Genomic DNA, 57,671 nt, shown 5'->3' with positions numbered 1-57,671 from the left:
CAAAAAGCTACTTCCCGTCAGCGTTATTAATTTCACATGTTCTACCTATTAGCATTCTGATATGCAATCATTGTCCTAACAGAACGCCTTATTATTGGATACACTTGCTCTTTCGCCAGACTCTGATTGCAAGTATAATTTACTGACTATTCCCCATATACCGCCAATTTTCCAGTCTATTGGTGGCTTCTCGAGGATTGGAAAAAATGAAATCGCCTATTCGTATTGCCGTCACCGGTGCAACCGGACAGATTTGTTATAACCTACTATATCGCATTGCAGCAGGTGACATGCTGGGTAAAGATCAGCCGGTTATTCTGCAACTACATGATATTACTGAAGCCCAGCCTTTCTTTGACGGCATCGTCATGGAGTTATACGACTGCGCTTTCCCCCTACTAACCGGAATCATCACCACTGACAATCCTGAGGTTGCATTCGAAAACGCAGATATTGCTTTACTGGTGGGCGCGCGGCCACGTGGAGAAAATATGGAACGCAAGGATCTTCTTGCAGCCAACAGCCCTATATTCATTTCACAAGGAAAAGCACTTAATTCAGCTGCCAAGCGCAATGTCAAAGTATTAGTCGTTGGCAACCCGGCCAATACGAATGCTTACATTGCTTTAAAAAATGCACCCGATCTTGATCCAGGAAACTTTTCTGCGATGCTAAGATTGGATCACAATCGCGCGTTGTCACAAGTTGCGCTTAAACTTCAAGTGCCCGTATCAGATGTTAAACGAATTATCGTTTGGGGAAATCACTCAAACACGCAATTTCCTGATCTAAGTCACGCAACAGTAGGAAACGATAAAGTTCCCTCGTTAATCAATGATTCTACGTGGGTAGAAAATCACTTTATTCCAGTAGTGCAAAAACGTGGTGCAGCAATTATCGAAGCACGTCGTGGCAAATCCAGTGCAGCGAGTGCAGCCAACGCTATTATTAATCATATGCAGGACTGGATTTTCGGTACGCGAGAAGGTGATTGGATATCGATGGGCGTACCTTCGAATGGATGCTATGGTATTCCGAGCGGAGTCATCTACAGCTTTCCCGCCACCTGTCAGAACGGTCAATACAGAATCGTTGAGAATCTGGAAACCAATCAATCAGATCAAGCAAAAATGCAACAAAGTTATCGAGAATTGATTGCGGAACAAGAAGCCATCAAGCACCTTCTGACTTAGAAACCGGGCATGCTGCATAGAACTCGTTATTAATGATTCCTAACGAGACACCACACTGGCTGCTTGACGAATTGCAGTTAATAAAGCGATATCCAAATGCCCATCTGCAATACGCTGCGTTTTTTGCTGAAAGCGACTGATTGCTTTGCGAGTTGTTGAACCCAATATGCCATCGACTTCGCCTGAATCAATGCCTAAAGCCAATAAATCCAGCTGAAGCTGGCGTACTTGCTCGCGGGATATTTTATCAGTATCACTCGGAGGTATGCGATGCAATGCAGCTGCACCTGCAATACGATCCGCCAAATGACCCACCGATAATGCGTAAAACTCGGAACGATTCCAGCGCATGATGACGTGAAAATTCTTTGAAACCAAAAAAGCCGGCCCCTGATGACCGGAAGGTACAAGCAGGGCAAACTTTTGCTCTGTCGATGCTACAGGCGATCCAGAAGTTGTAGTAACCCCCAGCTTTGCCCACGTTGCCAGGCTCAACATTTGATCGCGGCCAGCTAACCCATAATCAAATGATGGTGGTAATCGAACTTCCTGTCCCCAATCTAATCCTGGCGTCCAGCCCAGTTGCCGCAAAAAATTCGCGGCCGATCCCATGGCATCCGGAATACTACCCCATAAATCCCGACGTCCGTCACCATCGACATCCTTAGCATAGCTCAAGAAAGTCGAGGGCATAAATTGCATATGACCCATAGCGCCCGCCCAGGAACCGATCATCCGCTCATGGGAGATATCTCCCGCATCCAGGATCCGCATCGCATTGAGCAACTCCTGCGTAAAAAAGGTACTTCGACGCGGATCACAAGCTAATGTGGCCAAAGAATCCGTTACCAGCCAATCCCCAAAATATCCGCCATAATTAGTTTCCAATCCCCAGAATGAAACCAGATATTGCGCCGGAATACCTGTTTCTAATTGAATTCTCTCCAATAATGGGCGGTATTGTGTCAATAATGCTCGACCGCGTTTAATACGCTCATCATTGATGCGCGTATTAAAGTAACCCGAAAATGTTTGTGTAAATTCAGGTTGTCGCCTGTCCAGTTCAATGACACGCGGAAGGTGTTTGACCTTATCTAATACTTGATTCGCCGTTCTGTCTGAAATGCCCTCTGATCTAGCCAGAATCTTCATTCTGGAAATGCATTCGCCAAAACTGACAGTATCAGCATAAGCGAATGACAAGGAAATCAACTCTGCTACCAGAACAACAACACTTAAACAGAATTTCTTACGAGTCATACTTTACGCCAAAATAAAATGATTAAGACCGCTGGTGCGGCAATCGCCAGCATGGTTTATTTCTTATGCGGACAATTGAGTTTAATACAGTCGGCATAAAGTGATAGCGAATGTTCTTGTAGAGTAAATCCGCGTTCTTTTGCAATATTTAATTGGCGCTTCTCTATTTCAGAATCAAAGAATTCCTCTACGCGTCCGCATTGCAAACAAACTAAGTGATCATGATGGCCGTTTCCCTTTAATTCAAATACCGCTTTACCACTTTCAAAGTGATGCCGTTCAAGCAGGCCAGCCTGTTCAAACTGCGTGAGTACACGATATACAGTCGCCAACCCAATATCCTCACCTTCAGTAAGCAACTCTTTATAAACATCTTCAGCAGACAAATGCCGTACGCTACTTTGCTCAAAAAGATTCAATATCTTGAGCCTGGGTAACGTAGTTTTTAGACCGGTATTTTTAAGATCTATACTTTTGAGACTGTCGGAGCTACTCATGGTTATTTCTATCCGGAAAATTATTTACTGTATCATATAGTGCTGTGCTCACTTTGAAAACATACTATTCATAAAATGGCTGTAAAATTTTCCGCACTGCTTATTTTCCTCCTATTCACCGGATGCTCATTCCTCCCCCATATTCTATACAGAATTGATGTGCAGCAAGGTAATGTTGTTTCAGATGAAATGCTGGAAAAATTAACACTCGGCATGACCAAATCCCAAGTACTCTTTGTGATGGGCTCTCCATTAATCGTTGATGCTTTCCGTGAGAATCGATGGGATTATGTTTATTTGATGCGGGAGAAAGGAGACCTAATTGAGCATAAACGGCTAACGCTTTTTTTTGAAAATGACACTCTAATCAATATCGAAAACTATATGCAATTTTCGCAAGAAACCACAAAAACCAAACCCGATCAGCGTGACTCTGATAAAAATGAAACCCAATCAAATGACGAGGTAAAACAATAGCTCAACAAGATTGGCAATTAATTATTAAATCCAAAATCATTGCAGGAATAAAATGACCATTCAAAAAATTGCAATCGCCGGCTGCTCCGGGCGTATGGGTCGCACACTGCTCGAAGCCGTGACACAGGCACCGGATATGCGATTAACAGCCGCATTGGATAGAACAGGCAGTCCTTACTTGAACAAGGATGCAGGGGAATTAATAGGAACACCTTGCGGCATCCCGATTGTCAGTGACTTTGCAAGCGCCTTAACGGATTGTGATCACCTGATTGACTTCACTCGACCCGCGGGTACTCTGGCACACCTTTCTATTTGCCGGAAAATAGGGGTAAAAATGGTAATTGGCACAACCGGTTTTTCAGTCGAAGAAAAGAACCAGCTTGAGGCAGCAGCAAAAGATATTGCCATTGTATTCGCACCCAATATGAGTGTCGGCGTGAATGTCACTTTCAAATTATTGGAAATTGCCGCAAAAGCACTGAATGAAGGCTATGATATTGAAATAATCGAAGCTCATCATCGACATAAAGTCGATGCGCCGTCCGGTACTGCTTTACGCATGGGAGAAGTAATCGCGCAAACTTTACAAAGGGATTTAAGTCAAGTAGCGGTTTACGGACGCGAAGGCGTGACGGGTGAAAGAAAACCGGAGACCATCGGTTTTGCAACCATTCGAGCAGGAGACATTGTAGGTGATCATACTGCGATGTTTGCCGGCATCGGTGAACGTGTGGAAATTTCGCATAAAGCCAGCAACCGCATGACTTTCGCCATGGGCGCATTGCGCGCAGCGCGTTTTCTGATTGATAAACCCAACGGATTATTCGATATGCAGGATGTATTAAGCTTGCGTTAACATCTTATGGCAACCTATGCAATTGGTGACTTACAAGGATGCTTTACCGAATTTCAGCGACTGATTGATTTGATTCGGTTTGACCCCATGCAGGACCGATTATGGCTGGTGGGAGATATCGTCAATCGCGGTCCGGATTCATTGTCACTATTGCGTTATATTAAACAAGCTGGTGATGCCATACTGATGGTGTTGGGAAATCATGATTTACATCTGCTGACAGTTGCCGCAAGAGAAGCAAAAAACCTCTCCAATGACACCATTCAACCGATTCTTGATGCGCCTGATCGGGAAGAATTGCTACATTGGTTGCGACACCAAAAATTATTTCACTCCGAAGGCCAATATGCCATGGTACATGCGGGTTTATTGCCGTCTTGGTCAATTTCACAAGCGGAACAATTAGCTCGTGAAGTCGAATGTGCCTTGCAACAAGATAATGCTCAAGAGCTGCTCTCACGAATGTATGGCGACGAACCCAATTACTGGCAAGATGAATGGGCTGATTACCTGCGCCTGCGGGTTATTGTTAACGCAATGACACGAATGCGGGTATGCACATCAGAAGGTAAAATGAACTTCACTTATAAAGGAAATTTGCAATCCGTACCGTCCGGCTATTTCCCATGGTTTAATGTCCCCAACCGGGTCAGTCAGAATACCACCATTATTTGCGGTCATTGGTCAGCACTGGGTTTACACATAACAGACAATATAATCGCATTGGATACGGGTTGTGTTTGGGGCGGACAACTCACTGCTATTCGCCTGGAAGATCGGAGAGTTTTTCAACTTTCTTGTGTGCAATAGGCAACGACAAGGTATCGGCGATCGCTTGTTCTGATAATCGCGCCAATTCACGACGATTCTTGGTACCGCATGAAGTCGGTAAATTAAAAGTCAGCTCTGCATCAATTCTTGTTTGACTCAGTATTTTTTGCAATGACAAAACCAGCGACGACTCTATATAGGCTGCCTCTTGGCAAATCTCACCGGCACTATTGCGATATCCGATAGCGACAGGGTAAAGCAATGCGTCGGTTATTACAGCCGATTGCAGTAACGACGCATGAAAATGATTTAAGTGGGTACCATCGGTTGTCGTTCCCTCCGGAAATACCGTAACCCGCTCCCCTCTTTCCAGCACTTCACTGATTTGTTGATTGATGCGCAAGGTATCGGCACGTTTTGCGCGCTCAATAAACAACGTGCCGACATTTCTGCTCAACCGCCCTAAAATCGGCCACCGGTTAATTTCCGCCTTAGCCACAAAGCGAGTAGGACAAACTGCCATCAACACACAAACATCCAGCCAGGATACGTGATTAGCAACCAACAACACACATGGAATTTCCGCAGTAGGTAATCTTCCATGACATTGCAACCTGATTTCCAACACAGACAATAACCCGCTTGCCCATCGCTGCATCAATTTACGTTGAATAGGCAGGGGAAAATAAGGATAAACCACCGATTGCAATAAACCTGAGACGACATGAAACAGCAAGCGGATCAGGCGAATGAAGCGCAACAATAGCGGGGTATTTTTTTGCATGAAGAGTGTGATAAGCGACAGAACTATTTCTGACGACGGAAGCAGCCACAACCAATCAACCAATTTCTATTGCAGCAAAATCAGATGCTGTAATGCGCGCAAAGACAATATACGCGCGTATTACAGCATCCAGATAATGATATCTCTACTATCTATAAAGCAGGATATTAATAGGAAATAGCCGGTCCTTCGAGCCAGAGACAATCCGAGATCAAGCACATTCCACCAAAACCTTTTAGTGCCGGTCTCAGTTCGTTAACGACCCTTTGTGTTTGATCATCTTTACAAGCGAGAACCACCATGACATTCTCTTCTTCCATCAAAACATCATCAGGATCACGCACACCACGCGACCCGAGTCCACCGACATTCTTAAGAATAGTGTAACCCCGCACCCCGCACCTATCCAACAATTCCGTCAGTTGCTCGAGCTGCTCAATTCCGATAACGATCTCAAATCGTTTCATTGCGATTGTATTATTCATAATTTTCTTTCCCGAAAGTTCAATAATCATTCAAAAAATCAGTATCTTCTAAACTGGAATGGTATGAAACCAATGCGCCATTTCCCAGTATATTGGCACACCAAGAAATATATTAAAAGGAAAAGTCACTCCCAGTGAAGCACCTATAGAAACCGCCGGATCCGCGTCCGGAACCGCAATGCGCATGGCTGCGGGCGCAGCGATATAGGAGCAACTGGCATACAACACCGCCAATAACATGGTGCCACCTTCCGACAAACCAAAAATCCAACCCAGGTAAGCACCGAATAATCCGGCTGTTATCGGGAACAGTATACCAAACGTAATTATGAATACACCCTTTGCCATAACGGCTTTCAACCTTGATGCCGCCAGCAGCCCCATTTCCAACAGGAAGAAAGCCAACACGCCCATGAACAAGTCCATGAACATTTTATCCAACGGCGCTACGTTATTCGTCATTCCGGCATAATAACCAATAATCACACCGGCTATCAAAAGATAAAGGCTGGTACCGGTCAGAATTTCGTGCATCAACTTGCCCCATTGGGTTTTCTCACCACTCGCACCGGCACGCGCCAGGATCGTACCGGTCACCAAGGCCGGTATTTCCATCAGTGCCATAATCAGCACCATGTAACCCTCGGAGTACTCATCCTTCGCTGCCAGAAATGCTACCCCCACGGCAAACGTCACCGCACTCACCGAGCCATAGTGCGCGGAAATCGCGCCCGCATCCGCCTGAGTGAATTTACCGATAAATCTTAAAATCGGATAAGCCGTCAACGGAATCAGCGCTGCTAAGACAACCATAGCAGAAGCAATGGGCAAAACCTCCATGATTTCATACTTGGACATCGATACCCCGCCTTTAAAACCAATGGCGATTAGCAGAAACAAGCTCAAACTCTTATATAACGCCTCGGGTATTTTCAGGTCAGACTTGATTACACCCGCCAAGACCCCGAATACAAAAAACAAAACTACTGGTTGTATAGTTGCCATGCAATACTCCCTAATTTATTGATTAGATATAATTCTTGTTTATAAAAATTCTTCTACTACCATATTCTTTAAGGTAACGTGAATTCGGAATAAAAAAGCCCCAGAAGCCAAAAGGTTTTTGGGAAATTCAATTTTTAACCGAGATTCTACGAAACGTAACCACCTAGTTTGATGTAGGGGACGATAAGGAACACTCTTCTTAATTCTTGAAACCCGTGATTGAATTGCTCTTCACAAAGAAACGTTAACACAAGAAATGTGAAGAATTCGTGAAGGTGACAGAAGACTATCTATCCAATTATTAAGGAAAAATAATATGGAACGTGGTACCTTTTCCGGGTGTGCTATCCACCTCAATACCCCAGTTGTAGTAATTGCAGATTCGTTTAACAATCGCAAGCCCGATACCTAATCCTTCCCCCTGCTCGGAACCGCGAAAAAAACGTTCATAGAGTAAGGGCAAATACGCAGGCTCTATTCCAATACCCGAATCTGAAATCGATAGGCGACGATTATTGAATTCAACCCGGATAAAACCGTTTTCAGTGTATTGCACGGCATTGCGCAGCAGATTCATTAATGCAGTATGCAATGCCTGACGATTGACTATAATTGTAATCGAGGGCGCAATGTTCACTTCAAATTTCAGTTTTTTCCGATAAATTTCGGAGCAGATCGGTTCGACCGCATCAAAAACACACTCGGCCACGGCCACGGGTTCTGTAACCCCTAATCCTTGTTCTCGTGCGAGAAACAATAAAGCCTGTAATTGCTCACCCATGCGTGTGGCAGCCGCTTCGATCATTTTTATTCGGTAATGCGATCTGGTGGGCATATCGGGCGTGGCAACCAACAATTCACAACTGGTTAGAATGGTTGTAATCGGCGTTCTTAATTCATGACTAACATTAGCGGTGAATTCCTGCTCACGTTGCAGCATGCGTTTAATACGACTCTGATAATCATCCAATGCGTGAGCAAGCTGTGCAACTTCTTCATCCATATCCGGTTGCGCCAGCAACCCGGTTTGAGCGCTATCCGTTGCAAGCTGACTGACCCGTTCAGCCAAATCCGTAACCTGCTTAACCAGTACTCCGGCCAGCAGATAACCCACTAAAAACGCAATGGCAACGACAATAAACCATGAAACCAGGATGATCAATCTGAGTTTGCTTAATCGCTGCTGATGCAACGCAATTCGATAGGCCACAAGAAACTTTACTTCATCGATTACACGCACACGAATATGGTAATTTTCAAGACCATAGTAAATCCGATGATAGCCCGAACTAAATCCACGCAAATAAGCAGGAATCTGCAATTCGTCATCCATACCGTGGATTACATAGCTTTTAAGATTTGAACCGACCTGGGAAATAAAATCCGAGTGTATCTGGTAGCGCTGGACGAGATGATCCATCTCCATCTCAATGACTTGCTCAATATGCGCCTCTTCAATATCGTCGGAAACAAAATAAAGAATAATGCACAGCGTTCCAACAATAAAAATACTAAATGTTGATAGCGCTACTGCAACGCGATAGCGCAGGCTATGTTCATTTGGAAATCTGAGCACGAGATGTCAAGCAATAACCAAGACCATGAACCGTTTCAATTGGATCATAACCGCCCGCCTTGGTTAAAGCACGCCGTAAAATATGCATGTGACTGCGCAATGTATCGCTGGTTTCCTGAACATCCTCCCATGCCTCCATTTCAAGTTCCTCGCGACTGAACACCTTGCCCGGCTCACTCATCATCAACGCCAGTAAACGTATACACTTGGGCGGAAGCTTCACATTCTTGTTTTCAAAGCGAATAGACAATGTCTTAGGGTCAAAAGTAAGCTTGTCGAATTCTAATGTACGATTCGCGACCTTACCGAGATGCCTTTTATGTAGCGCCAACAAGCGGGCTTCCACCTCTTTTAGCGCAAAAGGTTTAATCAAATAATCATCCGCTCCTTGCTCAAAACCTGCCAGTTTATCCTCCAACGTATCACGTGCAGTCAGCATCAAAATAGGTGTATCAATCTGAGATTCCTGGCGCAGCTTCCGGCACAGCGTCATACCATTCATGCTCGGCAAGCCCAAATCAAGCAAAATTGCATCAAACCGCTGCGTCACCGCCAAATGCAGTCCCGCGACACCATTTGCAGCGGCATCCGCAGTATGTCCTCTGGATTCCAGAAAATCATACAGATTGGCTGCAATCGCCAAATCATCCTCAATAATCAAAATATGCATAATTTCTTCCTGCAATGCCTCAGATCAATTTAAGCACTCTCCAAGTGGAATTTACGACTCAGCGTATGTACCGCTTCTACCAAAGCTGCCGCATTCTCGGGTGGCGTAAATTGAGAAATTCCATGCCCCAAGTTAAAGACATGACCACTTCCAGCACCATAGCTCAGCAGTATCTTCTCAACTTCCGCAGTAATCACCTCTGGTGAAGCAAACAACACCGAAGGATCGAGATTTCCCTGCAAAGCAACTTTATCCCCAACCCGCCGGCGCGCTTCCCCGATATCGATTGTCCAATCCAAACCGACGGCATCACAACCAATATCAGCAATTAATTCCAGCCACAAACCGCCACCCTTGGTAAAAACAATCTTTGGGATGCGCATGCCTTCGTGATCCCGTTTCAATCCGGCGACAATCTGCTGCATATAACGCAACGAGAATTCCTGATAAGCTCCATGCGAAAGCGCACCGCCCCAAGTATCAAAAATCATGACTATCTGCGCACCCGATTCAATCTGCGCATTCAGGTAAGCTGTCACGGCCTTTGCATTGACATCCAGAATATGATGCAATAATTCTGGACGCTGATACAACATCGTCTTGATTTCCCGAAACTCGGTTCCGCCGCGTCCCTCCACCATATAGCAAGCCAGCGTAAACGGACTGCCGGAAAAACCAATCAAGGGAACTCGATTATCCAATGCCTTGCGGATTTCCGACACCGCATCCATTACATAACGCAATTCCTTGCCTGGGTCGGGAACCTTTAACGCACGGATCTCCTTTTCGTCTCGCAGCGGACGCTCAAACATCGGGCCTTCGCCATGAGCAAAATACAACCCTAACCCCATCGCATCAGGTATGGTTAGAATATCTGAAAATAATATGGCCGCATCCAACGGAAAACGCGCAAGCGGCTGCATAGTCACTTCAGTAGCGAATCCGGGATTCTTACATAAAGCGAGAAAATCTCCCGCGCGCGCGCGCGTTGCATTATATTCCGCAAGATATCTGCCTGCCTGACGCATTAACCAGACAGGGGTGTAATCGACAGGTTGTTTCAGCAATGCGCGTAATAACGTATCATTTTTCAGCGTTGTCATTAAATAAACCTAACTCTTATTGTTATTCTAAACAGGCAATTTCCATTAACAGGTGGTTGAAAACGCTTCCAAGGAAATTGAAAAAAACGTAGCGGGCACAAAAAATATACGCCTAACAAATGAGCTTTTTGAGTCTGTTACTAACGCAGTAGCAGCATTGCGGATAGTTTTTTCAACAGCCTGATAAGGATTCACCTTTACCAATCAATAATATTACCAGTGAACGGCCTTTACGTACATCGCCACACCAGTATATTCAATTCGGAAATTCGCTTAAAAATTGACTTTGGTACTAATCAATCGATGTAAATCTAGTTTTCCACAATAGCGAATAAACGCTGATATTCTTTGATGGCGTACCGATCAGTCATACCAGCAATATAATCAGCAATGGCCTGATGACCCTCTCGATCAAATTTTTTCTGATATTGAGTGGGCAATAATTTTATTTCCGAGCTAAAGACTGAAAATAGCCTCTCGATCGTATGATGAGCTTTGGCACTCATGCGTACCACGCGAAAATGCCTGTAAAGGTTATCGAGTAAAAATTTTTTCAATTCTTGCTGCTGTTTTTTTTATTTGCTGGCTAAAACCAATAAGTGGCGGCGCTACATGCACCGCGACCAAGCTATCAACTTTTGCTGCTTTAATATTACGCGTGCTTTGCTGGATGAGATCAGTCACCAAGGTATTGATCATACCGCGCACAGTTTCATAAACCATGCGACGCTCAGGCAGTACTGGATATTTTTCCTTAACTTGTTCCAAATGATGCGAAAAAATTGCGACGCCCTCCAATTGATCCAGCGTGATTAACCCCGAACGCAGTCCATCATCCACATCGTGATTATTATACGCAATTTCATCGGCAAAATTAGCCAGCTGCGCTTCCAATGAAGGCCTTTTGCGCTGCAAAAAACGCTCGCCCACCGCACCCAGTTTCTGCGCATTCCTCCTGGAAACATGCTTGAGTATACCTTCACGGGTTTCATAACAAAGATTCAGCCCATCAAAAGCTGCATACCGCTCCTCAAGCACATCAACAACCCGCAAGGATTGCAGATTATGTTCAAAGCCACCATAATCGCGCATGCACTCATTCAACGCATCCTGGCCCGCATGACCAAAAGGCGTATGCCCAAGATCGTGCGCCAATGTGATCGCTTCCACCAAGTCCTCGTTCAGACCCAGATTTCTTGCAATGGAACGCCCTATCTGCGCAACTTCAAGACTATGCGTCAGGCGCGTGCGAAACAAATCCCCTTCATGATTAACAAATACCTGGGTTTTGTATTCCAGTCGACGAAAGGCGGCAGAATGGATGATACGATCCCGATCGCGCTGAAATTCGCTGCGCCCGGCCGGCAATTCCTCCGGTACCTCACGCCCACGAGAATTTTCAGAAGACACGGCATAAACAGCCAACTCATTCATTTGACATACATGCCAGAATCGTTTCATTTAAGATTGCAGGCACAATGTCGGCCCTCATTACCGCCTCACCTATCCGATTAAGAACAATAAAGCGTGATTTGCCAGCTTCCACTTTTTTATCCAAAGTCATCAGCTGCAAATATTTTTCCGCCGGCATTTTAGGCGCGACAACCGGCAATTCAGCCTGCAAAAGAATTCTGCGTATACGCTGAACATCAGCCTCGCTGATCAGCTTCATGCGGCGTGACAACTCAGCTGCCATTACCGTTCCTGCCGCCACTGCTTCACCATGCAGCCAGACGCCATATCCCATGCCATTTTCAATCGCATGCCCAAAGGTATGGCCCAGATTCAGCAACGCTCTGATCCCTTTTTCTTTCTCATCCGCAGCCACTATTTCCGCTTTATTTTCGCAGCTGCGTTGAATAGCTTCATTCAGTATCGTCGGGTCACGCGCAAGCAAGCGATGCATATTCTGTTCCAGCCATTCAAAAAAAGCAGGATCACGGATCAAGCCGTATTTAATGATCTCGGCCAGTCCGGCACGTAACTCTCTATCCGGCAAGGTATTCAAGGTTGCACTATCGGTTAGCACCATACGCGGCTGATAAAATGCTCCGATCATATTCTTGCCTAATGGATGATTGATTCCGGTTTTTCCGCCCACTGAGGAATCCACCTGAGCCAGCAATGTTGTCGGTATCTGAATAAAGGGTACACCGCGCAGATAAGTTGCTGCGGCAAAACCGGCCAGATCACCGACCACCCCCCCACCCAGCGCCAGTATCGCAGTATTGCGCTCACAGTGATTTTCCAGTAGCGCATCAAAAATTAAATTTAAAGTTTCCCAGTTTTTGTAAGCTTCACCATCCGGAAGAATAATTGGAACGGAGCTCACGCCTTTCTCCTCCAATCGAATACGCAGCTTGTTCAGGTAAAAGGGAGCCACGGTGGTATTACTTACGATAGCTACCCGTTTTTGCGGCAAGCAGGAAGCAATCAAGTCAACTTGCTGCAAAATTCCGTAACCAATATGTATCGGATAACTCCGTTTCTCCAATGAAGGGGTAAAATCGACAGCGACGGTCTGCATAGTATTACCAGGATTTTTCTGCATGATTGTATTGAAATCTGTAGATATTAATTTGTTGATCAGTTTTTGCACTAGAAAACGCACCCCTTGCTTTCCGCTATCAATGATGACATGCGCCGTTTCACGATAAAGCGCATCCCGTTGCATATAAAGCTCATTCAATCGTGCGTATAAGTTCTCGGTCGCCTGCAGCAAGGGCCTGTTTTTGTCATGGCGGGTTCGTCGATATAAATCATTAACCGATGCCCGCAGATAGATAACAATTCCGCCTCGTCTCAATAACTGGCGGTTTTCTGCATTCAGTACCGCACCTCCACCGGTCGCCAGAATGATGTTCTTCTTTTCTACCAATCCGGCCAATACTTCTGACTCACGCTTACGAAAGCCAGCCTCTCCTTCGATTTCAAATATCACGGGAATCTTTACACCAGTCCGCCTCTGAATCTCATGATCGGAATCAACAAAAGCTTTACAGAGAGAATTCGACAATGCTTTACCGATCGTCGTTTTCCCGGCACCCATCATGCCCACTAAAATTATATTGGTATCCCCCAATTTTTTCTGAATGGGTGACAGCATTTTTGTCTTACTCGAATTCATATCTGCAATTGTAGCTGAAAACCCGCACATTGCACGAGGCAAGCCGTTTGCAAACAACCCACAAAAAGGGTGAATCGGTATTTTGTCCTCAGGGCAAGGATTGACATCAGGCGCTATAAATTTGAATCTTCACCAGAACCAGTGAAGAAATCATCTCATCGGTTTAGTAATCTCACCTGCTGAAGACAGTTTACGCTCAATCCTGCAATCCGGAAGTCTGCCGGACTTAAGCAATCGTAGCGAGCCGAGTGGGATAGCCTTAAGTTCGACCTCCTAGGTCTCAACGCTCAGTACCCGGCGAATCTCATCCGTCTTGAAACCCAGCGCCATGGGGCGGCGCACGTGGGGCAAAGTAACCACATCATACAATTCCTCAACCACGCCCTCGATACGCAACCAATGGACGATATCCCCACTGCGCAAATCGATCACCTGAATACCGCAACGCGCTTCTGCGTTACGCGACTTAAGGTGATCATCCAACGCCAAACCGCTGAATGTTTTATTCTCGCGCGGCTTGGATAAGCCCACCAAAGCAAAGTCGCCATGAAAACTCAAGCCGCGCATATAACCGGGGCAAAAACATAACGGCTCAAAGCGCCCGGATGCCAGATCAACATAACCGAAATCCCCTGTACCGGAATTAAGCAACCACAATTTGCCATTATGCCAGCGTGGCGAATGCGGCATCGACAATCCACCGCAAACGACCTCATTGCGCTGCACATCGATGACAATGCCACCGCCAACCCGATGTTCACGCCAGCCATCGGCCACATCGCATTGTCCTACCGCAGTCACATACGCCGGTTGCCCCTCTCTCATCGCCAGGCCATTCAGATGGCAACGATCTTCCGCCGCCAATTTGCTGATAAAGAAAGGTTGCCAGATTGGTTTGAAACTATGCGTTTCACTCAATGTAGCCAAACAGCCAAACAACGTATTGACAAACACCAGGCGGCCATCGCTATCCACCGCCATGTCGTGTATATCCAGGTCACCCGTGGTATAGCCCATCTGCGGCACATACAACCGATCAAAACTATCCTGCTGCTGCCCCGCCTCGAATACATTCTCAAAGCGCCACACCTGATACAAGCTGCTCATGTACAAACCGGTTGGCGTCGTGCATAACCCCATGCAGCGGTTAAAACTACGCTCAAATACCGAAAGCCCATTGTCGGGCTTGAGACCGATAAAATACAACTTACCCACTTGGTAAGTTGTAAAAGCGATGGATAGTTTCTGCTCAGCCAGCCAAGACAACATTTGGCGGGAAGTACTCATTTCCAGCATCGGCGCAGGTGCTGGAGTAGTCTCGTTAGTATCCATTCATATCCTGACGTTTAAATTTATAGTTTGAGAACCATCAATTTTGGTGACATTGATGAGTTGTGAAAAACTTTTCTGAGGCAATCATTGCAAGGCAAACAACACAGTTTATACATAAGGAATGAGTATTTTGCGTCGGTTTCCAACACCCTGTCAAATCACCGGGAAATCCGTCGTCACATTCACCCCGATCAGCAGCACCGCATCACCTTGCGTATAAGTATGGAAATTGCCATGAATACCGCCATCCGTCCAACCGCTGCTCAGCCCAATCACGCTATCTCCTGCATTGCCTTTGATTTTCAGCGTATTCCTCTCACCCGATAGATCAATGACATCCTGCGCGGTCAAGGTCAGCATGTTGTCACCCGTACCATATAAAGCAATGGTCTCGATGCCATGAATTTTATCGATTACGCCGGGCAGATCCAGATTGAGCCCACTACCGGACAATCCCAGCGTATCGGTACCTGAACCGCCGTCAACAAACAGAAAGTCATCGCCCAATATGCGAATGTAATCGTTACCCGCACCGCCATCGAACGAATCCGCACCGCCACGGCCGATCATGCGGTCGTTGCCAGCTTCACCTTTAAAGCTTTCCGCCGCTTTGGTGCCGGTAAAAATATCATCACCGGGCGTGCCGGGAAAGTCCACCACCTCACCATCGGTAAAGTCGCTGCGTCCAAAGATCACGTAGCTGGATCCCGAATTTGCACCATTCACATTGGCACCGGGAGATCCGACTATCAAATCATCGAAGCCGTCACCATTGACATCTCCCGCGCCACTGACTGATCCGGGTGAAAAATTATCGATCGTGACACGATCGATACGAAAACCGTCACTACCATCGAGACCGGATAGATTCATCACCGCATCGAATCCGGATGCGCGCCCGAATACCACGTAGCTGGAATCCCGGGCATCGACAATCACATCATCAAAACCGTCTCCATTGACGTCCCCCGCGCTGCTCACAGAACGGCCTGATTCATCATGCTCCGTTTCACCATCCAAACGAAAACCGTTACTGCCGTCAAGGCCGGATAAATCCATCGTAGCATCAAACCCTGAAGCCTTGCCAAATACCACGTAACTGAAACCGGAATAACTACCATTCGGATCGGCATCGGGAGCGCCAATAATCACATCATCAAAACCATCCCCGTTGACGTCTCCCGCGCCACTGACTGGTATATCATATACCGACACGCCATCCAGGCGGAAACCATTGCTGCCGTCCAGGCCGGATAGATTCATCGCCGCATCAAATCCCGATGCGCGCCCGAATACGACGTAACTGGAACCGGATCCATAGCCATGCGGAAAAGCATAACGAGCAGTAATGATCACATCATCAAAACCGTCTCCATTGACGTCCCCCGCGCTGCTCACAGAACGGCCTGATTCATCATGCTCCGTTTCACCATCCAAACGAAAACCATTACTGCCGTCAAGACTGGACAGATTCATCGCGGCATCAAATCCGGATGCGCGCCCGAATATCACGTAGCTGGAACCGGAATCATTACCACTTGGATCGGCACCGTAAGCACCAACAATTACATCACCGAACCCATCGCCGTTGACGTCCCCTGCACCACTGACTGACAAACCTGAACGATCATACACTGCATTACCATCTAGGCGGAAACCGTTGCTGCCATCAAGACTGAACAGATTCATCGCGGCATCAAATCCGGATGCCTTGCCAAATACCACGTAACTGGAGCCTGACAAACTACCATTCGGATCGGCATAAGAAGATCCGACTATCAAATCATCGAACCCATCGCCATTGACATCCCCCGCACTGCTTACCGAGCAGCCTGAACCATCACTCGCTGCTTCACCATCCAGGCGGAAACCGTTAGTTCCATCCAGATCGGACAGGCTCATCGCGGCATTAAATCCGGATGCCTGGCCAAATACCACGTAGCTGGAACCGGAATAATTGCTATTCGAACTCGCAAGAGGAGCGCCGACAATCACATCATCAAAACCGTCTCCATTGACGTCCCCCGCATTGCTCACAGAACGGCCTGATTCATCATGCGCTGCTTCACCATCCAGGCGGAAACCGTTGCTACCGTCAAGGCTGAATAAACTCATGGCATTATCATCCACAAAGTCTGTGCTTACGGCCACATCGATCTGTAACACAGCGTCAAATTGAATGTAAGTGCGGACACCATTCTGGATACCGCCATCCACCCAGCCGCTGTCAAGTCCGGCCACGCTATCCCCGGCATCGCCTTTTATTCTCAGGGTATTGGTCTCATCCGACAGATTCAGCACATCCTGCATCGACAAAATCAACTTATGATTTCCACTACCGGTCATGTCAATGGCTTCGATATTCTGCATCTTGTCTCCGGCACTGGACAGATTCAGATTAAAACCGCCGCCAGCCAGTTCCAGGGTATCAAAACCGGTGCCGCCATCGATCAGCACAAAGCCCGCATCCGCGATCTGCATGACATCGTCGCCCGCTCCGCCGGCGAACGAATCCGCGCCGCCTCCACCGATCATCCCGTCATCACCATCAAGCGTTACAAAACTTTCGGCAGCGGGAGTACCGGTGAAGACATCCTCCCCTGGCGTGCCCAAGAAATCAGGTCCAGAGGTAAAGTCGCTGCGGCCAAAGATGACATAGCTGGAACCTGAATTTTTGCCATTCAAATCAGCCCCGGGGGCACCGGCAATCAAATCATCGAAACCATCGCCATTCACATCCCCGGCGCCACTGACCGACGTAACCAGGACACCCCTTCCCCCATCCAGCCGGAAGCCTTCGTCGCCTGCAAGGCTGGATGAATCCGCTACGGCGCTGAATCCCGAAGCCCTGCCAAACATCACGTAACTGGAACTGGGACCCGCATTGCCGAAGCTGTCCTGTTCATCAGGGTCGCTGATAATCAAATCATCAAACCCATCACCATTTACATCTCCCGCGCCACTGACCGATATGCCCGAGTAATCCCCCTCCTCATTCAGACGAAAACCATCGCTGCCATCGAGAATGGATAAGTCCATCACCGCATCAAAACCGAATTCCTTACCGAATACTACATAGCTGCCTCCGCGCGTATTGGTATAACCATAATAATAATCACCCACTCGGATTCCCCGGGTACTAATAATCAAATCGTCAAACCCATCCCCGTTGACATCTCCGGCATTACTGACCGATCCGGCTAAAATATCGGACGTCCCTCCCTTCATGCGAAAACCGTTGCTGCCGTTAAGATCGGATAAGCTCATCGCTGCATCGAATCCTACCGCCTTACCGAATACCACGTAACTGGAATTTCCGGTACCGATAATCACATCATCAAACCCATCTCCATTTACATCGCCCGCAGTGCTGACCGAAGTACCTGCCTGACCACTAAATGATTCTCCATCCAGACGAAAACCATTACTGCCATCGAGAGTGGAGAGATTCATCGCCGCATCAAATCCGGATGCCTTACCAAATACTACATAACTGGAGCCTTCATCATCGAAATTGGAATTGTTCGGATCAGCACCAGGAGCACCAATGATTACATCATCAAAACCATCACCATTGACATCTCCTGCGTTGCTCACAGAAAGCCCGGAATATTCACGCAGTACTTCACCATCCAGGCGAAAACCATTACTGCCATCGAGGCCGGATAGATTCATCGTCGCATCGAATCCTGATGCCTTGCCGAATACTATATAGCTTGAACCGGAAGAGAGATCATTGTTGTCAGCACCAGGTGCTCCAATGATTACATCATCAAAACCATCGCCATTGACGTCCCCCGCACTACTGACTACACCAGAACTGTCATTATTTGCCACCCCATTCAGACGAAAACCATTGCTGCCGTCGAGACCGGATAAGTTCATTGTGGCATCAAATCCGGATGCCTTGCCAAATACCACGTAGCTGGAACCGGAGAAACCACCCGCGCCAGTAGCACCGATGATTACATCATCAAAACCGTCACCATTGACGTCCCCCGCATTGCTCACAGAGCCGCCTGAAGAATGACCTGCTGCACCATCCAGGCGGAAGCCATTATCCCCATTCAGATCGGATATAACCATATGACCGCCATCCACAAAATCCGTACTTACAGCATCCGCAACCATCAGCACCGCTTCATTCTGGGCCGAAAACATATGAAGCTCACCCTTAAAACCGCGATCGACCCAGCCACTGCTTAATCCGGCAACCCGATCACCGGCGTCGCCCTTGACTGTCAGGATATCGGTGCTGCTCGATAGATCCAGCACATCCGCAGCCGTCAGCGTTAATACGTTATCCCCGGTACCGCTCAAATCGATGGTTTCAATATCGATAACCTTGTGATCTGCAGCCGTCAGATCCAGGTTCATTCCACCGCCATCCAGCTCCAGGGTGTCATCTTCCACAAACCCGGAATGATCATTGCCACCGTCAACCAGCAAAAAATCAGGATCGGACACCCGGATGGTGTCGCGGCCTGTTCCTCCAAAAATCGTATCCGCGCCCCCCCCACTGATCAGCGTGTCTTTGCCTTCGCGTGCATAAAAGATCTCAGCCGCCGGTGTGCCCGTGAGCGTGTCGTCGGCCGAGGTGCCAAGGTATGCTGTCAAACCGGTGAAATCGCTGCTGCCAAATATTACATAGCCGGAACTGGTCGTATAATAGGTCGTATCACCTACCCCTCGGTATATTATGTCTCCACCAGCACTGACCATCAAATCATCAAACCCGTCGCCATTCACGTCTCCCGCACCACTGACCGAACTACCTAAATGACCATTCTCCAGAGCTCCGTTCAAGGACATTAGATTGACCGTAGCATCAAAACCGGATGCCTGGCCAAATACCACGTAGCTGGAACCGGAGCCGCCGGGAGCGCCGATAATCACATCATCAAAACCATCACCGTTGACATCTCCAGCCGCGCTGACCGAGCTGCCAAATCCATCTCGCGGCGCCAGTGCATCCACGCGAAAACCATTCTCACTGAGTTCGAACAGATCCATCTCGGCTTCGAATCCAGATGCGCGCCCAAATACTACGTAACTGTAATTCCCAGCACCAATAATCAAATCATCAAAATCATCCCCGTTCACATCGCCTGCGTCACTGAATCTAAATGAGATATTTTTTAAGTGAAAGCCGTTACTGCCATCAAGACTGGATAGTTCCGTCATCGCATCAATGCCCGTTGACTTGCCAAAAACCACATAGCCATCAGATTTACCTAATACTGTATCAAAAAAAACAATCACATCATCAAAACCATCTCCATTGAAATCTCCGGCAGGGCTGACTGTGTTGATTACTAATCGGCCACTGTCTACCCTATGTAAACCAAAGCCGTTGCTGCCATCAAGATTGGATAGATCCACTTCAGCATCAAAACCGGATGCACGCCCAAATACTACATAGCTGTAATTCCCAGCACCAATAATCACATCATCAAAACCATCCCCATTCACATCTCCAGCGGCGCTGACTTTACTTTTTTCCAAGCGAAAACCATCGCTGCCATCAAGACTGGATAGATCCACCTCAGCATCAAAACCGGATGCACGCCCAAATACCACATAGCTGTGATTCCCAGCACCAATAATCACATCATCAAAGCCATCCCCGTTCACATCCCCGGCGGGCTCTAAACTATTTCCTTCATTCAGACGAAAGCCGTTACTGCCATCAAGTTCCGATAAATTCGTCTCCGCATCAAATCCTGCAGCTTTGCCGAACACTACGTAACCGGAACTACTGTAACCCCTGCTGGCATCCCCAGAAATGCTGATTGACACATCATCCAAACCATCACCATTCACATCGCCTGCATTACTGACCGAACGAAAGGAATATCCTGTCTCTGCATTCAGACGAAAACCATTGCTGCCATCGAGATCAGCTAAATCGATACTTGTTGTTGCCATTTTGTCTCCAAATTAGAAGAGATTTGCAGGTTTTCCATCAATGCTGTGGTAACTCACCGCTACATTTGATGATTGGATTGCTTATGAACAGAATATTCCATCGCATACCGCAAATCGTTAATTTAAATTATTTTTATAAGAATATTTTGACGAGATCATGCACTGTGGCACAAAAATACTTTAATGACAATTCAGATAGTTTTGACTGTATGCGTAGGTTTTAAAGAAGCTTGAGGAATGCTTGGAAAACAGCGGAAAGTTTGCTGAAAAACGCATTCTCTGCAGAAGTTGTCGTATCAAAACAGGTCAGATATTGCACACTTATATTTGTAAAGACTGAAAGCAAAGCAATTAAATAAATTTTGATGAATGGGTTGCTGACCTGACTTTAACGCTCTTGTTATAGATACACCCTTCATTTCCATGGATCCTAATGGTTTTCCTTAGAGATCAACAAGGGTTTCCCCAGTATAAGAATCAAGGGTTTCCCGATTTATTTTCGATGCCGGAGTCATTAATATGTACTCAATCGTTGAAATTTATTTCGGAGGCAAAAATCATGAAAACTCAAAAAACTATTACAGCAATATCATTAATCGCTGCTTTATTTTTTGTCGGCCTGCCCTTCAGTTCTGCAAGCGCAGAAGAAATTTTAACCGCTCAAGAACATCTGCAATTGGCAAAACATCATGAACTTTTATTAAAAGAAGCTGAAGATAAGTTGGTACAGCATAAAGCTGCGTTGGAAGATTATGAAGATAGGCCTTATTACTATGGTCGTAGAGGTCAGGACTTTCAATCACATGAGAAAGCCAACATTCGTGAATATGAAAAAATTGTAGCTGAGAATAAAGCTCAAGTAGCGATACATTACAAATTAGCGGGTGAGAGTCAAACACCGCAATTTGTAAGCGGCAGCAGCAATACTCAAGTTAATTAGTAAAATCTCCTCGTTATAAAAAAGCCACTTGATATCAAGTGGCTTTTTTATTGCCTGAAATAAAATCATAAAAACAAGTTAACTGATTTTTTATCCTATCCTATCCTATTCGTTTAATTAGTTATTCTAAATAGTAATACAGAAAGTTCTTAAAAACTCGTTAGATTATCGGGAAATCCGTCGTCACATCCACCCCGATCAGCAGCACTGCTTCCCCTTGTGTAAAGGTATGGAAGTTACTGTGAACGCCGCCATCGGTCCAACCGCTGCTCAACCCAACCACGCTATCTCCTGCGTTACCTTTGATCTTCAAAGTATCCGTCTCTTGCGACAGATCGATAACATCCTGCGCCGTCAAGGTCAGCATGTTATCTCCGACTCCATATAAACTAATGGTTTCAATTCCATGAATGTTATCGATCACGCTGGACAGATCGAGATTGTATCCGCTGCCGGCCAATCCCAGGATATCAGTACCCAACCCACCATCAACAAATTGAAAATCATCGCCCAAGATGCGGATGTAATCATTACCCGCTCCGCTATCAAACGAATCCGCACCGCCGCGACCGATCATGCGGTCGTTACCATCACCACCCTCAAAGCTCTCCGCCGCTTTGGTGCCAGTAAAAATATCGTCTCCGGGCGTGCCAGGAAAATCCACGTTATGAACAAAACTGCTGCGACCAAAGATTACATAGCTGGAGCCGGAATCATTACCATTCGGATCAGCTCTTGGAGCTCCAACAATCAAATCATCAAATCCATCGCCATTGACATCCCCCGCACCGCTGACCGATGCACCCGTTCTATCATCCATCGTCGCTCCATCCAGACGAATACCGTTGCTGTCATTGAGATTAAGATTGGCTAAATTCAGCGTAGCAGTAAAACCGGAAGCTTTGCCAAACACTACGTAAGTTGAACCGGAACTATAACCATTCGGATCAGCAAAAGGAGCACCAACAAGCAAATCATCAAACCCATCACCGTTGACATCCCCCGCGCCGCTAACCGAATAGCCCGCTCTATCATCCTCCATCGCTCCATCCAAACGAAAACCATTGTTACCATCCAGACTGGATAGATTCAGCTCAGTATCAAAACCAGCAGACTTGCCAAATATTACGTAACTGGAACCGGATCCGTCGCCATTCGGGTCAGCATAACGGGCACCAACAATCACATCATCAAAACCGTCTCCATTGACATCCCCCGCACCGCTGACCGATGCACCCGCACTTTCACCCTCTGTCGCTCCATCCAGACGAAAACCATTGTTACCATCCAGATTGGATAGATTCAACATGGCATCAAAACCGGCAGATTTACCAAATACCACGTAACCGGACCCCGAGTAATTGCCATTCGGATCGGCCCCGGAAGCACCGGCAATCAAATCAGCAAAGCCATCCCCGTTGACGTCCCCGGCATTACTGACCGACCAGCCGAAGAAATCATATGCCGCCTCCCCATTCAAACGGAAACCGTTGCTGCCATCGAGATTGGCTAAATTCAGCGTAGCAGTAAAACCGGAAGCTCTGCCAAACACTACGTAACTTGAGCCGGAAATTTCACCGTTCGGGTCAGCATAAGGGGCGCTTACAATCACATCATCAAAACCGTCGCCGTTCACATCCCCTGCATTGCTGACCGAAGTACCAGAAGAATCAAACGCTACCACGCCATCCAGACGAAAACCGTTATTGCCATCAAGGTTGGATAAATCCATGTCAGCAGCAAAACCCGAAGCTTTGCCAAACACTACGTAACTAGAGCCGGAAAAAGTACCATTCGAATCACCTCTAGTGGCACCGATAATCACGTCATCAATGCCATCGCCATTGATATCCCCTGCGCTACTGACTGACCAGCCTGACAAATCATCCGCCGTCACTCCACTCAGACGGAAGCCATTGTTGCCATCGAGACTGGATAAATTCAGTTCAGCATCAAAACCGCTAGCCTTACCAAACACCACATAACTGGAGTTGAGATCAGTGCGCGAACCAACCTGGTAAGTATTGGGAGCACCGATAATCACATCATCAAAACCATCGCCGTTCACATCCCCGGCATTACTGACTGACCTGCCCGACAAATCACCTGACGCCGCTCCATCCAGGCGAAAACCGTTGTTGCCATCAAGATCAGTTAAATTAATCACACCTGTTGTTGGTATCGATACTTCTGTGTGCACAGCCCTATCTACCTGCAGCGTCGTCCCGCTATTGGCAAAAATACGATAATTACCCTCGAACCCAGCATCCGTCCAGCCGTCTAAGAGGCCAACAACATGGTCTCCCGCATTACCATTCACGGTAAAAGTATTGGTTGTATCCGAAAGACTGAGTAAGTCTGGCAACGTAAGTGTCAATGTATTGTCGCCACTGCCGGTCAGATCAATCGTTTCGATACCATCGATGGTATCGTGGAAGTTCGCCAGATCCAGATTGATGCCCTTACCCGTCAACTCCAGCGTATCGGTGCCAATCCCGCCCTCTACCTGTTGAAAGTCAAGATCAGCGACCGCAATGGTATCGTCACCGCCATCGCCATGGAATATGTCTGCGCCGCCGCGGCCGTCCATGCGGTCGTTGCCGTCACCCGCCTCAAAACGTTCTGCCAAGATAGTACCCACCAGATTATCATCCCCCGCAGTACCTCGATATACCGCCTCACCGGTAATAAAGTCGCCACCAAATATTACATAGCTGGAGCCGGATCTGTCGCCATTCGGATCAGCGAGACGAGCACCAATAACTAAATCATCAAAACCATCACTATTGACATCTCCTGCACTACTGACAGATATGCCTAACTGGTCATATGCTGCCACACCGTCCAAACGAAAACCGTCATTGCCGTCGAGACTGGATAAGTTCAGCGTGGCGGCAAAACCCGATGTCTTGCCAAATATCACGTAACTGGAACCAGAGAAATCGCCGTCTGGATCACCACTGATAGCCCCAACAATCAAATCATCTAAATCATCGCCATTGACGTCACCAGCATTGCTAACCGCGCTACCACCATCTAGGCGGAAACCATTGCTACCATCAAGATTGGACACATCCATTGCAGCAGCAAAACCGGCTGCCCGACCAAACACTACGTAACTGGAACCAGAAGCGTTAGTATTAGCACCAGAAGCACCAATAATCAAATCAGCAAAACCATCGCCGTTAATATCTCCCGCGTTGCTCACTGACTTACCCAAAAAGTCATTCTCTGACAAGCCATCCAGACGAAAACCGTTGTTACCATCAAGGCTGGATAATTCCATGGCAGCAGAAAAACCGGAGGCACGTCCAAACACCACGTAGCTGGATCCGGAAAAATCAGCGTTCGAATCGACCCCAGTAGCACCGATAATCACGTCAGCAAAACCATCGCCGTTAACGTCCCCCGCACTGCTGACTGAGGTACCCGAATTATCGCGACTTGCCACGCCATCAAGACGAAAACCATCGTCGCCATTAAGACTGGATAGACTCATCGTCGAATCAAAACCCGAAGCTTTACCAAACACCACATAGCTGGAGCCGGACTGAAAACCGCTCGGTTCGGCACCTGAAACACCGACAATCACATCGTCGAATCCATCGCCATTGACATCTCCAGCACTGCTGACTGAAACGTTTTGACTTTCAATTCCATCCAGGCGAAACCCATTACTGCCATCAAGACTGGATAAATTGATGTCCGCTGAAAAACCGGAAGACCGCCCAAACACAACGTAGCTTGCACCATCAAATGTCGGAGTTCTATACATATCAGCACCCTGGGCACCAATAATGACATCATCAAATCCATCGCCATTGATGTCACCTGCATCGCTGCCTGAAAAATAGTACAGACCAATGTATGGAGCATCTAAGCGGAATCCATTACTGCCATCGAGACTGGACAGATCCAGCATCCTATCAAATCCGGCCGCCTGACCAAATACCACATAACTTGAGCCGAAGTAAGTATTATTCGAACCGTCAAAACGGGCACCAATAATCACATCATCAAAACCATCTCCATTGATGTCTCCAGCATTGCTGACTGAATTACCTGAAACATTATCCTTCGCCACACCATCCAGACGAAAACCATTGCTACCATTAAGTATAGACACGTTCATTATTGGTATTGCCATTTCTTGCCTCCAATATAGGAAGGGATTTGTAAGTCATCCATCATTACTGAGATATTCACCATCATCTTGGTCATAAACCGTGTGGCATGATGAATGTGTAACTTCGCCAGCAGAATATTCACCGCAAATCGTTAATTTAAATTATTTTTATAAAATATGTTGACGAGATCAGACACTGTCGCACAAAAAACCTGCGATGACAATTCAGATAATTCTGATAGGCTGCATAGGTTTTATGGAAGCTTGAACGGCGCTTGAATTATAGTGGGAAGATTGCTGAGAAACGCACTCGATGCAGGTAGCTGCCCTGCAAAAACAGATCAGAAAATACAATTTCTCTGACCTGCTTCTAAAAGTAAGTAATACAGATATTTCTTGAAGATTAAGCTATCGGGAAATCCGTCGTCACATCCACCCCGATCAACAGCACCGCTTCCCCTTGTGTATAGGTGTGGAAATTACCGTGAACACCGCCATCGGTCCAACCGCTGCTCAGTCCAACCACGCGATCTCCGGCATTGCCTTTGATCTTCAAGGTATTCGTCTCTTGCGACAGATCAATAACATCCTGCGCCGTCAAGGTCACCATATTGTCTCCGACACCATATAAAGCGATAGTTTCGATGCCATGAATGTTATCGATCACATTGGACAGATCCAAATTATAACCGCTACCAGCCAATCCCAGGATATCAGTACCCAACCCACCATCGACAAATTGAAAATCATCACCCAAGATGCGGATGTAATCATTACCCGCTCCGCTATCAAACGAATCCGCACCGCCGCGGCCGATCATGCGGTCGTTGCCATCACCACCCTCAAAGCTCTCCGCCGCTTTGGTGCCGGTGAAAATATCATCGCCCGGTGTACCGGGAAAATCCACTTGATCACCGCCGAAATCGCTGCTACCAAATACTACGTATGTAATGCTGGGCGTATCTCTGAAATAACCATATTGATCAACCGCTAAGCCTCCAGGAACTCCAATCATTAAATCATCAAAACCGTCACCATTCACATCTCCCGCGCCACTTACTGAAGAAACAGTACCAAAATATGCAGAACTCTTCCTCATCAAAGTCATTAAATTGACCGATCCATCAAATCCCGTGGCTTGACCAAACACTAAGTAAGTCGAACTTGAACCAGAAACAGCGATAATTACATCATCAAAACCATCCCCATTGACATCCCCAGCAGCACTAACATCACGGCCTAACCTTTCATGGCTCATTTCTCCATCCAGACGAAAACCGTTGCTGCCATCCAAATCGGATAAACGCATCGTCGCATCAAAATCCGACGATTTGCCAAACACCACATAGCTCGAGCCAGAATTGTAACCATTTGGCGCAGCATAAGGAACTCCAATAATCAAATCATCGAATCCATCCCCGTTGACATCCCCAGCAGGGCTGACTGAAGAACCTGACCGACTACCTACTTCGCCATCCAAACGAAAACCATTACTGCCATCAAGAGCAGACAGATTCATCGCCGCATCAAATCCGGATGCCTTGCCAAATACCACGTAGCTGGAACCGGAATTACTACCATTCGAATCGGCACCAAAAGCACCGACAATTACATCATCAAAACCATCTCCGTTGACATCCCCAGCAGTGCTAACAGCGCTACCTGCTCTATCATACCTCTCTTCCCCATCCAGACGAAAACCATCATTGCCGTCAAGATCGGACAAATCCACAGTCGCATCAATGCCCGATGCCTTACCAAATACTATATAGCTGGAGCCGGAGTTTAGCTCATTCGAGTCGGCATAATAACCACCACTGACAATCACATCATCAAATCCATCGCCGTTGACATCTCCAGCATTGCTAACGGAAGTATTTAATCTGCCAATTTTCTCTTCCCCATCCAGACGAAAACCATCACTACCGTCAAGATCAGACAGATCCACCGTCGCATCAAAACCCGATGCCTTGCCATATACCACATAGCTGGAACCGAAACCGACGCGATTACTCACAGATTCAAGACCGCCTACAATCACATCATCAAAGCCATCGCCATTGACATCCCCAGCGGTGCTGACCGAAACACCAAAAAAATCATATAGTCCTCTTTTATCCAAACGGAAACCATTACTGCCGTCAAGATCGGATAGATCCACCGTCGCATCAAAGCCCGATGCCTTGCCAAATACTACATAACTGGAACCAGAAATGTAGTCATAACCGGAATATGGTTCACCTCGTGGCCCCCCGAATGCACCAATAATAAAATCGTCGAAACCATCACCATTCATATCTCCCGCATTGCTAACTGAATTGCCAAATCGATAATCCTGCGCCACTTCATCTATGCGAAAACCATTGCTACCATCAAGATCATCTAAGAAAAATTTAATTATCGCCATTATTATTGCCTCCAGAACATGAAAGAATTTGCAGGTCATCCATCATACGTCAGAGTATTCACCATCATCGTGGTCATAAACCGTGTGACTTGATGAGTGTGTAATTTCGCCAGCAAAATATTCCACCGCAAGTTGTTAATTTAAATTATTTTATTAGAATATTTTGACGAGATCAGACACTGTGACACAAAAATACTTTAATAACAATTCAGATAATTCTGATAGGTTACGTAAGTTTTATGGAAGCCTGAGCGGCGCTTGAAATAGGGTGGAAAAATTGCCTAGAACGCATTCAGCATAGGCTGTTATCCTTAAAAAAACAGGTCTGGAAATGCAAATTTCCTGACCTGCTTCTAAAAGTAAGTAAAACAGATATTTCTTGAAGATTAGGCTATCGGGAAGTCCGTCGTCACATCCACCCCGATCAACAGCACCGCTTCCCCTTGAGTATAGGTGTGGAAATTACCGTGCACGCCGCCATCCGTCCAACCGCTGCTTAGCCCGGTCACGCTATCGCCGGTATTGCCTTTGATCTTCAAGGTATTTGTCGTATCCGACAAATCGATGATATCCTGCGCGGTCAGCATCAGTGAGTTATCTCCGACACCATACAAACTAATGGTTTCTATACCGTGAATTTTATTGACCACGCTGGATAAATCCAGATTAAATCCACTGCCAGTCAGCCCTAAAGTATCGGTACCTGAGCCGCCGTCGACAAGCTCGAAATCATCGCCCAAAATGCGGATGTAATCGTTACCCGTACCACCATCAAACGAATCCGCGCCGCCTCGGCCGATCATGCGGTCGTTGCCATCCCCGCCTTCAAAGCTCTCCGCAGCGGAAGTGCCAGTGAAAATATCATCTCCGTGCGTGCCGGGAAAATCTACGTCATCAACAAAGCTGCTGCGACCAAAGATGACGTAGCTGGAGCCGGAATCATTACCATTCGGATCAGCATTAGGCGCACCCACAATCAAATCGTCAAAACCATCGCTATTGACGTCTCCTGCACTACTCACAGAGTAGCCTGATTTTTCAAATGCTTCACCATCCAGACGAAAACCATTACTACCGTCGAGACTGGATAAATCCATCGCCACACCAAATCCCGATGCCTTACCAAATACCACATAACTGGAACCCGATTGAACACCATTCGGAGTAGCAATAGGAGCACCGACAATCACATCATCTAAACCGTCCCCGTTCACGTCCCCGGCACTGCTCACAGAGAAGCCTGATCTATCATACCCTGTTTCACCACGCAGACGGAAACCATTACTACCGTCAAGACTGGATAAACTCACCGCAGCATTAAATCCAGATGCCTTGCCAAATACCACATAGCTGGAACCGAGATACTGACCGCTCGGACCAGATAAAGGAGCGCCGATAATCAAATCATCGAACCCATCACCGTTGACATCTCCCGCACTGCTTACTGAGCGGCCTGAATATTCAGGCCCGATTTTATCATCCAGACGGAAACCATTAGTTCCATCGAGACCGGATAAATCCATCGTTGCATCAAATCTGGATGCCTTGCCAAATACCACGTAACTGGAGCCAAAAAAGTTAATACTAGTTGGGTCAGTTCCAAAATCATCGACAATCAAGTCTTCAAAGCCATCCCCATTGACATCCCCTGCATTACTCACAGCACGACCTGAAACTGCATACTCCGATCCATCCAGGCGAAAACCATTACTGCCATTGAGACTGGATAAATCCATCGCAGCATCAAAACCGGATGACTTGCCAAACACCACGTAACTGGAACCGGAGGAAGAGCCGCCCAGATCAGCACCAGGAGCGCCAATAATCATGTCATCAAAACCATCACCGTTGACATCTCCTGCACTGCTCACAGTGCTGCCTAAACGATCTTCCGTTGCTTCACCATACAGGCGGAAGCCATTACTACCATTGAGACTGGATAAATCCATCGCAGCATCAAATCCGGATGCCTTGCCAAATACCACGTAACTGGAGCCAGAATCATCACCATTTGAATCAGCGCGATCAGCACCAATAATCACATCATCAAAACCATCCCCGTTGACGTCCCCCGCACTGCTCACAGAATCGCCTGAAAAATCACCCGTTGCTCCATTCAGGCGGAAACCATTAGTTCCATCGAGACCGGATAAATCCATCGTTGCATCAAATTCGGATGCCTTGCCAAATACTACGTAATTTGAACCGGATCCATTACTATTCGAATCAGCGCCAGGAACGCCGATTATCACATCATCAAAACCGTCCCCATTCACGTCTCCCGCATCACTCACAGAGAAGCCTGATTGGCCATACGCTGCTTCACCATTCAGGCGGAAACCGTTATTACCATCAAGACTGGATAAATTAATACTATGCGCCGCCATTATTATTACCTCCAGAACAAAAAGAGACTTGCCGGTAATCCATCAATTGCCAAGGTATTCATCATTATCTTTGCCATGAACTGTGTGATTTCATGTATTTGACTTACCCAGTCGGGTATTCCATATACCGTAAGCTGTTAGTTAATTTAGATTATTTTTATTAGAATATTTTGACGAGACGAAGCACTATTACACATAAATATTATAATGTAAATTCAGATAATTCTGACAGCATGCATAGGTTTTTAGAAGCCTGAATGGTGATTGAAATATAGCGGAAAGATCGTTGAGGAATGTATATATTGCAGGCAGTTGCCATGCAAAAAGAACAGTTAAATTGATATATTTTTATGGAATGTTTTTTTATGACCATACGTCATAATTGACTCACTGTGCAATGGCAATATCTGAAAGGAAATGGTATCCGCCGTTTCCGAGTGTGGCAGCGCTTATTAATCGGGAGAACTTTTCCACATACTCCATTAATCCCGAGCATCCCTTTCAGGCTTGTCCGATCGTTGCGGCTTGGACGTTATGTTTGGTTGAGTATCAGGTTGCTTAGGTTCGTGTTTGCGCACAAACCAGGAAAAGAACAGCGGAACAAAAATAGTGGCGACGGTGGTGGCCATGATCATGCCGCCAAAAACACCGGTTCCCATCGATTGGCGCGCTGCCGAGCCGGCACCGGTGGCTATGACCAGCGGAACCACGCCTAATATAAACGCCATCGAAGTCATTACGATCGGGCGGAAACGCAGTTGCGCGGATTGAATCGCTGCCTGTGAAGCATCCACACCCTGCTTCATTCTCTGGCTGGCAAATTCAACCAGCAGAATCGCATTTTTCGCCGTCAACCCGATCAACGTCACCATGCCGATCTGAAAATAAATATCATTGGGCATGCCGCGCAGCAGAATGGCGGCTAATGCACCGAGCATCGCAAACGGAATCGCCATAATGACGGCCACGGGCAATGCCCAGGTTTCAAATTGCGCAGCCAGAATCAGGAAAACCATCACGACCGCAAGACTGAAAGCAAAGATTGCCGCCGAACCCAATCTTTTTTCCTGAAATGCGGCGCCGGTCCAGGCAATTTGATAACCTTCCGGCAAGGTTGTGGCCGCAATGCTTTCGACCAGTGCAATGGCCTCGCCGGAACTGACACCGCCGGCGCCGCTCCCCATGATTTTCGCCGCCAGCAGACCATTGAACCGTTCCAGTTGCTCCGCACCGACGATATGTTTGACTGTACTCAAGGCTGACAAAGGTACCATCGCACCGGATTCCGCGCGCACGTAGACTTTCCCCAAATCCTCCGCTTTCATACGATAAGCAGCCTCGGCCTGTAGCTGCACGCGATACGTCCGCCCAAAGCGATTAAAATCATTCACATAAAACGTTCCCATAGTGCTTTGCAGCGTGTCATAAATAGTTGGGATGGCAACCCCTTGCGCGATGGCCTTAGCTTCATCCACTTCGACAAAATATTGCGGTACCGATGAGCGCAAAAATGAATTCACTGTCGCCAGCTTTGGCTCTTCCCTCAGCGCCTGCATAAACTCATTCACGACCACGGCCAACTGGGCAGTATCAGAACCCGCGCGGCTCTGCACAAACAATTCAAACCCGCCGGTACTGCCCAATCCCCGTATTGCCGGTGGATTAAAGGCAATCGCCAGGCCATCCGGTTGCTGGGCACCTATTTGAAATATCTTCTTGACCGTATCTTCCGCGCTGACCGTGCGTTCCGACCAATCTTTCAAGCGCAGAAATATGGTCGACACATTCGTTTTGTTCCCCCCACCAATAAAATCCAGCCCATTCACTGCAAACTGAAAAATCACCGCCGGCTCCTTGCTCATCAGCTCGGCAACAACGGCGTCAGCGGTCTGCACGGTTCTCGCCAGCGTAGCACTATCCGGCAAAATTACAGCGGCAATTACGAAACCTTGATCTTCCGCAGGAACCAAGCTCTCCGGAATATGCTTCACTAGAAACATCAATCCCACAATCACCAACGCAAAGATCAGTACGCATCGGATCGAGTGGCGCAGACTCAAGCCCACCATGCCGACATAAAATCTGCGCACTTGCTCAAAATGTTTGTTGAACCAGGTAAAAAAAACCGATTGACGATGCGCCGGTCGAAGTAAAACCGCGCACAAAGTGGGCGTTAACGTCAAGGCCACAATTCCGGAAATAACACCCGCTACCGCCACCGTTACAGCAAACTGTCGATACAACTCACCGGCTATGCCTCCCAGGAATGCAACCGGAATAAAAACCGCCACCAGAACCATAGTCATCGCCACCACGGCACTCGATACCTGTTGCATCGCTTTGATTGCCGCATTCATCGGTGACAATTTTTCTTGCGTGATTAACCGCTCGATATTTTCCAGCACCACAATCGCATCATCGACCACAATGCCGATGGATAGCACCATTGCAAAGAGCGTCAAGGTATTAATCGAGTAACCCAGCAGCCATAGCCCGGCAAACGTGCCGATTAAGGAAATCGGGATGGCGATAATGGGAATCAGCGTGGCACGCCAGCTTTGCAGAAATAGATAAACCACCAGAACCACCAGCAACATGGCTTCTCCCAGGGTTTTGATCACTTCCCAAATGGAGGCTTTGACAAAGATGCTGATATCGTAGGAAACAACGTACTGCACCCCTTCAGGGAAATAATGCTGCAGCTCGCTCATCTTGGCTTTAACCGCTGCAGCCGTATCCAGTGCATTGGCACCGGAGCGCAAAAAGACACCGATACCCAAGCCTGGCTGTCCATTCAGCAAGGTCCGGTTTGAATAGTCTTGCGCACCCAATTCAATCCGCGCAACATCTTTTAAATACAACACACCGCGCGCTCCATCCGAACGCAAGATAATATTTTCAAATTGTTCTGGTTCCAACAACCGGCCTTTAGCAGTGACGGTATAAACCAATTGTTGGTCGGCCAACGCGGGTTCCTGTCCTATTTTCCCCACGGCGGGTTGCGTATTTTGTGCCCGGATAGCGCTGGCGATATCGCTGGTTGTAATGCCCAGCTGCGCCATTCGGTCCGGTCTCAACCAAATCCGCATGGAATAATCCTGGGCGCCAAAAATTCTGGCTTCTCCAACACCCGGCGAACGTCTGATGTCATCCAGAATATTATTGGTAATAAAATTGCTTAGAAAAAGCCCCGTGTGCTGAGGATCCTGAGAAGTTACCGCGAAAACCAACAACAGATCATTGGTGCGTTTCTGGATGGTAATCCCGCTACGCCTGACTTCATCGGGTAAACGCGCCAGCGCGGTATTCACTTCATTGCTGACATTGAACGTAGCGCGATCGATATCGGTGCCAATCTCAAACGTGACGGTAATTGTCAGGCGGCCGCTCGAATCAGCACTGGAATTAAAGTACAGCAACCCTTCAATGGCACTGAGCTTCTCTTCAATTGGCGCGGCCACTGTTTTGATGACCGTTTCGGCACTCGCGCCGGGAAAATTTGCGGTCACAATGACCGTAGGGGGCGTAATTCTCGGGTACTGCTCGATCGGCAATTGCATGGCAGCCGCCAGTCCTGCAAGCACAATAATGATCGACAAAACCGATGCAAAGATCGGTCGCTCAATAAAAAATCTAGCCATAAGTGGGGTTGCTAATTGTCAAGAAGACACATTGGAATGCTCAGTTGATACCGTATCCCGTAATTGAGGATCAACGATTTTACCGGGCGACAGTTTAATGAGATTATCGACGACTACTCGATCCCCCGCATTTAATCCATCCAGAATAACCCAATCCTTGCCGATCCAATCCCCGGCGATAACAGCCCGTTGACCGACAATGTTATGTTCATCAATGACATAAACAAAACGACCTAAATCCGAGCTTAGCACTGCGACCTGCGGGACGATGTACACCGTTTTCGATTCCCCGGCGATAACCCGCACCCGCACAAATTGACCCGGCAATATACGTTGATCGGCATTATCAAATGTGGCGCGCAATTGCTGTGTGCCGAGCATGGGATCAATTCTACTGGCGGCAAAATTGATCTTGCCTGACTGTTGATACTCAGATCCATCCGCAAGAATCATTTGCACACTATGCACATTCTTTTCGTTCAAATGCCCACCGAATCTGGCAACTTCATTATCAGAGAAACTGAATCGCACCCATATCGGAGACAGCTGCGCCAATGTTGTCAGCAAGCTGCTATTGGCTGACACCAATGCACCTTCGGAAAATTGCGCACGCCCGGTCACCCCACTGACAGGCGCTTTAACAGTCGTGTAGGAAAGATTGAGCTGCGCTTGCTGAACACGAACTTTTGCAGCTTGCAAGGCAGCTTCTTCTATCGCCAGATCCGCCGTGGTCAATTCATGAGCGCGCTGACTGACAAAATTTTCAGCCAGCAACTGTCTTTGACGATTTTCATCGGTTCTGGCGCGTAATACCCGAACTTCCTGCTCGCGCAGTAAGGCTCTGGCCTCATTCAAAGCATTCTGAAAAGGCTCGGGATCGATTAAAAATAACTGCTGTCCGGCTATAACAGCCGCACCCTCGTCATACCAGCGCTTAAGTAAAATTCCACCGACACGCGGACGGACCTCGATTTCTTTTGCGCCCTCAGTTTGCGCGATTGTTTCAAGGCTCATGGGCATATTGACAGGTTCAGCAGCCATAACTGTCACCACGATGGCTGGATTCGTTCCGGCTGCTGGCTGTTCCGGCTCGCTGCCTCCACAGCCTGCCAATAGGAAACACGCCAATCCATAATGAAAAGAATTAGCGCATTTCTTTTTAACGATTATTAGAAGAGAATAATAATTCAATAAATTAGAAAAAATAGAGATGACCACTCGATCAATTTGCTCAGTAAGTTTTAATTTAACATCTATCAATTATGGAAAAACCACAAAAGCATAATAGTGTTCTGTATAATATCCATAATGATAGTTTGAAGAACAGTGTAGAAGTATTGCATAGATGAAGATAAGATATTCCTCATTATTTTACCCGCCTCCGGATGCGCAGTTGAGTATTTATGCCTATAGATCTGTCTTATTAAATTGATCCTGATCATTAAAACTGACTCCAATCACTCAATGTGCATGATTCGATCAACTCTATTTTTAATGCTAAATAAAATTTAAAGGTGCGCTATATATGCCTGTCCATATTTTTTTTGCCCTATTAACTCTCTGTATGCTGTCAGCAACAATAACTGCTCAGGCATCCTTGAAATTACCTGAAACTGTAAAAGTTGACCCCGCCGCGTTAACCGGTGAACCCATGTGCGATCCCATCATTTCTGCCGCATGGCGGGAAGCTCAGGAAATTGAAGGCGTCAAAATTGAAGCATCCCCAGGTTGCAGTCCGGATAATCCCGCGTGGATTGCAGCGGCCGTCAAAGGAACCAATAATATCTCGATGGATACCCTGATGAAAACGGGGCTCTCGCCTGATGCCATCATCAAAACCGATGACCTGGACGGTGACGGTGATCCCGACCGGATTATCATCAAACTGGAAATCATGGAATTAAACGGCAAAACCCCCGATTTCCCCGGCGTGCTTCCAACCTTTGATATTGCGCCCGGCATACAGCCGGGCGCATGGGTTTTCGCGCCCAAGATGAGCGGCATGTCGACTGAAAATTTTGAGAGTATCCGTGCGAACCCGCTATTGAGGCTGCCTTCCCCGGTCATACGCGTCGAAGTCGGCGATATCGTGCAAATCGTATTGGAAAATACTCATTATTTCCCTCATAGCATCCATCTGCACGGCGTTGATCACCCATTTTCACATGGCGAGCACGGTGGTCAAGATGGTGTACCGCAGACCAGTGAAGTGGAACTGATGCCGGGCGAACGTCGTATTTATCAGTTCCAGGCACGCCAACCAGGTACCATGTTTTACCACTGCCACGTGCAAACCCATACCCACTTGGCAATGGGATTGGCCGGGATGATTATCGTTGAAGAAAACAGACCGAATAACTGGCTGCAGACGTTAAATATCGGTGCAGGTCATGTACGCCATCCTTCGGTTGCGGTGCGCGAGCAGTTCGATCAAGAGTACGATCTGCACTATCACGCAATGGATAAGCAATTGGGCGAGATCATCCAGAAACATAACGATCCCAGACTCATTGCACGTGACATGAACCGGCGTTATGACATTACCGACTCGACCGAAGATTATTTTACTTTGAACGGTCTTTCATTTCCTTATACGCTCAGGGAATCGCTCATCATTGTTGAACCGGATCAAAAAATCAAACTGCGGCTGCTCAATAGCGGCGGCGAACAGATCGCCGTTCATACCCACGGCCACCATGCCACGATCACGCATTATGATGGCGTGGAACACAACCCAATGGCGCAAATTATGCGTGACGTCTTTGATATCGCTCCGGCGCAACGCATTGATCTGAAGCTGGAAACTGTCAATGACGGTAAACATAGCTACGGCGAAGGGGACTGGCTGATTCATGACCATCGGGAAAAAGGAATCACCACGGACGGCATGGCCGAAGGCGGCAGCATGAGCTCGATCGTCTACACATCCTATTTAGGTAAAGACGGCATGCCGAAGGTAAGTCATTTTGGTATTGATTTGAACAAGTATTTCACCAAGGAATACTTTGAAAGAAGGCTCCCCATCTGGCAGGATCTGGATGAATGGGCGAGCTTGGGATCTCCGGGTGAGCATACGGGCTTGGATACTGCGACACAAACTTCGCTGCTTAATGCACTCTATGGTTTACTGGCAGGGCTTTTGATCTATTTGATTTTCGCCCGCTGGGGACAAATCAAGCAAAGCACCACAGCAGCAATTGCACGTCTAAAAAGCCCCAAAGGGAGTAACCAATAATGGCTAAGACTACAACAATTATTTTTTTACTTGCCGGTATTCTTGCATTCAACACCCATGCAGCTGCGCAACAGCAGGATACGCCCATCGAACAAGAGAAGCATGATCACAGCGGCCACGACATGGCACCTGATGCACATGACCATAGCGGACATAGCATGGATCAGGATAAGCATGATCATAGCGGCCATAGCATCAGTAAACAGGCCGGGCACGCAGCTGAGCATGATGACACGAGTGGCGATCACGGTCATGATCACGACATTGATCACAGTACCCACGATATCCATGCTACTGAACATGGTGATCTCCATCACCATCACCACATGGATCACGACGACCATATCATGGACCACGAAGGCACCATGATCATGGGACAGAATCTGGATAAACTTCCCAGTAGTTGCCAAAGCATTTCGGAAGAAGTTGAAATTACCGTGCGTGCCGGCAGAAAATATTCTGCAAAATTTCCAGGCACTGCTTTCGCCTTTGATCAGCAACAGTGGCACGTAAAGCCCTGCGCAAAAGTTACCTGGCATTTTATTAACGAGGATAGTGTCCGCCATCAATTCATGATGCACGGCTTGCCTAAATATCTTTATAAATACGGCATGTTCCATCTGGAAGTCACTGGCCCCAAAACCGTATCCGGCACGATCATCGTACCGGGCTCCGATGACACTTATTTGGTGCACTGCGATATTTCCCATCATATGGAAAAAGGCATGAAGGCACAATTAGTGGTGGGGAAAGGCGGAAAAGACATCCCGAGCATTCCAGGTTTAACACCATATAATGTAAACGATCGTTATGAAGCTGAAGACTTGCCGAAAGTTTCTAGTAAACCTTCTGGCAAAACTGAGAACAACTTACTAACACTGGAAATGACTGATTTTTCTAACCCGGATTTGAGAAATTACGGAATAATGCTGATTGGTGCACTGATCGGATTATTTCTCATACCACTATTTAAGAAAATTCCATTGCGTAAAAAGAACGACTAAGAAGTAATTGTAATATCAGTTTTAATTGTTGAGTCAATCAGATAAATCCAGGTTCCAAATTATCTGATTGACTTGATGATGATTAGTGTGTTTTCTTTGACCAGGGAAACCGGAAACCGCTCTTATCGTTTTTCTGAGTATCCAAGCCGTCCTCTCCCAGCGTATTCGAACCAGGCTGCATCGATGGTTCATTCGTATTTTTTTGACCTTGATGCGTAACGGCAGCCGAAAGCCGAGTGCCAAGCAACTGATTCAGTTGCTGTGACAAATGATGAGCAGTATCGATACTGATTGCCATCCTGCTGGACAACTTTACATTGACCACATCCGGTAGCTTTTCGCCTGATCGCGCCATTCGATTCAAAGCATTCAGGCTCTGCGGATCAAGGAAACCGAAATCGACTAGCACCACGCCCTGCCCACCATTCACAGTCGAGCAATTGGAATACAGCGGCTGACCCGTGTGCTCGCCCGGCAACATCCTGATACCAATCTGCTTAGTAGCCGGTTGAGTCATCTCATCTTTATCCTGAGTCATAATATCTTTCTCATCAGACATGCGTTTCTCCAATTAGAAATATCAATCACATAAAACAACCATGCCTCAATACGCAACATCAATTGCCTGAGCGCAACAGTAGAAATCCCAACTATTTTTTTTGCAGCAATTGATTCAGCTGATGCGCCAAATTATGCGCGGCTTCAACATTCAGTGCAATCCGGCACGACATCCTTGCGCCAACGGTATCCGGCACTCTCTTACCCGAACGCACCAGTTGATTCAACGTATTCATGGTCTGGGGATCGAGAAAACCAAAATCCACAATCACGACGCCCTGCCCTCCTTGAATCGAAGCAAAATTAGAATATAGTGGCTGACCGGCATGCTCACCTTGCTGCATCCTGACATTAACCTGCATTCCCTGATTTCCGGTTGCTTCCGTTTTATTCTCGATTGGTATGTCATTCTGTTCAGTCATTAAGTATTCTCCCGATTATGATGCAATTTTAAATTACCCAAATCTCATGCACATGTTCAAAACCTACCCTATTCCAACACAATAGGCTGATTTCATCAATATGAATAATTCCGTAACGTTTAAAATTTCCAATTCGCTTATAGAGGAGGCTTGGATTTTTCTCCGCCTGCGATCAGCACTTCTGGCTGCAACGACGTATCGAGAAAATTCAATACCGCCAATCATCAAAAATGTCCACCCGGGACTCCTTGGATAACCGTTCTTGATCTTTTAACCAGCGCTTAAAGAACTTGTCATCAGTCAGTTGCTGCAAATCCTGCTGCATCGCGCTCAAGTCTCTTTCAAAAAATGATTCCTCGGCCCTGAGACTGCGATTAAGGCTAGCCACGCTCACCGTCTCATAGGACTTGAGGCCAAATTCACAGCGTACATCATGACGCTGCTGTTGCAGTTCGCTTTCCAGTTCCTGGGCTTGTTGTTTGAGCAATAACGTCAACGCAGCAATTTGCTCATCCGCCATTTTGGCAATGGATGCAGTGTCCGTTAGTTCAGTACGCAGTTGGATTTGTAACAGAGCCACCAAATCACGACGATCGTAAGCGGCATTGGCTTCGCTCATGAGCACTGTTTTCCGCTCACGTTCATCGGAATCACTGGCACGATCAGGATGCAAAGCACTGGCCAGTTGTCGAAAAACTTTGCGCAATGTGGTTTCTGCCGCCTCTTGATCGGCTTTAGCCTGCAGCTGAGCGGCGCTGGGCTTTCTTTTTCGAATCCGAGCCTGTTGGCGCGCTTCCTGCTCGGCAGCTTCCGCTTCACGCAAACGCTTCATTCCCGCTTTAAACACATCGTGCACAGTTTCCAGGGATTCATCATCGACCAACGATTCACCCAGCATGTCTTCCATCATTTCACGCATGTCCATCATGGCAGATTGCTCCTTCTGCGCCAAACTTTCACTGCTGTGCTTATCATGCAGCGCTTTCATTTCTTCATCTCCTTGCGCTATCAACTGCATGCTGAGATTGCACAGTATGGTCGCAGCGATGCGTTCTTGCTGAGTACTCAAGCCTCTACGCTGCAATCGGCTATCCAGCAGAAACACCATTTCGCGCACACACAGGCTATGGCGCTCACGCAGTGGCGTCAGTATCTGGTGATACACGGGGCGATGCGCATCTCGTATTACCTGCACTTCGACCAGCTGTAACTTCAGTTTATCGATACGCGCCAGAAGCCGGTTAAAGCGCTGCTGCCCTGGCGATAACTGATCATGCTGCGCCGTCATTTTGAGCGCGTTGGCAGAATTACCTGAGTTTTGGCGCTGAGTATCTTTGATCTCATTGGAAAATAAATCAGGTTGATGATGCATTTGCAATCCTATTAAGCGCGATTTTCGGGTAGTTTGCGAGTATTTCCGGGAAATATTTTATTTTTACAGCACTGTCTTTTAACCAACGAAATTCCTATTGATCGGCAGAATGATTGAGCCATGAGGGAAAAACCTGTAAATTGACGAACCATTGATGACTCTATTGTTTCTTGACCCTCATGATCCGGATGACCAAAACACTTTCACCATTGCTGCATTATATTCTGAGATACGGTTTTATCGGCAGTCTTTTCTTCTTGACCGGTTGCCAATCATTTCTAACCCAACCGACGGAATCAGCCAGTCCCGTGGCTCGTTCATTGCCGATGCCCATTGCGAGCCATGAATACAGTTTCGATTCCGCCCGGGAAGATGTGGTTGGTAAATTACAGATCATTACTGCCCGCGAGGACGATACACTTTCCGATATCGCCCGGCGTTTTAACCTGGGTTATGAAGAAATCGTCAGCGCCAATCCCCAAATCGATCCCTGGCTACCGAAAGCAGGAACAAAAGTTGTTATCCCAACCCAATTCGTGTTACCGGACGCCCCGCGTCAAGGTATTGTGATCAATCTTGCTGCAATGCGGCTGTTTTATTTTCCGCAAACCAAACCGGGCGAGCCGCAAAGGGTCATTACACACCCGGTCGGGATCGGTCGCGTGGAATGGAAAACACCGGAGGGCATGACACGGATTACGGCCAAAAACAAGAATCCCAGTTGGATACCGACACCCTCCATTCGGAAAGAACATGCCAGAAACGGCAATCCACTTCCCGCTATCGTACCGCCGGGGCCCGACAATCCCATGGGCGCTCATGTTCTCAGACTCGCCTGGCCAAGTTATGCGATTCATGGTACCGACAAACCACCGAGCATTGGCTTACGCGGCAGTCACGGCTGTGTGCGCATGTACCCGGAGGATATCGCCTTCATTTATAACGATGTCCCAGTAGGCACACCGGTTCGCGTCGTCAATCAGCCTCATTTGCTTGGCTGGCGTGAAAACACGCTATATTTGCAAAGCTATCCCATTTTGGAGGACGACAAGCGTAATCACAACCTATTGCTTAAGAATTCATTAAACACCGCACGCGCTTCGTCCAAAGCAAAGCTCGATTCACGATCTCAGGCCCGCATCAATCAAGCCCTGCTTAATGAAATCCTGCAGAATCCGCGTGCGATTGCGACACCGGTTACACAAACTGATTTGACATTGCAAGCCTATCTCGATCTCGCAAAACGCGTGCAAAACACACTACCTTTCAATGCCACCTGGGACGGTAACATGGATGGACAATTAACGGCAGCCACAGTCATGGAAATGGCTGATCAAGAAGAAGTCCGGATGCGATAGTATTGCACGCTATTTTTATCAATCCCTGGATACTCAAAACATAGAAATTATTTTTTGGATCCAAGTTACGCAAACATTCCCAATTAATTTGAGAGAATTGAGACGATCCGTCCGCTTTTTTACATCCTGATTCTACTATCGATGAATTTACACTCAAATCCGGCCCAAGCTGACGCACCGCCAATCCGTCTGGTGATTCACGGCGGTGCTGGCACGATTGAGCGCGGCAAACTGACTGCAGAGCGCGAGCAAGCGTATACGCAAGTGCTTGCACAATCGCTGGCTGCTGGTTACGCCGTACTCAAGGCAGGAGGCAGCAGCGTTGATGCCGTAATTGCTGCCATTGTGGTCATGGAAGACTCGCCCTGGTTGAATGCAGGCAAAGGTGCAGTATTCACGCATGCCGGTCGCAATGAGCTGGATGCATCGCTCATGGATGGCGCCACACGTATGGCAGGCGCTGTTGCTGCTGTCACCACCATTCGCAATCCGATTCGTGCCGCGCAAGCGGTAATGACTCGAAGCGCCCATGTCATGCTGATCGGCCAAGGTGCCGAAACCTTTGCCGCCGAACAAGGATTGGAAATCGTCGATCCATCCTATTTCCATACCGAATTTCGCTGGAAACAATTGCAAAAAGCGATTGCCGAAGAACGCGTACTGCGCGATCATGATGTCAATATCAGCACCCTACAACCTGATAAGGATGAGAAACGTGGGACGGTTGGCGCGGTCGCATTGGATCGTTATGGTAATCTTGCAGCCGGCACATCCACTGGCGGGCTCACCAACAAACGCTTCGGACGCGTCGGAGATTCCCCCATCATCGGCGCCGGAACCTATGCGGATAACCGCTCAGTCGCGGTATCCGCAACCGGCACCGGAGAAACGTTCATTCGCACCGCGGCTGCATTCAACACGGCAGCGCGGGTTCAGTTATTACGCACTCCGATTGTCCAGGCAGCCGATAGCGTATTGGAAGAAATCGCCGCTATCGGTGGCGATGGCGGTTTAATCGTTCTCGATGCAAATGGTCATTATACGATGCGATTCAATACTAAAGGCATGTATCGCGGCACTATCGGCAATGATGGAGTGACGTGGATTGGAAGTTACGCTGGGAATGAGCTACCGCAAGAGAATTCTCATAATTAACAATCGAATATCTCCAGATTGACAGACAAAGAATCCATTAAAATGAAAAACTACCAAATAAAACCCGGCAACAAGCTCCAGCTATCGCACTGTGATCCTGACGATACCGGCAGTTATGAAAAAACCGGAGAAGGCAAGGAAGAAGCCAAAGCCATCACGGAAAAATTGACCGGTAAATTAAGTGAGCTACAGGAGCGCTTGTATGCCAACGGCGACCGGGCGTTATTGATTGTGCTACAAGGGATGGATACCAGCGGAAAAGATGGCACGATCAGGAGTGTGATGTCAGGTGTCAATCCTCAAGGATGCAAAGTGGTAACCTTCAAGACGCCATCCGCGGAAGAACTCGGTCATGATTTTTTGTGGCGGGTGCATCAAAAAGCGCCTGCTAAGGGGCAGATCGGCATTTTCAACCGGTCGCATTATGAAGACGTATTGATTACCCGCGTGCATGGCTTGATTTCAGATAAAGTGGTGAAGCAGCGTTTCGGGCAAATCAGAGAGTTCGAGGAATTGTTATCCGAGAGTGGTACGGTCATTCTGAAATTTTTTCTGCACATTTCAAAAGAGGAGCAGAAGAAACGCTTGGAAGAGCGCATCAACAACCCGGAGAAACGCTGGAAGTTTAACACCGGGGATCTGGAGGAACGGAAATTATGGGAAAACTATCAGAGTGCGTTTGAAGCCATGCTGGCGGCTACCAGTACCGATGCCTCACCCTGGTATATCATACCGGCCAACCATAAATGGTATCGCAATCTGATCATCGCCGAGCGTATTGTGAAAGCATTGGAAGGCATGAAATTAAAAACACCCCCGGCTCCCGCAGACATCAACTTTGATACATTAAAGATCGAATAGGCGCGCGTTTTCTCAAGCGCAGCAGCATAGGGTATTCAAACCAAGGAATCTGCCATGGAAATCGAACTAAAACTGGCTCTGCAACCGCGTCATCGAGCACAATTCCGGCGTCATCCTTTGTTAAATAAAATTACTCCGGTACAACACCCGCTACTCAGCATTTATTTCGATACCGCAAAATTCGACCTTATGCGGCGCGGCATAGCTTTACGCTTGCGCCGTGTGAATAACCGATGGGTCCAGACGCTAAAAGCCGAAACGCAATCCGTTGGCGCATTGACAAACCGCCCCGAATGGGAAGTAACCGTTACTGATGGCAAACATCCGGATTTCTCCGCATTACCGCCCGTAGCCCTGGATCTGCTCGCCGGGATCAAACTGAAACGCATTATGCCGGTATTTACCACCGAGTTTCAGCGCACCACCTGGCAAATCGAAGGTGAACAAACACAAGCCGAAGTAGCTCTCGACAGTGGAAAAATATACGCCAATGATGCCTCCAGCAACATTTGCGAAGTGGAAATCGAACTCAAATCGGGAAATCCGGAATTTCTGTTCGATGTGGCAATACAATTGCTGGAACACGTGCCGCTTCGCGTCGAGCCACGCAGCAAAGCCGAACGCGGCTATATTCTCAGCGGCGCGGCAACTCTCGTTCCAGTCAAGGCGATCCAACCGATGATAGAGAAGAATCAGTCGGTTGGAGATGTTTGGAATGCGATCCTGCAGGCTGCGCTGATGCAATTATCGGCCAACCTACCGGGCTTCCTGGAAAACGCGCACGACACCGAATACCTGCATCAACTCCGCGTTGCTTTGCGCCGCCTGCACACTGGCGCACGATTGGCAAAATCACTAGGGCGACCGATACCCGATTGGGATCAACCACTGCGCCAGTTGATGCAAGCACTGAATCCAGCACGCGATTGGGATGTATTTCAACAAGAAATTTTGCCTGAAATCCTGGCGATTTCGGAATCACCCGCGGTCAATAGCGGCATTGACGATGCCGTGCTTGTTTTATTGCAAGATACTACCGCAATTGTTCGCCAGCAATCGCTAGCGGTATTGCACAAACCCGCATTCACTCGGCTCGTGCTCGATATCGGCCGCGACCTCTTATCCGCCGCCCCGGCTGAAGCTCGGCAGCAAGAGGTACAAACATGGGCCAAAGCGATTCTCGACAAACGCTGGGAAAAACTATGCAAAAGCTGCCATGGCTTCGCCAAATTGAATGCCAGCAAACGCCATAAGGTACGCATCGCCGCCAAAAAGTTACGTTACATAGCGGATGCTTTCGCACCTATCTACGGCAAGCGCGCCCATCATTTCATTGCCGCTTTGTCGTCATTACAGAATGAACTGGGTTATACCAACGATCGGGTTATCGGCCAGCAATTGCTCCACAAACTCTCGAGAAAAACGGCCTCGCTTGGTTTTGGTCTGGGTCGGCTTAGCGGCATTTTGGAATCTTCGGCTGCACAGCGCGCGCATGTACCCGCCGATATCTGGCAACGGCTAGCACGATCCAAATTATTTTGGCGCTAAAGCCCGGTCAGAATTCATATGTCGACCGCTCAGAATCTCACTGAGAGAATTCTGAATCCAAATGGCAAAGCATGCTCAATACACTTACTCCCTGTCATCCATGCACGTGCAACAGCCATGCGGCAACGCACAGTGATACCACGCACCCGGTCAACGCGACCCAGGCACCACTGCGATATTTCCGCGCCAATAGTGCCTGAGGGTATACCGATATAATAAAAGGCTGCGTCGTGTTTCCCGGCTTTGCAATAATGTTCGTATCCGGCTCCAAAGCCAGCTGATCATGGATTTGTTGCGCTTCGTGCCGTGCTTGCTGGCGCGCCACTTCCCATTCCTCCTGATCAATATTGCCGTCCTGATTACTATCGAATCGCTTTCGCAGCGCCGGTTGATCTTGTTTCCAATCGTTGATCAAGCACACCATTACGTCCCGTACTGATTTTTGCGCCGTGGCGGACCAAGTACTGAATTGCCCCAGTATATACAGTGGTTGACCTGGCAATACCAACCACTCTGTGTAACGATAACCGTTAGTCATGGCAAGAACGATCGACTGACTTTCCAGTACTTGCGTCCGAGTGGGCCATTCGGTATTGCCGTACCATACCAATTTTTCATTACCGTTGACTTCCGCCCCGCTGGGATCTACGAAACAGCTGGCTACACCATCGGTAAGTTTGAACCGGTGATCGCTGATAGTTTTATACACAACATTCCAGCGGGTTTGTCTACGGCCATTTTCGATAAAAGATTCCTGCTGCTCAATTTGACTAAGATACCAAAGACATGGATGATTCGAAAGCGGCGCATAGATGGGTTGATCATCAACCAGTTGCCCTTTTCCTTCCAATTCGATATAGCCTTGATGGGCGGAACGCAGCTTGGCGGTTGGTGTATCCTCAACGATCCGCAACCGTTTCCAGTTGCGCGTAAAAATATGGAAACTAAGCAATGCAATCAGTATCGACGCACCCAATGCAAATTGGAATTCTTCGGGTGCAAATTCAGTCGGCATAATCATACTGAAGGCGATGTATTAACCGAACAATCTTCCGATATTGACATCCTGTTTGTCGGCATCGCTGAATTCCAGCAAATCACGCGGTTTGAATTTAAACCAGTTAGCGATGATGACATCGGGAAATTGCTCAATCCGCACATTATTGATCTTGACCGCCTCATTGTAGAACTCGCGCCGATCTGCGATGCTGTTCTCCAGACCAGTGATACGCACTTGCAAATGTTGAAACTTCTCGCTGGCTTTCAGTTCCGGATAATCCTCCGCAACGGCAAACAGATTACCCAACCCCATGCGCAAACTGCTTTCCGCAGCACCCAATGCACCGATGTTACCCGCCTCCCGCGCGCTAGCCACCTGTGAACGCGCGGCAATTACCTGTTTGAGCGTTTCCTGCTCAAACCCCATGTATTGCTTGCAGGTTTCAACCAGCTTGGGCAGCTCATCATGACGCTGCTTCAAAAGAATATCGATATTGGACCAAGCTTGGGATACGGAATGCTTAATATCCACCAAGCTGTTATAGAGCATGACACCGTATACAAAAGCAATGGCGATTGCTGCGATAAAGATATAGAAAATAATGTCCAATGTCATTCCTCCTGTAAATTGCATAAAACCCAATATACCTTATAGCTCAGCCTCTATCTGAGTTGAAAAGATGCAAGTAGTGACTTTATTTCATTGCATGGATTACTAAAAGTCTGCAATACTCCCCCGGATCAAGGCTATTGACGGATAATATCGTGTTTATTTATGCTGTTGAACTTAGAGGCGCCAGGCATTAGGAGTTACTCATGTGCATTTCAAAACCATCTTGTAAATTAATCAATAAATTTTTGATGTTACTGTTTGTCATTGGTTGTGTTGAAGTTTATGCACAAGCAGAAGAGAGCAAAACCGTTACCATTACAGTCGGAAAATTCGCTCCTGAAGGCTGCGAATTGCTCGGAAAGGTAAAAGGATCTTCAAAAGATAACGAAACTGAAGACAGAACCGCCTCTTATACTGAGCGGCTGATCAAAGCCAGAGTCAATTTAACCCATGAAGCGAAAAAACTGGGAGGGGATAATGTGCATATTCTCCATTCCAATAACTCCGGCAAATACGAAATTCCCGGCGCTGATAAAGAAATCATACATATCGGAAATGTTTATCGGTGTTATTAAAACTACGAATTGAAATTGATCCACCCACACTTACGCCTATCTCCAAACGCGATCCGTTTGATTTTCTTTAAATAATGACCCGGGTAAATTTGTTGAAACATTCGATGAGTGTTACCATACCTAAGTCTTGAGCCGTACTCTTTATAATTTTTATCATTACTCTGAATAATCAGATCGTATGAAATATTTAATAAGCAGAGTCTCGTATTGCTGCTCAGAGATATCAAAAAGCGGGTTGTAAAAACCCACTCCATTCATTTGTAAACGAGGTATGTCATGAACAAACTAATTTTATCCCTTTCTGTATTTTTTCTATCCCTGCTTTTAGTAAGCTGTTCGGGACAGGAAGGAACCACCGAGAGAATCGGTAAAGAAATCGATAAATCCATTGACAGCGGCAAAAAAACTGTTGATGAAATTATTGAAAAAGTATCTGATAAAATTGATGAAATTGAAAGCTCATTTGAGGGACCTGCCGAGCAGGCAGGCAGAGAGATTGACGAATCAATTGAAAGTGCCGCAGAAGAAATTGAAGAAGCTGGCGATACATTAGAAGAAAAAGTTGATAGTGCTGACAGCAGTAAATAAACAACGCTCTGCCCCTAATCAACGATGACTGAAGGTCACGCTAACAACTGAATGCAAAAATACCCCAGCTTTTAGCGTGATCCATCAAGAAAAATCCGGAATCTCCCTAGCTTTTACTTGTAAATCCTCTCAGTCTTTGACCTGCGTCTGATAATCCGTCAGCACACCTACCAGAATAATTACCACCCCTGCTGCCATATAAAAATTCCGCGCCGTCTCATCGTCGGAGAAACCCAGAATGAAGGGTAAAGCGATCAAGGTCGGACCAACAATACGCTCAATCCAGCCATGCACAGTAAACGGAATGAGTTTGACGATGCCAAAAGGAAAATCGGATGCCAATGTCACAATCAGATGAATGACGGCCAGACTGTATGCCAATAAGGTCGGCAGATCGCTTAAACCGAATATGGCTGGAGCCAGTAAAAACAAAATGACGGTTAAAAAGTCCAAATAACCGTGCATACGCGGCGAGATCACTTTCATGTTTAATGCTCCTGAATGAATTAATGAATAGGTATGGCGACTTCCCGTGACGAGTTACCATACCAACACATTAATACAGCGCTATCACAACGTCTGTTATCCAGAAAACACTTTTCATTTATTTCATGCTTACTTTGCTTCGCAGTGATCAGCCAAAGCCGCATCATTGACGCAAATCTGATCACGCGTGTACTCAAGCATGCCGCGACTTCTGAAATCATTCAGAACAGTGCTTACTACCGGGCGGCTAGCCCCGATCAGATCCGCCACATCTTGCTGCGTCAAATGAATTTCCAGCGCATACCCATGTGTACACTGAACGCCGAACATCTTGGCCAATTCCAGCAGCGTGGCAGCAAGACGCATTTCAACGGATTGCGTCAGAATAATCCGCAGTTTATGTTCGATCTTTTGCTTACGAATATAAGTCTCCTCGAGTACCTGCCATGCCAGCACCGGATACTGCAATAACAATGCCTTGAAATCGTTGTATGCCATACGGTAACAGCTAACGTTCCCCAGCGCTTGCGCCGTTTCTTCTCTTGTTTGCCCATCAGCCTTCAAATCACCGATTACATCCCCGTTTTTAAGAAGCGCAATGGTTATTTCACCACCTTGCACGGTTAAATACGACAGCTTCACAATACCCCTTTTTATCCAAAAAACATATGTACACAACTCTCCCTGTCGGTAAAGAAAATCCTTGTTTGAGACATTAACTTCCTGGATTGAAGGATATGCCTTTATTAATCGATTAGCATTGTTCTCGAAAAACTTATCTATTGATTCGAAGTCACTGCTTTCTATTGATAAAGACATTATTCCCTCCCGTTAATGCGCCAATCTTGCTATGAAATATTTTCTCATAAATAGAAAATGCACAAGTCAGGCAAATTTCCTTCACCTGACTGCATGAATTCCCATTCATTCACAAGCGTTGCACACGTTATCGGATCACCCCCCTCCAGAACATCTGATAGAAAAGATGCGAAAATCACACCCAGCACCGGTTAAAAGTTGTACTTCAAATTTGAAGCCACGCTATAGGACATATTAAGAATTAACAAAAAGATACAGCACAATGCTATAATTTTTAGTATAATCATATACTTAATTACAACAGAACAAAGAAACATCAATAAACCTTGAGCAAGTGACTAATTTACGTATAATTTACACTAACTTATGTTCATAAATTAAACTTATCTCACATTAAAACTCTTGAATTCCTACAATCCATGCAACAATCCGCATAGCAGAAAATGAGTGGAGAATATAACGCCGTGAATAAGGATATAACTCAACCGATCTCTACTCTCCCTGATTGCTTTGATCTCACCAATTTTGAGCAAAGCAAGATTCTCCAGTTCCAGCAAGAGATTCTTGAGCTAATAGTCTTAGGCAATGATTATAAAGAGATCTGCGAGAAAATATGCCTGCTGATAGAGCAACTCTTGGAAAATGCGGTTGCATCAGTTATGTTATTAGACAAAGACAAGCAATGCATGAATGTATTTGCAGCCCCCAGTATTCCTGCAGAATGCATCGCACAGCTCAACGGGCTGCGTCCTGGTCCTGAAGCCGGATCTTGCGGCAATGCAGTTTTTCGTCAGGAAGCTGTGTATATAGAAAGTACGATCGATGATCCACGTTGGCAAAGTATCCGAAAAATAGCCATCGATTTTAATATTCTTTCATGCTGGTCCATTCCAGTGCGCAGTAAAGGCGGCGAGTGCATTGGCTCATTTGCGCTCTCCAGTTTTGAGCATCGCTTACCCAGTGCATTTCACCGTAAGCTGTTGAAGATTGGATCATTCATCATTGGGATTGCATTAGAGCAACAAAAAATAAATGAGCAGTTATATCTTTCCAGTAAAGTTTTTGAAAATAGTACAGAGGCAATTATGATTGCCGATGCGAATAAGATCATCATCTCCACTAACAAAGCACTGCATATCATAACCGGCTTTACCGCGGAAGAAGTAATAGGCAAACCCACATCGATCGTGACATCAATTAGGCACAGCACTAAGTTTTTTCAAAAAATCTGGTTGAGCGTTAAACAGTCCGGCCATTGGCAAGGCGAAGTATGGAACAGACACAAGTACGGACGGGAATACCCGGCATGGTTAAATATCAGTTCGGTACTGAGTAAAAAAGGTTCGATCTGTTACTACCTCATTAATTTCTCTAATATCACTGATAAGAAAAAATCGGATGAAATTATATGGCGGCAAGCAAACTATGATTCTTTGACCGGTTTACCCAACCGCAATATGTTTTATGACCGCCTAAGCCATGACATTAAGAATGCGGCTCGTACAGGAATGTTGTTGGCGGTACTGTTTATTGATCTCGATCGCTTCAAGGAAGTCAATGATTCATTCGGTCACAGCGTTGGCGATGCTCTGCTGGTAGAAGCAGCTAAGCGACTTAGTGGCTGCGTTCGTGAAACCGATACGGTTGCGCGCTTAGGTGGCGATGAATTCACTATTATCCTGAACGGAATCAATGATCAGCACTGTGCCGAAAGAATCATTCAAATGATTTTACTGGAATTGACGAAACCATTTCATCTGAATGCAAAGCTAGCCTATGTCACTGCGAGTATTGGAGTGACATTTTTCCCTGCTGATGCGGGTAGCGTGGAAATACTCATGAAAAATGCTGATCAAGCCATGTATGCCGCAAAAAATAATGGACGTAATTGCTGCAGCTATTTCACTTCCAATATGCGCAAGGCAACAGAAACCCGCTCAAGAATCGCCTATGAATTGCGCCACGCATTAAGAGAACAACAACTTTTCCTTATGTATCAGCCCATTGTAAAACTGGCAACCGGCAGCATTCACAAAGCCGAGGCATTAGTACGCTGGCAGCATCCGGAAAGAGGAACGGTCTTTCCGGTAGAATTTATTTCTATCGCGGAAGAATCCAATCTAATTTCTGAAATAGGCGACTGGGTATTCAAACAAGCTGTCAACCAAGTAGCCGCGTGGCAAGCAAATTACGATACCAATTTTCAAATTAGCATCAATAAATCACCCAAACAATTTATCAGTAGAATGAGCGATTGGGTGGATCACTTGCATGAGCAGAAACTAGACGGCCACAGCATTATCGTTGAGATTACTGAAAACTTGCTGCTAGATGTCCATGAATTGGTGGTGAAACAACTATTAAATTTCCGTGATGCCGGCGTGCAAGTGGCAATTGATGATTTTGGTACAGGCTATTCATCGCTTTCTTATTTAAAAAAATTCGATATTGATTATCTCAAGATCGACCAATCATTCATTTCAAATCTGGACAGCAGATCTAACGATAGAATCTTATGCGAGGCGGTGATTACCATGGCACATCGCTTGGGTATGAAAGTCATCGCTGAAGGCGTGGAAACAAATTCGCAGAAACAACTTTTAATTGCCATGGGCTGTGATTACGGACAAGGTTATTTTTTTAGCAAGCCTTTGACTACGGAAAATTTTGAAACATTTCTTCAACACAACGCCGCTATAAATTAGTTTGTTCGAAGTTTATTCCAACTCTCTCGTTTAAGTACTTCAAATCCGCAACCTCTCGACTACAAGAGAAGAATCCTCTGAACGATTATTTCTTCAGAAAGCCCTAAGCAAGTGTCATTTCGAACAAAGTAAAAAATCCTTATTGTTGATTCCCAAAGATTCTTCGCACTATGTTCGGAATAACAAGCAAGGTTGTGCAGAAATTTCTTAACAGAGCGATATCTTATATCGATAACGATTTGAAACTTGTATTTGAAACAGCACTATTTTTTTATTCATGACCTCAATAGAAACGACAATGGATAGCACGCCATATCCGATCCCACATCGTTTTAAATCATTAGATCAAATGAGGATATTATTGCAACATATTTTGCAAAGCAACATTGCATCAATATATGAGTATCTCTCGATGAGAATCTCCGGGTTAAAATGTGTCTTAATTTTCATAACATGTTTTTTGTATGTTCCTGCCGCAGCTTATGCGCAAGAAGATATCCCAGGCCGGTCACAACAGGCAATCACAAAAAAATCCTCCCAAAATAATAAAACAAAAACAGGATTATTTTTTACAGATTCCGGATCAGGATATCGATGGAATAAAGGCAGAAATGAAATACGCTTAGGAGGATTTATCCAAGCCGATTCACGCACTTTTTTTGAGGATATGAGCGAAACAGGCAATGATTATTTTACTTTCCGCCGCATTCGGCCCGTACTTGAAGTCAGGTTTGGTAAGATTCACAGCTTTTACTTTATGCCTAATCTGGAATCGAGTCTGGGAATTCTGGATGCTTTTTTTGAAAGCAATTACATCAAACCATTCAATCTTCGCGTTGGCAAGTTCAAATCTCCATTTGGACTGGAACGCCTGCAGTCAGCGACCGCATTAGCTTTAAACGAACGAGCCTTCCCCACCAATCTGGCGCCTAATCGCGAAATTGGCGCGCAAGTTTTTGGCGATATCCTCTGGGATACCACCGAATATCAGATTGGTATATTTCACGGTAATGTTGATAACGGTTCAGGCATAGGTGATAGCGTTATTAATTCTAACAGCAGCGGTATCGATTTTGTTGCGCGCATTTTTTCCCACCCGCTGAAACATATTCACACCGAATTTCTCCGGGGATTGGGATTTGGCGTTGCCTATAGTTATGGAACACAGTATGGCAGCACGCAACCCGGTAACGCTAATTTGCCAACCTTTATCTCGCCGGGCCAACAGATAATTGCATCGTACGCACAAGGTGCTTTTGCCGATGGTAGCCGTGAGCGGATTGGTCCCCAGCTTTATTATCATTCGGGCCCGTTAGGAATAATGGGAGAGTATACAATTTCCCATCAGAATATTAAAATTGGAACTGCGAGTGATAAAGTCACAAATGATGCTTTTCAAATTCAATTATCCTGGGTTCTCTTTAATGGCGATGCCTCATTTCGCAGGGTGCAGCCGCATAATCCGATAACGTTTGAAAATATCAGCGCATTGGGTGCCGTACAATTGGTCACACGCTACTCGGAACTCAATCTTGACACCAAAGCATTTGCGCACGGCTTATTTAATTTGGATCGCTCAGTCAACAAGGCTCAGGATTTTGGTGTAGGCATTAATTGGTATCTCAACCGCAATGTTAAATTCCAATTAAGTTACAATCAGACGCATTTCAACGGCGCAATTGGCAGAATCGATCAGCCTACAGAAAAAATCCTATTCTCACGCATGCAGCTCGCGTTTTAATTCCTGACTTTATCAAATCGAAATAAAATCTTAAAATTTATACTATTAGAAATGGATAAAATAGACAAAGAACTGGATGCAAGCGGCTTGGTTTGTCCTCTGCCTATTCTACGCACCAAACAATCACTGGCTGACATGATCAGCGGACAAACACTGAGAATCGTTGCCACCGACCCGGGGTCTTTGATTGATTTTCAGGTTTTTTCCGAGCAAACGGGGAATGAATTATTGTCTATGACACAAAACACCGGTGAATTCATCTTTATACTCAGAAAGCGGTAGATAATCCCGATTAAATCAGGATTTCAATCAATTGTTCCGCGTTATGTGCCTGCCCTACCCAATGTCTGCTGAATAGTTCAGGATAATGCACTTTCATCATCCCGGCACAAGAATCCCATGAAATCAGCATCGGAATCGGCTTGAAAAATAAATCCGACCGCCCTCCCGCCGGTAAACACTGCGCCGCAGAAACCGAGATTTTAGAACAGATGCATCATAAATAGAAACTGGTGCTGAATGAAACCCTGGAATTAACTTGCGTCCTTAAACAGAAAAAATGCCATGAACCAATCTTTACTTTCATTTCTAGCGTTCTTGCCGCTCATGTTGGCTGCGGGACTACTGGTTGGATTCAACTGGCCCGCACGGCGCGCCATGCCGCTGACGTTTATCATAACCGTTATGATCGCATTGATTGCCTGGGAAATGCCGCTCAATCGGGTAATCGCATCCGCCTTGCAAGGTTTGATTCTGACAGGGTCTATTTTATGGATCATTTTTGGCGCCATTCTCTTGCTCAATACACTGAAGCATTCCGGTGCCATTACTACGATCCGGCGAGGCTTCTCTGATATCAGTCCCGATCGCCGCGTGCAGGTAATTATCGTTGCCTGGCTGTTCGGCTGTTTTATCGAAGGTGCTTCGGGATTTGGTACACCGGCAGCCATAATTGCGCCTTTGCTGGTTGCTCTGGGTTTTCCGGCGCTGGCAGCAGTCATGGCAGGAATGATGGTGCAATCCACCCCGGTATCATTCGGTGCCGCTGGCACACCGATTGTTGTGGGTGTAACGGGTGGATTGGACAAGACAAGCATCAGCGGGCAATTAATCGCGGCGGGTTCGGTCTGGGAGGATTTTTACCGCCTGATTACATGTGAGGTTGCCATAATCCACGCCATAGCCGGTATATTGATGCCGCTGTTGATGTGCATGATGTTGACGCGTTTTTTTGGACGCAACCGATCATGGTCGGAAGGGCTTGCGATCACACCCTTCGCCATTTTTTCCGGGCTCGCATTCGTCATACCGTATGCACTGGCCGGTATATTCCTGGGGCCGGAATTTCCATCGATTGTCGGCGCGCTGATCGGATTAGCCATTGTCGTGCCTGCGGCTCGAGCCGGATTCCTGGCACCCAAACAGCACTGGGATTTTCCTGCCGCCAGAGATTGGCCCGCAGAATGGATCGGCAACGTCGAAATCCAACCAGAAAACTTAACTGCAAAATCGACAGTTACAATTATGTCGGCTTGGTTGCCCTATGCACTGCTAGCAGCCTTGTTGATGCTATCCCGGATCAATATCGAAGTAAAAGCGTTCTTGAGCCATCATCTGACCTTGAATTGGACGGATATACTGAATGAAAAAGATATTTCCGGAAGTATCCAATTCTTGTATTTGTCCGGAAGCATTATGATGTTCGTGGTCTTGGCGACATTCTTTCTGCATCGCATGCAATTCAGCGCACTCAAAGCTGCGGCCACAGAATCATCGCGTACCTTGCTCGGGGCCGGGTTCGTATTGATTTTCACCGTACCGATGGTGCGTATTCTGATCAATTCCGGCGTCAATCTGGCCGATCTGCCAGCCATGCCGCAAGTGATGGCACAGTGGATTGCCAGCAGCATGGGAGGCATTTATCCGTTCTTTGCCCCATCAGTGGGTGCGCTGGGCGCGTTTATCGCCGGTTCCAACACCGTATCCAATCTGATGATGGCGCAATTTCAGTTCGATACCGCGCAATTAATCGGTGTATCCAGTGCCTTATTGGTTTCCGTACAAGCGGTTGGCGCCGCTGCCGGTAACATGATCGCCATCCACAATGTAGTTGCAGCATCCGCCATAGTCGGCTTGTTAGGATACGAAGGAAGCATCATCCGCATGACCATTATTCCGACATTGTATTATTTGATCACAGTTGGCATCATCACATTGATCGCAATCCACGCCATAGGTATAACTGATCCACTCTTGTGACAAAATCACCGGCGTGTCATAACTAATTTTGCATCAATGAATTACATGCTTCCCTTGCGTTCCTTGTAGTATGCCGTTAACCGCCGCCCCGCAGACAGAGATTTTTTCGCTGTGATTGATTAGCTACAAAACCATTCGAAAAGGAAAGAAACTGATATCATCTTTGCATCCGAAAACGGTCAGCTTGAAAACTTACCCCGTAATTCCGGATTCTGATTATTAATCGGCTTCTGCTTTACCATAGAAGGGTGTAGGCAAATAGCCCTATACCTGAAAAATATTTTATTTATTCAATCAATTCACATTTACTTGTGAAGCGACGCTTGTTTCTTCACAGCTTTTAACACTATGGATTTAATCACCCAAGGATTGCTTGGCGCCACGATGGCACAATCGGGTGCCAAGCAACAGGAAACGCGTATGGCAACCGGTATCGGTTTTCTGGCCGGCATTGCTGCGGATGCTGATATTCTGATTCAGTCCGAGAATGATCCGCTGCTAAATATCGAATTTCATCGCCATTTTACCCATTCCCTGTTTTTCGTACCGCTGGGTGCCTTGATTGTAGCGCTCTTGTTATGGCCGTTTTTGCGCCAGCGCTTGGCTTTTGCTCGTTTGTATCTATTCACTTTTCTCGGATATTGTTTAAGTGGTGTGCTGGATGCGTTCACCAGTTACGGCACGCATCTGTTATGGCCATTAAGCGATGAGCGCATGGCGTTGAGCATCATTTCAGTCGTGGACCCGGCTTTCACTCTGATTCTGCTGATCGCCGGAGTGATGGCATACCGGAAATACAGTCATA

Annotated in this window: 41 protein-coding genes and 2 pseudogenes (1 of these 43 running past the window's edge); 18 read left to right on the top strand and 25 right to left on the bottom strand. The window is 46.8% G+C overall.

Annotated features, from left to right (window positions below):
- Positions 1-206 precede the first annotated feature (206 nt).
- The gene (locus ATY38_RS06305) at positions 207-1,193 is read left to right on the top strand and encodes a malate dehydrogenase (RefSeq protein ID WP_062558563.1); all 987 of its coding nucleotides are present in this window, start codon (positions 207-209) and stop codon (positions 1,191-1,193) included.
- A gap of 39 nt (positions 1,194-1,232) precedes the next feature.
- Here ATY38_RS06305 and ATY38_RS06300 read toward each other — a convergent pair whose 3' ends face one another.
- Entirely contained in the window at positions 1,233-2,453 is a 1,221-nt protein-coding gene (locus ATY38_RS06300) for a lytic murein transglycosylase (protein ID WP_062558562.1), read from the bottom strand.
- Between the two features lie 56 nt (positions 2,454-2,509).
- Positions 2,510-2,950 (bottom strand): ferric iron uptake transcriptional regulator, encoded by a 441-nt coding sequence (gene fur, locus ATY38_RS06295; protein ID WP_062558561.1) that lies wholly within the window; start codon positions 2,948-2,950, stop codon positions 2,510-2,512.
- A gap of 75 nt (positions 2,951-3,025) precedes the next feature.
- Between fur and ATY38_RS06290 the strand changes: the two genes are divergently transcribed.
- The 3 genes from ATY38_RS06290 to ATY38_RS06280 are packed head-to-tail and all read left to right on the top strand — an operon-like array spanning position 3,026 to position 5,096.
- Positions 3,026-3,427 (top strand): outer membrane protein assembly factor BamE, encoded by a 402-nt coding sequence (locus tag ATY38_RS06290; RefSeq protein ID WP_062558560.1) that lies wholly within the window; start codon positions 3,026-3,028, stop codon positions 3,425-3,427.
- Between the two features lie 52 nt (positions 3,428-3,479).
- Positions 3,480-4,286 (top strand): 4-hydroxy-tetrahydrodipicolinate reductase, encoded by an 807-nt coding sequence (gene dapB / locus ATY38_RS06285; RefSeq protein WP_062558559.1) that lies wholly within the window; start codon positions 3,480-3,482, stop codon positions 4,284-4,286.
- Positions 4,287-4,292: 6 nt separating this feature from the next.
- Positions 4,293-5,096 carry a symmetrical bis(5'-nucleosyl)-tetraphosphatase gene (locus ATY38_RS06280; protein WP_062558558.1) on the top strand — a complete coding sequence of 268 codons (804 nt, stop codon included), beginning with the start codon at positions 4,293-4,295 and terminating at the stop codon, positions 5,094-5,096.
- On the opposite strand, the gene ATY38_RS06275 is transcribed toward ATY38_RS06280, so the two are convergent.
- The 11 genes and pseudogenes from ATY38_RS06275 to ATY38_RS06230 form a co-directional block, all read right to left on the bottom strand.
- The gene (locus ATY38_RS06275; RefSeq protein WP_062558557.1) at positions 5,047-5,841 is read right to left on the bottom strand and encodes a lysophospholipid acyltransferase family protein; all 795 of its coding nucleotides are present in this window, start codon (positions 5,839-5,841) and stop codon (positions 5,047-5,049) included. The two genes, ATY38_RS06280 and ATY38_RS06275, sit on opposite strands and share 50 nt — an antisense overlap.
- Before the next feature lie 167 nt (positions 5,842-6,008).
- Positions 6,009-6,326, bottom strand: coding sequence for a P-II family nitrogen regulator (locus ATY38_RS06270; RefSeq protein ID WP_062560123.1), 318 nt, complete (start codon positions 6,324-6,326; stop codon positions 6,009-6,011).
- A 48-nt stretch (positions 6,327-6,374) separates the two neighbouring features.
- The gene (locus ATY38_RS06265) at positions 6,375-7,331 is read right to left on the bottom strand and encodes a sodium-dependent bicarbonate transport family permease (RefSeq protein ID WP_062558556.1); all 957 of its coding nucleotides are present in this window, start codon (positions 7,329-7,331) and stop codon (positions 6,375-6,377) included.
- A 301-nt stretch (positions 7,332-7,632) separates the two neighbouring features.
- Positions 7,633-8,907 (bottom strand): sensor histidine kinase, encoded by a 1,275-nt coding sequence (locus tag ATY38_RS06260; protein WP_062558555.1) that lies wholly within the window; start codon positions 8,905-8,907, stop codon positions 7,633-7,635.
- On the bottom strand, positions 8,888-9,577 hold the full coding sequence (locus ATY38_RS06255; protein WP_062558554.1) for a response regulator transcription factor: 690 nt from the start codon (positions 9,575-9,577) through the stop codon (positions 8,888-8,890). The genes ATY38_RS06260 and ATY38_RS06255 overlap by 20 nt, the downstream gene beginning before the upstream one ends.
- Before the next feature lie 29 nt (positions 9,578-9,606).
- Positions 9,607-10,680, bottom strand: a complete 1,074-nt coding sequence (gene hemE, locus ATY38_RS06250) for a uroporphyrinogen decarboxylase (protein WP_062558553.1) — start codon at positions 10,678-10,680, stop codon at positions 9,607-9,609.
- A gap of 311 nt (positions 10,681-10,991) precedes the next feature.
- Positions 10,992-12,114, bottom strand: a pseudogene (locus tag ATY38_RS06245) (deoxyguanosinetriphosphate triphosphohydrolase).
- Positions 12,107-13,207 (bottom strand): 3-dehydroquinate synthase, encoded by a 1,101-nt coding sequence (aroB, locus tag ATY38_RS06240; protein WP_235590435.1) that lies wholly within the window; start codon positions 13,205-13,207, stop codon positions 12,107-12,109. Before aroB ends, ATY38_RS06245 begins: the two are co-directional and overlap by 8 nt.
- Before the next feature lie 60 nt (positions 13,208-13,267).
- A pseudogene (locus ATY38_RS16450) lies at positions 13,268-13,786 on the bottom strand (shikimate kinase); the annotation flags it as partial.
- Between the two features lie 294 nt (positions 13,787-14,080).
- Complete coding sequence (locus ATY38_RS06235; RefSeq protein WP_062558552.1) at positions 14,081-15,139, bottom strand: TIGR03032 family protein; 1,059 nt, start codon at positions 15,137-15,139, stop codon at positions 14,081-14,083.
- Positions 15,140-15,292: 153 nt separating this feature from the next.
- Entirely contained in the window at positions 15,293-21,067 is a 5,775-nt protein-coding gene (locus ATY38_RS06230; protein ID WP_062558551.1) for a VCBS repeat-containing protein, read from the bottom strand.
- A gap of 559 nt (positions 21,068-21,626) precedes the next feature.
- Here ATY38_RS06230 and ATY38_RS06225 point away from each other — a divergent pair.
- The gene (locus tag ATY38_RS06225; protein WP_062558550.1) at positions 21,627-22,007 is read left to right on the top strand and encodes a hypothetical protein; all 381 of its coding nucleotides are present in this window, start codon (positions 21,627-21,629) and stop codon (positions 22,005-22,007) included.
- Positions 22,008-22,167: 160 nt separating this feature from the next.
- On the opposite strand, the gene ATY38_RS06220 is transcribed toward ATY38_RS06225, so the two are convergent.
- The 5 genes from ATY38_RS06220 to ATY38_RS06200 all read right to left on the bottom strand — a co-directional run bounded on the left by ATY38_RS06220 (position 22,168) and on the right by ATY38_RS06200 (position 35,681).
- Positions 22,168-26,154 carry a beta strand repeat-containing protein gene (locus tag ATY38_RS06220; RefSeq protein ID WP_074701531.1) on the bottom strand — a complete coding sequence of 1,329 codons (3,987 nt, stop codon included), beginning with the start codon at positions 26,152-26,154 and terminating at the stop codon, positions 22,168-22,170.
- Positions 26,155-26,536: 382 nt separating this feature from the next.
- Positions 26,537-28,540 carry an integrin alpha gene (locus tag ATY38_RS06215; protein WP_062558548.1) on the bottom strand — a complete coding sequence of 668 codons (2,004 nt, stop codon included), beginning with the start codon at positions 28,538-28,540 and terminating at the stop codon, positions 26,537-26,539.
- A gap of 386 nt (positions 28,541-28,926) precedes the next feature.
- Complete coding sequence (locus ATY38_RS06210; RefSeq protein WP_062558547.1) at positions 28,927-30,927, bottom strand: integrin alpha; 2,001 nt, start codon at positions 30,925-30,927, stop codon at positions 28,927-28,929.
- Positions 30,928-31,409: 482 nt separating this feature from the next.
- Positions 31,410-34,568, bottom strand: a complete 3,159-nt coding sequence (locus ATY38_RS06205) for an efflux RND transporter permease subunit (protein ID WP_062558546.1) — start codon at positions 34,566-34,568, stop codon at positions 31,410-31,412.
- 18 nt (positions 34,569-34,586) lie between these two features.
- A complete protein-coding gene (locus ATY38_RS06200; RefSeq protein WP_235590408.1) occupies positions 34,587-35,681 on the bottom strand; it encodes an efflux RND transporter periplasmic adaptor subunit in 1,095 nt (364 codons plus the stop codon).
- A gap of 412 nt (positions 35,682-36,093) precedes the next feature.
- Between ATY38_RS06200 and ATY38_RS06190 the strand changes: the two genes are divergently transcribed.
- Positions 36,094-37,803, top strand: coding sequence for a multicopper oxidase domain-containing protein (locus tag ATY38_RS06190; RefSeq protein ID WP_062558544.1), 1,710 nt, complete (start codon positions 36,094-36,096; stop codon positions 37,801-37,803).
- Positions 37,803-38,807 (top strand): cupredoxin domain-containing protein, encoded by a 1,005-nt coding sequence (locus ATY38_RS06185; RefSeq protein ID WP_062558543.1) that lies wholly within the window; start codon positions 37,803-37,805, stop codon positions 38,805-38,807. Before ATY38_RS06190 ends, ATY38_RS06185 begins: the two co-directional genes overlap by 1 nt.
- A gap of 82 nt (positions 38,808-38,889) precedes the next feature.
- Here the strand turns inward: ATY38_RS06185 and ATY38_RS06180 are convergent, their stop codons facing one another.
- The 3 genes from ATY38_RS06180 to ATY38_RS06170 form a co-directional block, all read right to left on the bottom strand.
- Entirely contained in the window at positions 38,890-39,366 is a 477-nt protein-coding gene (locus ATY38_RS06180; RefSeq protein WP_062558542.1) for a hypothetical protein, read from the bottom strand.
- 91 nt (positions 39,367-39,457) lie between these two features.
- Positions 39,458-39,787, bottom strand: coding sequence for a DUF3467 domain-containing protein (locus ATY38_RS06175; RefSeq protein WP_062558541.1), 330 nt, complete (start codon positions 39,785-39,787; stop codon positions 39,458-39,460).
- A 208-nt stretch (positions 39,788-39,995) separates the two neighbouring features.
- Positions 39,996-41,159 (bottom strand): J domain-containing protein, encoded by a 1,164-nt coding sequence (locus tag ATY38_RS06170; RefSeq protein WP_062558540.1) that lies wholly within the window; start codon positions 41,157-41,159, stop codon positions 39,996-39,998.
- A gap of 188 nt (positions 41,160-41,347) precedes the next feature.
- Here ATY38_RS06170 and ATY38_RS06165 point away from each other — a divergent pair, with 188 nt between their 5' ends.
- From ATY38_RS06165 to ATY38_RS06150, 4 genes are all read left to right on the top strand, one after another.
- On the top strand, positions 41,348-42,517 hold the full coding sequence (locus ATY38_RS06165) for a L,D-transpeptidase family protein (RefSeq protein ID WP_235590407.1): 1,170 nt from the start codon (positions 41,348-41,350) through the stop codon (positions 42,515-42,517).
- Positions 42,518-42,658: 141 nt separating this feature from the next.
- Complete coding sequence (locus ATY38_RS06160) at positions 42,659-43,672, top strand: isoaspartyl peptidase/L-asparaginase family protein (protein WP_062558538.1); 1,014 nt, start codon at positions 42,659-42,661, stop codon at positions 43,670-43,672.
- A gap of 42 nt (positions 43,673-43,714) precedes the next feature.
- Positions 43,715-44,533 (top strand): polyphosphate kinase 2 family protein, encoded by an 819-nt coding sequence (locus tag ATY38_RS06155; RefSeq protein WP_062560120.1) that lies wholly within the window; start codon positions 43,715-43,717, stop codon positions 44,531-44,533.
- A 54-nt stretch (positions 44,534-44,587) separates the two neighbouring features.
- On the top strand, positions 44,588-46,081 hold the full coding sequence (locus ATY38_RS06150) for a CYTH and CHAD domain-containing protein (RefSeq protein ID WP_062558537.1): 1,494 nt from the start codon (positions 44,588-44,590) through the stop codon (positions 46,079-46,081).
- 94 nt (positions 46,082-46,175) lie between these two features.
- On the opposite strand, the gene ATY38_RS06145 is transcribed toward ATY38_RS06150, so the two are convergent.
- Both ATY38_RS06145 and ATY38_RS06140 read right to left on the bottom strand, forming a co-directional pair.
- Positions 46,176-47,096 (bottom strand): E3 ubiquitin ligase family protein, encoded by a 921-nt coding sequence (locus tag ATY38_RS06145; RefSeq protein ID WP_235590406.1) that lies wholly within the window; start codon positions 47,094-47,096, stop codon positions 46,176-46,178.
- 21 nt (positions 47,097-47,117) lie between these two features.
- Positions 47,118-47,696 carry a LemA family protein gene (locus ATY38_RS06140; protein WP_110381591.1) on the bottom strand — a complete coding sequence of 193 codons (579 nt, stop codon included), beginning with the start codon at positions 47,694-47,696 and terminating at the stop codon, positions 47,118-47,120.
- A gap of 200 nt (positions 47,697-47,896) precedes the next feature.
- Between ATY38_RS06140 and ATY38_RS06135 the strand changes: the two genes are divergently transcribed.
- Together ATY38_RS06135 and ATY38_RS06130 are read left to right on the top strand one after the other, a co-directional pair.
- Positions 47,897-48,268, top strand: a complete 372-nt coding sequence (locus ATY38_RS06135; RefSeq protein ID WP_062558535.1) for a DUF4156 domain-containing protein — start codon at positions 47,897-47,899, stop codon at positions 48,266-48,268.
- 276 nt (positions 48,269-48,544) lie between these two features.
- Positions 48,545-48,856 (top strand): hypothetical protein, encoded by a 312-nt coding sequence (locus tag ATY38_RS06130; protein ID WP_062558534.1) that lies wholly within the window; start codon positions 48,545-48,547, stop codon positions 48,854-48,856.
- Between the two features lie 129 nt (positions 48,857-48,985).
- Here ATY38_RS06130 and ATY38_RS06125 read toward each other — a convergent pair whose 3' ends face one another.
- Both ATY38_RS06125 and ATY38_RS06120 read right to left on the bottom strand, forming a co-directional pair.
- Entirely contained in the window at positions 48,986-49,342 is a 357-nt protein-coding gene (locus ATY38_RS06125; protein ID WP_062558533.1) for an SPW repeat domain-containing protein, read from the bottom strand.
- 129 nt (positions 49,343-49,471) lie between these two features.
- A complete protein-coding gene (locus ATY38_RS06120) occupies positions 49,472-50,161 on the bottom strand; it encodes a Crp/Fnr family transcriptional regulator (protein WP_062558532.1) in 690 nt (229 codons plus the stop codon).
- 443 nt (positions 50,162-50,604) lie between these two features.
- On the opposite strand from ATY38_RS06120, the gene ATY38_RS06115 reads away from it, so the two are divergent.
- From ATY38_RS06115 to ATY38_RS06095, 5 genes are all read left to right on the top strand, one after another.
- Complete coding sequence (locus tag ATY38_RS06115; RefSeq protein ID WP_062558531.1) at positions 50,605-52,866, top strand: bifunctional diguanylate cyclase/phosphodiesterase; 2,262 nt, start codon at positions 50,605-50,607, stop codon at positions 52,864-52,866.
- 460 nt (positions 52,867-53,326) lie between these two features.
- Complete coding sequence (locus ATY38_RS06110) at positions 53,327-54,607, top strand: OprO/OprP family phosphate-selective porin (RefSeq protein ID WP_158441763.1); 1,281 nt, start codon at positions 53,327-53,329, stop codon at positions 54,605-54,607.
- Between the two features lie 51 nt (positions 54,608-54,658).
- Complete coding sequence (locus tag ATY38_RS06105) at positions 54,659-54,889, top strand: sulfurtransferase TusA family protein (RefSeq protein ID WP_062558529.1); 231 nt, start codon at positions 54,659-54,661, stop codon at positions 54,887-54,889.
- A gap of 282 nt (positions 54,890-55,171) precedes the next feature.
- A complete protein-coding gene (locus ATY38_RS06100) occupies positions 55,172-56,866 on the top strand; it encodes an L-lactate permease (protein WP_062558528.1) in 1,695 nt (564 codons plus the stop codon).
- A gap of 348 nt (positions 56,867-57,214) precedes the next feature.
- Positions 57,215-57,671, top strand: partial view of a metal-dependent hydrolase gene (locus ATY38_RS06095; protein ID WP_062558527.1) — the start only. The gene runs 554 nt beyond the window's last position; the window shows 457 of its 1,011 coding nt (coding positions 1-457); the start codon lies at positions 57,215-57,217; the stop codon falls past the right edge of the window.

The sequence above is a fragment of the Nitrosomonas ureae genome, assembly GCF_001455205.1.
GTDB classification, from domain to species: Bacteria; Pseudomonadota; Gammaproteobacteria; order Burkholderiales; family Nitrosomonadaceae; genus Nitrosomonas; species Nitrosomonas ureae.
The sequence above is the reverse complement of the archived record's forward strand: the minus strand, read 5'-3'. Positions and strand labels throughout refer to the sequence as shown.

Coding starts and splice junctions, on each gene's coding strand:
- ATY38_RS06235 (WP_062558552.1), bottom strand. CDS start 15,139: ATGGATACTAACGAGACTACTCCAGCACCTGCGCCGATGCTGGAAATG.
- ATY38_RS06100 (WP_062558528.1), top strand. CDS start 55,172: ATGAACCAATCTTTACTTTCATTTCTAGCGTTCTTGCCGCTCATGTTG.
- aroB (WP_235590435.1), bottom strand. CDS start 13,207: ATGCAGACCGTCGCTGTCGATTTTACCCCTTCATTGGAGAAACGGAGT.
- ATY38_RS06155 (WP_062560120.1), top strand. CDS start 43,715: ATGAAAAACTACCAAATAAAACCCGGCAACAAGCTCCAGCTATCGCAC.
- ATY38_RS06300 (WP_062558562.1), bottom strand. CDS start 2,453: ATGACTCGTAAGAAATTCTGTTTAAGTGTTGTTGTTCTGGTAGCAGAG.
- ATY38_RS06150 (WP_062558537.1), top strand. CDS start 44,588: ATGGAAATCGAACTAAAACTGGCTCTGCAACCGCGTCATCGAGCACAA.
- ATY38_RS06270 (WP_062560123.1), bottom strand. CDS start 6,326: ATGAATAATACAATCGCAATGAAACGATTTGAGATCGTTATCGGAATT.
- fur (WP_062558561.1), bottom strand. CDS start 2,950: ATGAGTAGCTCCGACAGTCTCAAAAGTATAGATCTTAAAAATACCGGT.
- ATY38_RS06265 (WP_062558556.1), bottom strand. CDS start 7,331: ATGGCAACTATACAACCAGTAGTTTTGTTTTTTGTATTCGGGGTCTTG.
- ATY38_RS06215 (WP_062558548.1), bottom strand. CDS start 28,540: ATGGCGATAATTAAATTTTTCTTAGATGATCTTGATGGTAGCAATGGT.
- ATY38_RS06135 (WP_062558535.1), top strand. CDS start 47,897: ATGTGCATTTCAAAACCATCTTGTAAATTAATCAATAAATTTTTGATG.
- ATY38_RS06305 (WP_062558563.1), top strand. CDS start 207: ATGAAATCGCCTATTCGTATTGCCGTCACCGGTGCAACCGGACAGATT.
- ATY38_RS06205 (WP_062558546.1), bottom strand. CDS start 34,568: ATGGCTAGATTTTTTATTGAGCGACCGATCTTTGCATCGGTTTTGTCG.
- ATY38_RS06145 (WP_235590406.1), bottom strand. CDS start 47,096: ATGCCGACTGAATTTGCACCCGAAGAATTCCAATTTGCATTGGGTGCG.
- ATY38_RS06115 (WP_062558531.1), top strand. CDS start 50,605: ATGAGTGGAGAATATAACGCCGTGAATAAGGATATAACTCAACCGATC.
- ATY38_RS06225 (WP_062558550.1), top strand. CDS start 21,627: ATGAAAACTCAAAAAACTATTACAGCAATATCATTAATCGCTGCTTTA.
- hemE (WP_062558553.1), bottom strand. CDS start 10,680: ATGACAACGCTGAAAAATGATACGTTATTACGCGCATTGCTGAAACAA.
- ATY38_RS06140 (WP_110381591.1), bottom strand. CDS start 47,696: ATGACATTGGACATTATTTTCTATATCTTTATCGCAGCAATCGCCATT.
- ATY38_RS06125 (WP_062558533.1), bottom strand. CDS start 49,342: ATGAAAGTGATCTCGCCGCGTATGCACGGTTATTTGGACTTTTTAACC.
- ATY38_RS06185 (WP_062558543.1), top strand. CDS start 37,803: ATGGCTAAGACTACAACAATTATTTTTTTACTTGCCGGTATTCTTGCA.
- ATY38_RS06175 (WP_062558541.1), bottom strand. CDS start 39,787: ATGACTGAACAGAATGACATACCAATCGAGAATAAAACGGAAGCAACC.
- ATY38_RS06180 (WP_062558542.1), bottom strand. CDS start 39,366: ATGTCTGATGAGAAAGATATTATGACTCAGGATAAAGATGAGATGACT.
- dapB (WP_062558559.1), top strand. CDS start 3,480: ATGACCATTCAAAAAATTGCAATCGCCGGCTGCTCCGGGCGTATGGGT.
- ATY38_RS06280 (WP_062558558.1), top strand. CDS start 4,293: ATGGCAACCTATGCAATTGGTGACTTACAAGGATGCTTTACCGAATTT.
- ATY38_RS06255 (WP_062558554.1), bottom strand. CDS start 9,577: ATGCATATTTTGATTATTGAGGATGATTTGGCGATTGCAGCCAATCTG.
- ATY38_RS06165 (WP_235590407.1), top strand. CDS start 41,348: ATGACCAAAACACTTTCACCATTGCTGCATTATATTCTGAGATACGGT.
- ATY38_RS06210 (WP_062558547.1), bottom strand. CDS start 30,927: ATGGCGGCGCATAGTATTAATTTATCCAGTCTTGATGGTAATAACGGT.
- ATY38_RS06160 (WP_062558538.1), top strand. CDS start 42,659: ATGAATTTACACTCAAATCCGGCCCAAGCTGACGCACCGCCAATCCGT.
- ATY38_RS06105 (WP_062558529.1), top strand. CDS start 54,659: ATGGATAAAATAGACAAAGAACTGGATGCAAGCGGCTTGGTTTGTCCT.
- ATY38_RS06120 (WP_062558532.1), bottom strand. CDS start 50,161: ATGTCTTTATCAATAGAAAGCAGTGACTTCGAATCAATAGATAAGTTT.
- ATY38_RS06130 (WP_062558534.1), top strand. CDS start 48,545: ATGAACAAACTAATTTTATCCCTTTCTGTATTTTTTCTATCCCTGCTT.
- ATY38_RS06290 (WP_062558560.1), top strand. CDS start 3,026: ATGGCTGTAAAATTTTCCGCACTGCTTATTTTCCTCCTATTCACCGGA.
- ATY38_RS06190 (WP_062558544.1), top strand. CDS start 36,094: ATGCCTGTCCATATTTTTTTTGCCCTATTAACTCTCTGTATGCTGTCA.
- ATY38_RS06230 (WP_062558551.1), bottom strand. CDS start 21,067: ATGGCAACAACAAGTATCGATTTAGCTGATCTCGATGGCAGCAATGGT.
- ATY38_RS06170 (WP_062558540.1), bottom strand. CDS start 41,159: ATGCATCATCAACCTGATTTATTTTCCAATGAGATCAAAGATACTCAG.
- ATY38_RS06275 (WP_062558557.1), bottom strand. CDS start 5,841: ATGCAAAAAAATACCCCGCTATTGTTGCGCTTCATTCGCCTGATCCGC.
- ATY38_RS06220 (WP_074701531.1), bottom strand. CDS start 26,154: ATGGCAATACCAATAATGAACGTGTCTATACTTAATGGTAGCAATGGT.